This window comes from Faecalibacterium sp. Marseille-Q0746 (genome assembly GCF_017377595.1).
Classification (GTDB): Bacteria; Bacillota; Clostridia; order Oscillospirales; family Ruminococcaceae; genus Faecalibacterium; species Faecalibacterium duncaniae.
Window position 1 is genome coordinate 57672 of the sequence record NZ_JAFREI010000005.1, and the last position, 57507, is coordinate 115178.

Annotated in this window: 59 protein-coding genes, 1 tRNA gene and 2 pseudogenes (2 of these 62 running past the window's edge); 38 read left to right on the plus strand and 24 right to left on the minus strand. The window is 49.9% G+C overall.

What is annotated here, in order from left to right; translation table 11 throughout:
* From J3351_RS04405 to J3351_RS04420, 4 genes are all read left to right on the plus strand, one after another.
* Positions 1 to 1123, plus strand: partial view of a hypothetical protein gene (locus J3351_RS04405; RefSeq protein ID WP_207697214.1) — the 3' portion only. Its footprint begins 800 nt before the window's first position; 1123 of the gene's 1923 nt are visible here — the last part of the coding sequence; its start codon lies beyond the left edge, outside the window; the stop codon is at positions 1121 to 1123.
* A 17-nt stretch (positions 1124 to 1140) separates the two neighbouring features.
* Complete coding sequence (gene tig / locus J3351_RS04410) at positions 1141 to 2121, plus strand: trigger factor (RefSeq protein WP_005933098.1); 981 nt, start codon at positions 1141 to 1143, stop codon at positions 2119 to 2121.
* 4 nt (positions 2122 to 2125) lie between these two features.
* On the plus strand, positions 2126 to 3385 hold the full coding sequence (locus J3351_RS04415) for a ferredoxin family protein (protein WP_207697215.1): 1260 nt from the start codon (positions 2126 to 2128) through the stop codon (positions 3383 to 3385).
* Positions 3386 to 3661: 276 nt separating this feature from the next.
* Entirely contained in the window at positions 3662 to 5695 is a 2034-nt protein-coding gene (locus J3351_RS04420; RefSeq protein WP_207697216.1) for an ABC transporter substrate-binding protein, read from the plus strand.
* A 93-nt stretch (positions 5696 to 5788) separates the two neighbouring features.
* Here the strand turns inward: J3351_RS04420 and J3351_RS04425 are convergent, their stop codons facing one another.
* Positions 5789 to 6091: a Dabb family protein gene (locus J3351_RS04425; RefSeq protein WP_097770964.1), complete on the minus strand. Its 303-nt coding sequence runs from the start codon at positions 6089 to 6091 to the stop codon at positions 5789 to 5791.
* Between the two features lie 86 nt (positions 6092 to 6177).
* Positions 6178 to 6492, minus strand: a complete 315-nt coding sequence (locus J3351_RS04430; protein ID WP_207697217.1) for a hypothetical protein — start codon at positions 6490 to 6492, stop codon at positions 6178 to 6180.
* A gap of 1252 nt (positions 6493 to 7744) precedes the next feature.
* On the opposite strand from J3351_RS04430, the gene J3351_RS04435 reads away from it, so the two are divergent.
* The 8 genes from J3351_RS04435 (at position 7745) to pepT (ending at position 15143) form a co-directional block, all read left to right on the plus strand.
* Positions 7745 to 8428, plus strand: coding sequence for a F0F1 ATP synthase subunit A (locus J3351_RS04435; protein ID WP_005933086.1), 684 nt, complete (start codon positions 7745 to 7747; stop codon positions 8426 to 8428).
* Between the two features lie 37 nt (positions 8429 to 8465).
* A complete protein-coding gene (atpE, locus tag J3351_RS04440) occupies positions 8466 to 8690 on the plus strand; it encodes an ATP synthase F0 subunit C (RefSeq protein WP_005933085.1) in 225 nt (74 codons plus the stop codon).
* 17 nt (positions 8691 to 8707) lie between these two features.
* Positions 8708 to 9199 carry a F0F1 ATP synthase subunit B gene (atpF, locus tag J3351_RS04445; protein ID WP_005933084.1) on the plus strand — a complete coding sequence of 164 codons (492 nt, stop codon included), beginning with the start codon at positions 8708 to 8710 and terminating at the stop codon, positions 9197 to 9199.
* Positions 9189 to 10943: a F0F1 ATP synthase subunit alpha gene (gene atpA / locus J3351_RS04450; protein WP_005933083.1), complete on the plus strand. Its 1755-nt coding sequence runs from the start codon at positions 9189 to 9191 to the stop codon at positions 10941 to 10943. Before atpF ends, atpA begins: the two co-directional genes overlap by 11 nt.
* On the plus strand, positions 10930 to 11808 hold the full coding sequence (atpG, locus tag J3351_RS04455; protein ID WP_154276373.1) for an ATP synthase F1 subunit gamma: 879 nt from the start codon (positions 10930 to 10932) through the stop codon (positions 11806 to 11808). The genes atpA and atpG overlap by 14 nt, the downstream gene beginning before the upstream one ends.
* Positions 11809 to 11946: 138 nt before the next feature.
* Positions 11947 to 13359, plus strand: a complete 1413-nt coding sequence (gene atpD, locus J3351_RS04460; RefSeq protein WP_005933079.1) for a F0F1 ATP synthase subunit beta — start codon at positions 11947 to 11949, stop codon at positions 13357 to 13359.
* A complete protein-coding gene (gene atpC, locus J3351_RS04465; protein ID WP_097770960.1) occupies positions 13359 to 13766 on the plus strand; it encodes an ATP synthase F1 subunit epsilon in 408 nt (135 codons plus the stop codon). Before atpD ends, atpC begins: the two co-directional genes overlap by 1 nt.
* A 159-nt stretch (positions 13767 to 13925) precedes the next feature.
* Positions 13926 to 15143, plus strand: a complete 1218-nt coding sequence (gene pepT, locus J3351_RS04470) for a peptidase T (protein WP_005933076.1) — start codon at positions 13926 to 13928, stop codon at positions 15141 to 15143.
* 76 nt (positions 15144 to 15219) lie between these two features.
* Here pepT and J3351_RS04475 read toward each other — a convergent pair whose 3' ends face one another.
* Positions 15220 to 16593 (minus strand): TrkH family potassium uptake protein, encoded by a 1374-nt coding sequence (locus J3351_RS04475; protein ID WP_227611653.1) that lies wholly within the window; start codon positions 16591 to 16593, stop codon positions 15220 to 15222.
* Positions 16594 to 17005: 412 nt separating this feature from the next.
* Between J3351_RS04475 and J3351_RS04480 the strand changes: the two genes are divergently transcribed.
* The 9 genes from J3351_RS04480 to J3351_RS04520 all read left to right on the plus strand — a co-directional run bounded on the left by J3351_RS04480 (position 17006) and on the right by J3351_RS04520 (position 24741).
* Positions 17006 to 17079, plus strand: a tRNA-Arg gene (locus J3351_RS04480).
* 397 nt (positions 17080 to 17476) lie between these two features.
* Positions 17477 to 17737 (plus strand): hypothetical protein, encoded by a 261-nt coding sequence (locus J3351_RS04485; RefSeq protein ID WP_005945283.1) that lies wholly within the window; start codon positions 17477 to 17479, stop codon positions 17735 to 17737.
* Entirely contained in the window at positions 17734 to 17988 is a 255-nt protein-coding gene (locus J3351_RS04490) for a hypothetical protein (RefSeq protein WP_005924919.1), read from the plus strand. The genes J3351_RS04485 and J3351_RS04490 overlap by 4 nt, the downstream gene beginning before the upstream one ends.
* The gene (locus tag J3351_RS04495) at positions 17951 to 18847 is read left to right on the plus strand and encodes a DUF6017 domain-containing protein (protein WP_015564211.1); all 897 of its coding nucleotides are present in this window, start codon (positions 17951 to 17953) and stop codon (positions 18845 to 18847) included. Before J3351_RS04490 ends, J3351_RS04495 begins: the two co-directional genes overlap by 38 nt.
* On the plus strand, positions 18847 to 19536 hold the full coding sequence (locus J3351_RS04500; RefSeq protein ID WP_307862854.1) for an AAA family ATPase: 690 nt from the start codon (positions 18847 to 18849) through the stop codon (positions 19534 to 19536). The genes J3351_RS04495 and J3351_RS04500 overlap by 1 nt, the downstream gene beginning before the upstream one ends.
* Before the next feature lie 191 nt (positions 19537 to 19727).
* Positions 19728 to 21878 carry a sensor histidine kinase gene (locus J3351_RS04505; RefSeq protein ID WP_117505439.1) on the plus strand — a complete coding sequence of 717 codons (2151 nt, stop codon included), beginning with the start codon at positions 19728 to 19730 and terminating at the stop codon, positions 21876 to 21878.
* Positions 21879 to 22508, plus strand: coding sequence for a hypothetical protein (locus tag J3351_RS04510; RefSeq protein ID WP_117505360.1), 630 nt, complete (start codon positions 21879 to 21881; stop codon positions 22506 to 22508).
* The gene (locus J3351_RS04515) at positions 22489 to 23148 is read left to right on the plus strand and encodes an HNH endonuclease (protein ID WP_156061951.1); all 660 of its coding nucleotides are present in this window, start codon (positions 22489 to 22491) and stop codon (positions 23146 to 23148) included. The genes J3351_RS04510 and J3351_RS04515 overlap by 20 nt, the downstream gene beginning before the upstream one ends.
* A gap of 24 nt (positions 23149 to 23172) precedes the next feature.
* Positions 23173 to 24741 (plus strand): Eco57I restriction-modification methylase domain-containing protein, encoded by a 1569-nt coding sequence (locus J3351_RS04520; RefSeq protein ID WP_117505364.1) that lies wholly within the window; start codon positions 23173 to 23175, stop codon positions 24739 to 24741.
* Between the two features lie 65 nt (positions 24742 to 24806).
* Here J3351_RS04520 and J3351_RS04525 read toward each other — a convergent pair whose 3' ends face one another.
* Positions 24807 to 25649 (minus strand): IS3 family transposase, encoded by an 843-nt coding sequence (locus tag J3351_RS04525; RefSeq protein WP_181966863.1) that lies wholly within the window; start codon positions 25647 to 25649, stop codon positions 24807 to 24809.
* Positions 25634 to 25996, minus strand: coding sequence for a helix-turn-helix domain-containing protein (locus J3351_RS04530; protein WP_117505368.1), 363 nt, complete (start codon positions 25994 to 25996; stop codon positions 25634 to 25636). Before J3351_RS04530 ends, J3351_RS04525 begins: the two co-directional genes overlap by 16 nt.
* 46 nt (positions 25997 to 26042) lie before the next feature.
* On the opposite strand from J3351_RS04530, the gene J3351_RS04535 reads away from it, so the two are divergent.
* Positions 26043 to 28136 carry an AAA family ATPase gene (locus J3351_RS04535; protein ID WP_156061950.1) on the plus strand — a complete coding sequence of 698 codons (2094 nt, stop codon included), beginning with the start codon at positions 26043 to 26045 and terminating at the stop codon, positions 28134 to 28136.
* A gap of 123 nt (positions 28137 to 28259) precedes the next feature.
* Positions 28260 to 28487 (plus strand): DUF3847 domain-containing protein, encoded by a 228-nt coding sequence (locus J3351_RS04540; protein ID WP_238078191.1) that lies wholly within the window; start codon positions 28260 to 28262, stop codon positions 28485 to 28487.
* 213 nt (positions 28488 to 28700) lie between these two features.
* Here J3351_RS04540 and J3351_RS04545 read toward each other — a convergent pair whose 3' ends face one another.
* The gene (locus J3351_RS04545; protein WP_156069135.1) at positions 28701 to 29513 is read right to left on the minus strand and encodes a PD-(D/E)XK nuclease family transposase; all 813 of its coding nucleotides are present in this window, start codon (positions 29511 to 29513) and stop codon (positions 28701 to 28703) included.
* A gap of 101 nt (positions 29514 to 29614) precedes the next feature.
* Between J3351_RS04545 and mobQ (J3351_RS04550) the strand changes: the two genes are divergently transcribed.
* From mobQ (J3351_RS04550) to J3351_RS04600, 11 genes and pseudogenes are all read left to right on the plus strand, one after another.
* A complete protein-coding gene (gene mobQ / locus J3351_RS04550) occupies positions 29615 to 31186 on the plus strand; it encodes a MobQ family relaxase (protein ID WP_373417918.1) in 1572 nt (523 codons plus the stop codon).
* Between the two features lie 12 nt (positions 31187 to 31198).
* Positions 31199 to 33064, plus strand: a complete 1866-nt coding sequence (locus tag J3351_RS04555; protein WP_156061948.1) for an AAA family ATPase — start codon at positions 31199 to 31201, stop codon at positions 33062 to 33064.
* A gap of 106 nt (positions 33065 to 33170) precedes the next feature.
* The gene (locus tag J3351_RS04560) at positions 33171 to 33347 is read left to right on the plus strand and encodes a transposon-encoded TnpW family protein (RefSeq protein ID WP_117505380.1); all 177 of its coding nucleotides are present in this window, start codon (positions 33171 to 33173) and stop codon (positions 33345 to 33347) included.
* 28 nt (positions 33348 to 33375) lie between these two features.
* A pseudogene (locus J3351_RS04565) lies at positions 33376 to 34032 on the plus strand (DNA topoisomerase); the annotation flags it as partial.
* 97 nt (positions 34033 to 34129) lie between these two features.
* Complete coding sequence (locus tag J3351_RS04570; protein WP_242699307.1) at positions 34130 to 34453, plus strand: DUF3795 domain-containing protein; 324 nt, start codon at positions 34130 to 34132, stop codon at positions 34451 to 34453.
* Between the two features lie 99 nt (positions 34454 to 34552).
* Positions 34553 to 35089, plus strand: a complete 537-nt coding sequence (locus J3351_RS04575; RefSeq protein WP_181966864.1) for a hypothetical protein — start codon at positions 34553 to 34555, stop codon at positions 35087 to 35089.
* Between the two features lie 12 nt (positions 35090 to 35101).
* Positions 35102 to 36961 carry an antirestriction protein ArdA gene (locus J3351_RS04580; protein ID WP_156061947.1) on the plus strand — a complete coding sequence of 620 codons (1860 nt, stop codon included), beginning with the start codon at positions 35102 to 35104 and terminating at the stop codon, positions 36959 to 36961.
* Positions 36958 to 37134 (plus strand): hypothetical protein, encoded by a 177-nt coding sequence (locus J3351_RS04585; protein ID WP_207697218.1) that lies wholly within the window; start codon positions 36958 to 36960, stop codon positions 37132 to 37134. Before J3351_RS04580 ends, J3351_RS04585 begins: the two co-directional genes overlap by 4 nt.
* 505 nt (positions 37135 to 37639) lie before the next feature.
* Positions 37640 to 37831 (plus strand): hypothetical protein, encoded by a 192-nt coding sequence (locus J3351_RS04590; protein WP_112091831.1) that lies wholly within the window; start codon positions 37640 to 37642, stop codon positions 37829 to 37831.
* Positions 37832 to 37933: 102 nt separating this feature from the next.
* Positions 37934 to 38239, plus strand: a complete 306-nt coding sequence (locus J3351_RS04595; RefSeq protein ID WP_112091832.1) for a helix-turn-helix domain-containing protein — start codon at positions 37934 to 37936, stop codon at positions 38237 to 38239.
* Positions 38229 to 39263 (plus strand): reverse transcriptase family protein, encoded by a 1035-nt coding sequence (locus tag J3351_RS04600; protein ID WP_112091833.1) that lies wholly within the window; start codon positions 38229 to 38231, stop codon positions 39261 to 39263. Before J3351_RS04595 ends, J3351_RS04600 begins: the two co-directional genes overlap by 11 nt.
* A gap of 264 nt (positions 39264 to 39527) precedes the next feature.
* On the opposite strand, the gene J3351_RS04605 is transcribed toward J3351_RS04600, so the two are convergent.
* The 5 genes and pseudogenes from J3351_RS04605 to J3351_RS04625 form a co-directional block, all read right to left on the minus strand.
* Positions 39528 to 39968, minus strand: a complete 441-nt coding sequence (locus tag J3351_RS04605) for a DUF6050 family protein (RefSeq protein WP_337926895.1) — start codon at positions 39966 to 39968, stop codon at positions 39528 to 39530.
* Between the two features lie 6 nt (positions 39969 to 39974).
* Positions 39975 to 41326 (minus strand): annotated as a pseudogene (locus J3351_RS04610) (relaxase/mobilization nuclease domain-containing protein).
* A complete protein-coding gene (gene mobC, locus J3351_RS04615; protein ID WP_117505388.1) occupies positions 41287 to 41616 on the minus strand; it encodes a plasmid mobilization relaxosome protein MobC in 330 nt (109 codons plus the stop codon). Before mobC ends, J3351_RS04610 begins: the two are co-directional and overlap by 40 nt.
* A 243-nt stretch (positions 41617 to 41859) precedes the next feature.
* On the minus strand, positions 41860 to 42228 hold the full coding sequence (locus J3351_RS04620; protein WP_156061946.1) for a helix-turn-helix transcriptional regulator: 369 nt from the start codon (positions 42226 to 42228) through the stop codon (positions 41860 to 41862).
* Between the two features lie 142 nt (positions 42229 to 42370).
* Positions 42371 to 42889 (minus strand): PadR family transcriptional regulator, encoded by a 519-nt coding sequence (locus tag J3351_RS04625; protein WP_097800013.1) that lies wholly within the window; start codon positions 42887 to 42889, stop codon positions 42371 to 42373.
* Between the two features lie 111 nt (positions 42890 to 43000).
* Here J3351_RS04625 and J3351_RS04630 point away from each other — a divergent pair, with 111 nt between their 5' ends.
* The 3 genes from J3351_RS04630 (at position 43001) to J3351_RS04640 (ending at position 44411) form a co-directional block, all read left to right on the plus strand.
* On the plus strand, positions 43001 to 43489 hold the full coding sequence (locus J3351_RS04630; protein ID WP_097800014.1) for a hypothetical protein: 489 nt from the start codon (positions 43001 to 43003) through the stop codon (positions 43487 to 43489).
* A gap of 4 nt (positions 43490 to 43493) precedes the next feature.
* The gene (locus J3351_RS04635; protein WP_097800015.1) at positions 43494 to 43682 is read left to right on the plus strand and encodes a cysteine-rich KTR domain-containing protein; all 189 of its coding nucleotides are present in this window, start codon (positions 43494 to 43496) and stop codon (positions 43680 to 43682) included.
* Between the two features lie 204 nt (positions 43683 to 43886).
* Positions 43887 to 44411 carry a PadR family transcriptional regulator gene (locus J3351_RS04640; RefSeq protein WP_117505393.1) on the plus strand — a complete coding sequence of 175 codons (525 nt, stop codon included), beginning with the start codon at positions 43887 to 43889 and terminating at the stop codon, positions 44409 to 44411.
* 92 nt (positions 44412 to 44503) lie between these two features.
* On the opposite strand, the gene J3351_RS04645 is transcribed toward J3351_RS04640, so the two are convergent.
* Positions 44504 to 44677, minus strand: coding sequence for a hypothetical protein (locus tag J3351_RS04645; protein WP_156061944.1), 174 nt, complete (start codon positions 44675 to 44677; stop codon positions 44504 to 44506).
* Positions 44678 to 44691: 14 nt separating this feature from the next.
* The gene (gene mobQ / locus J3351_RS04650) at positions 44692 to 46269 is read right to left on the minus strand and encodes a MobQ family relaxase (protein WP_337926896.1); all 1578 of its coding nucleotides are present in this window, start codon (positions 46267 to 46269) and stop codon (positions 44692 to 44694) included.
* A gap of 100 nt (positions 46270 to 46369) precedes the next feature.
* On the opposite strand from mobQ (J3351_RS04650), the gene J3351_RS04655 reads away from it, so the two are divergent.
* The gene (locus J3351_RS04655; RefSeq protein WP_117533906.1) at positions 46370 to 47191 is read left to right on the plus strand and encodes a PD-(D/E)XK nuclease family transposase; all 822 of its coding nucleotides are present in this window, start codon (positions 46370 to 46372) and stop codon (positions 47189 to 47191) included.
* 232 nt (positions 47192 to 47423) lie between these two features.
* On the opposite strand, the gene J3351_RS04660 is transcribed toward J3351_RS04655, so the two are convergent.
* The 11 genes from J3351_RS04660 to J3351_RS04710 all read right to left on the minus strand — a co-directional run.
* Complete coding sequence (locus J3351_RS04660; protein ID WP_117527665.1) at positions 47424 to 47747, minus strand: DUF3847 domain-containing protein; 324 nt, start codon at positions 47745 to 47747, stop codon at positions 47424 to 47426.
* A 99-nt stretch (positions 47748 to 47846) separates the two neighbouring features.
* Positions 47847 to 48521, minus strand: coding sequence for a tetratricopeptide repeat protein (locus tag J3351_RS04665; protein ID WP_117950304.1), 675 nt, complete (start codon positions 48519 to 48521; stop codon positions 47847 to 47849).
* A gap of 11 nt (positions 48522 to 48532) precedes the next feature.
* Positions 48533 to 50317: a hypothetical protein gene (locus J3351_RS04670; protein ID WP_156061943.1), complete on the minus strand. Its 1785-nt coding sequence runs from the start codon at positions 50315 to 50317 to the stop codon at positions 48533 to 48535.
* Positions 50318 to 50334: 17 nt separating this feature from the next.
* Positions 50335 to 50823, minus strand: a complete 489-nt coding sequence (locus J3351_RS04675; protein ID WP_055192367.1) for a hypothetical protein — start codon at positions 50821 to 50823, stop codon at positions 50335 to 50337.
* A 9-nt stretch (positions 50824 to 50832) separates the two neighbouring features.
* On the minus strand, positions 50833 to 53439 hold the full coding sequence (locus tag J3351_RS04680; protein ID WP_156061942.1) for an ATP-binding protein: 2607 nt from the start codon (positions 53437 to 53439) through the stop codon (positions 50833 to 50835).
* A gap of 239 nt (positions 53440 to 53678) precedes the next feature.
* Positions 53679 to 54104, minus strand: coding sequence for a hypothetical protein (locus tag J3351_RS04685; protein WP_129873419.1), 426 nt, complete (start codon positions 54102 to 54104; stop codon positions 53679 to 53681).
* A gap of 254 nt (positions 54105 to 54358) precedes the next feature.
* Positions 54359 to 54961, minus strand: coding sequence for a recombinase family protein (locus J3351_RS04690; RefSeq protein WP_117527673.1), 603 nt, complete (start codon positions 54959 to 54961; stop codon positions 54359 to 54361).
* Between the two features lie 119 nt (positions 54962 to 55080).
* Positions 55081 to 55287, minus strand: coding sequence for a hypothetical protein (locus J3351_RS04695; RefSeq protein ID WP_117527675.1), 207 nt, complete (start codon positions 55285 to 55287; stop codon positions 55081 to 55083).
* A 46-nt stretch (positions 55288 to 55333) separates the two neighbouring features.
* Positions 55334 to 55597 carry a hypothetical protein gene (locus J3351_RS04700; protein ID WP_117527677.1) on the minus strand — a complete coding sequence of 88 codons (264 nt, stop codon included), beginning with the start codon at positions 55595 to 55597 and terminating at the stop codon, positions 55334 to 55336.
* Positions 55598 to 55701: 104 nt separating this feature from the next.
* Positions 55702 to 56088, minus strand: coding sequence for a TnpV protein (locus J3351_RS04705; protein ID WP_117527679.1), 387 nt, complete (start codon positions 56086 to 56088; stop codon positions 55702 to 55704).
* Positions 56085 to 57507, minus strand: partial view of a recombinase family protein gene (locus J3351_RS04710; RefSeq protein ID WP_117527681.1) — the 3' portion only. It continues 506 nt past the right edge of the window; the window shows 1423 of its 1929 coding nt (coding positions 507–1929); its start codon lies beyond the right edge, outside the window — the gene reads right to left on this strand; its stop codon occupies positions 56085 to 56087. The genes J3351_RS04705 and J3351_RS04710 overlap by 4 nt, the downstream gene beginning before the upstream one ends.

A 57507-nucleotide genomic window follows, 5' to 3' on the forward strand; every position in this document is an offset into this window, starting at 1 on the left:
TTATTTTTCCTATGCGCTTCTGCTCTTTGTAAGCAGTGCAAAGCTCGCAAAACAGGGCCAAAAGGGCCTTGCCCTGCGCCGAGTACGCAACCTCATCCTGTTTGGTGTCTGCGCCATGGCAGCAATGGTGGTTCTGCTCTGGCCCATGGTCAGCAAGATCCTGGCTTTTAACTACTCCGACCGCTACTCGTACTATAATGTCGGCGGCATTGCAGTAGAGCTCTATTATCATGCCATGCGCACCGGCCTGCTGAACCTTATTTTGATCCTGTTTGGTTTGTGGCTCTGCGTCAAGCGGAAAAAGCCCAGCCTGCCTGTGTTGGCGCTGTGTGAGCTGATGCTCAGTATGCTCTTGTTTACCCGAGTGCAGAATTCCGGCTCCCACCAGATGCTGCTGTACGTGCCCGCCTATGTCATTCTGTTTCTCTGCGGTGCGGCGGGTCTGGCAGAGAGTATCGAGCATTTCAAAATACCAAAGCTTTGTTTCTGGGTCTTTACACTGTTGTTCGCCGTGTCGGTGCGGTGCTCCCCGCTCACTGTCATGGCCTTGCCAGAGTTCGTTATCCATGCGTTCCACCCGGCAGACCTTGCTGAGTATCAGCGGCTGGACGAGCTGACCTATGACCGCAAGGACAAACCGCAGATCCAGGCCATGGCACAATGGCTGGTTGAACATCTGGGGGAGGGCGAGGTCGCCTATATGATCCCGGATGACATGCTCTACAATCCCGGCCACCTGCGGAACTGTGACCTGCCCAACCATGCACTGGACGGCAAGTTGCCGGACAGCTTCTCGGTGCCGGGCACCCACTATTTCCCCACCGGTTTCTTTGATGCCAGATATGTGGTAACTGCAGACCCGTTCCCCCTCTCACTGGCTCCGGACACGGAACTGGGCCACCGGTTCAACGCCGTTTTTCTTCAGCTGAGAGAGACTACCCACCAGCAAGTTGCGACCTTCGATATGGGCAACGGCACGGTGTTCACGATCTGGGAACGCACCACTCCCGTGACACGTGAGGAAGTGGAGACCTATCTCCATGAATTTGATGCTGAAAACGCCAAATACCCAGAAATGTTTTCCGCAGTTGCGGAAAACTGGCTGGCTGTTCATGGTTTATAAAAGGAGAGTAAAACGATATGTCCAACAACGCAAAAAATCTACCGGAAGTAAAATTAGGCCAGTACAAGGGGCTGGCTGTCACCCGTCATGTGCGGCCGCTTTCCGAAAAGACCATTGACCAGGAGATGGTCCACCAGACCCGGATGCGCTCCGTCTACCACAACTCCACCGCCCCCGCCAAGCGCGGCAGCCGGGTCCTGCTGGATTTTGTCGGCTTCATGGACGGGGAGGAGATCCCCGACAGCCGGATGGAAAAGGTGATGGTGGTTCTGGGGGACGGCAAGCTGATGCCTGCCGCCGAAGATGCCATCTACGGCCACACCGCCGGCGAGACCTTCCGCTTCGATTTCACTTACCCGGAGCAGTTCCGGGTGGAGGAGCTCTCCGGCAAGACCGCGCAGTTTGAGATCAAGCTGCACTCCGTGGCCGAAAAGACCACCCCGGAGCTGAACGAGGAATTTGCCCGGGCACAGGGCTATGCAGACCTTGCCGCCATGCGCGAGGCCGTGCGGGCCAAAAAGCGGAAGATCCACGAAGATGCCGCCGACCGCGCCGCCGGGCAGGAACTGCTGGCAAAGGCCGGTGCCAACCTGACCGTGGACCTGCCCGAAGCCATGCTGGACCGCACCGCCGACAATGAGATGCGGATGCTGGAGCAGCGGCTCTCCCGCAGCAACATCACTCTGGAAAAGCACTGCAAGAACAGCCACACCACCGCTGCCGCCCTGCGGGCAGGCTACCGTGACGCTGCCGAGCGGAACCTGCGCTCCATGCTGGCCTCCCGCTCCATTGCCGAGGCCGAGAACATCACCGTGAGCACGCTGGAGGTCAACAACGAGTACCGCCGCCTGTCCCAGCTGCAGGACACCCCGGAGGCCGACATCCGCCGGGTGCTGAGCCCGGACACCCTTGCCGCCGCACTGGTTGCACAGAAAGTCCAGCGCTTCCTGCTGGACAACGCCGACATCACCACGGTGATGGACCCTGAAAAGGAGTGATCCTATGAGTATCTTTACGCGCTACGCCATGGATGCGCTGATGAAGACCACCCACCCCGAAGTGAACCGCAAGCAGTGCTGGAACCTGCACCCCCACCGCACCCCCTGCACAGCCTGCAAGGACATCTGCCCCTATGGTGATGAGATCTTCACCCGCCCCAACCTTGTCAAGGACTGGGATCCCTGCACCGACTGCGGCCTGTGCGTCTCAGCCTGCCGGTCTGGCTGCATTGCCCCCTCGCCGGAGCAGGTGCAGCGGGATATCTCCCCTGCCGACAGCGATGGCGACACCATCTGGATCGGCTGCGAAAGATCCACCCGGAAAAACACCGTGGTGCGCACCTGCGTCTCGGCCTATTCGTGGGAAGCGTTGGCCTACCTTGCCCTGAACAAGAAGATCGTCCTCGACCTGACCCCCTGCGGCGAGTGCGAGAACGATGTCTGCGCCGGGCATCTGCGTGCCGTTCTGACCCGGCTGGTGGAGTTCTTCGGCCAGCCCCTGTTCGAGGCCCGGTTCACGCTGGCATACGAGCTGGACGATGCCCCCTTCCACGTCAAGGAATATTCCCGCCGTGAGATGATGGAGCAGGTGACCTCCGGCTCCAAAAAGGGCACCAAGCAGCTGCTGCGGATGCTGCCCGGCCTGCGCAGCGAGGACGAGAGCAGCCAGGATTTCCGGCTGCTGCTCCACCAGTACACCAAGCAGCTCAAGGCAGTGTCCGAAACGCCCCTGCGCTATGGCTACCACCTGCCCAACTTCACCCAGAAGTGCTTTGCCTGCGGCCGGTGTGAGAAGAGCTGCCGCAGCGGTGCCATCAAGTTTGAGGACCTGCCCGACGGCCAGACCCGCGCGGTGATCACGCCGTGGAAGTGCAGCGAGTGCGGGGTCTGCGTTGCCGCCTGCTCCAACGGCGGTCTGGACGGCCTGAAGCTGCGCCAGCTCACCAGCCTTGGCCCTGTCAGTGTCTACAAGTGCACCAAGACCCTCTGCAAGGAATGCGGCAAGCCCATTGCGCCCAACTGTGCGGACGGCATCTGTTCTGTCTGCCGCATCAAGCTGCGCACCAAAAAGCGTCAGGAAGAGGCTGTGGCCCGCGCCAAGGAGCGTCAGGCCGAGCGCGAGGCCAAAAAGGCCGCGGAGGCGGCCGCAAAGGAGCTGGCAGAAGAAATTAAAAATGCCTCACCCTCTCAGCCGCCTATCGGCGGCAGCTCCCCCGAAGGGGGAGCCCCTGGCGTTCCGGTCACTTCCACTGTAAATGAATAAAACTTGCTTTCCCAGTTTGCCAAAGGCTCTCCCTTTGGGAGAGCTGGCATTGCGGAGCAATGACTGAGAGGGCGAGCATGTTTCCCATTGACGCAGCTCCAAAAAAATGCTATAATTCTTTTTAACCACCCAGCTGTGGTCGGGAGGACAAGTTACAAAGGCGTAACGGATGTGTTTCCGTTACGCCTTTTTTGCTTCCCGCTGCCGGGAAACAGCGGGCCTGTCGGCTTTGGGCGGCAACCAGACTTCAACACGAAGAAAAGAGGGAATTTCATTATGAAACAGTCTATTTCTCGTCGTCAGTTCCTCAAGGCAAGCGGCCTGGCAGCCGCAGGTGCCTGCGCCGCCGGTCTGCTGTCCAGCTGCGGCGGAAAGAGCGGCGGCAGCTCCTCCGGTTCTGCTTCCGGTGCGGATACCAGCAAGTACACCGTGCTTTATTCCAGCCAGCCTGCGACCCTGAACTATCTGACCACCGCCACCGACCTGGAAATGGTCGTGGGTGCAAACTGCGTGGACACCTTGGTCGAGTACGACAACAAGGGCGTGATGCGCGAGGGCCTGGCCACCAAGTGGGAGTGGGATGCCGACACCCTGACCTGGACCTTCACCCTGCGTGAGGAGAACTGGGTGGACAACAACGGCGAAGTCGTTGCCCCCGTGACCGCACAGGATTTTGTGGATGCCCTGCAGTATGTGCTGACCCCGGATTACGCTTCCTCCAACGTGGGCCTGGTCACCGCCTACATTGCCGGTGCGAATGATTACTACAACTATCACGTCTACCTGACCAATGCTGAAAACGGCACTGTGGACGATGACGGCACCACCTATGTCACCGATGGCAGCGGCAACGTGACCGTGACCGCAGCGGACGGTACCGCTTCCACCTACGCCCCTGTGGACTTTGATTCCGTGGGCGTGACCGCTGTGGATGACCACACCCTGACCTACACCCTGACTTACGATTTCCCCGGCTTCCTGAGCCTGCTGTGCTACCTGCCCTATGAGCCCGCCTACGGCCCCCTGCTGAGCGAGATGGGCGACCAGTATGCCACCAGCGCCGAGACCCTGTACAGCTGCGGTGCTTTCTACCTGTCTGATTACGAGTCTCTGGAAACCTGGATCATGAAGAAGAACCCCGAGAACTATGATGCGGACAATGTCTTTATCGACACCATCAGCCGCATTTACAACGCCGAGGCTGCCGTGAACGGCCCCGAGATGATCAAGCGCGGCGAGATCGACGAAGCCACCATCGGCTCCGATATTCTGGACAGCTGGCTGGCTGACGATACCACCAAGGACATGGTCTCCATGGATCGTCCCAACACCAACTACACCTACTTCTACATGTTCAACTTCATGCCCTTTGCACACGAGTTCTCCAACTGGAACGTTGAGGGCGTGGATGCAGAATACGAGCCCGAGAACTGGGCCAAGGCCATCAACAACACCAACTTCCGCAAGGCCTTCCTGTACGGCATCAACAACGCCGTTACGCTGGCTGTCAGCGCACCTCTGGGCTACGACAGCTACAAGCTGAACACCATCACTCCCCCGAACTTCTGCGCCACCACCGATGGTGTGGACTACACCAAGTGCGGCGGCCTGGCCGACCTGACCGAGTTCTTTGACGAGGCCGAGGCCAAGGAGTACCGCGATGCCGCCATTGAGGAGCTGACCGCACAGGGGGTCACCTTCCCCATCAAGGTGCAGCTGCCCTACAACCCCTCCTCCACCGACTGGGACAAGCAGTGCCAGGTGCTCAAGCAGCAGCTGGAGGGTGTGCTGAACGACGGCACCGACTTCATCGACATCATCATCACCGCCGGCCCCTCCGACAGCTTCCTGTCTGCTGTGCGCCGCAACGGCAAGTTCGAGTTCCTGCTCTGCAACTGGGGCGCTGACTACTCCGACCCCGAGACCGAGACCGACCCGTTCTATCAGGCCGAGAATTCCCGTGGAATGCGCTATGCTTACCTGCGCACCGGCGTGGAGGACGGCTTCATCACCGGCGAGACCGCAGATGCTGTTATGGCCTACATGAACGCCATCGAGGCCGCAAAGCAGATCACCGATGACATTGATGCCCGCTACAAGGCCTTTGCCGATGCCGAGGCTCTGCTCATCACCAACGCACTGGTCATTCCGCGCGGCATGAGCGTGCCCGCCTATCTGGCGACCCGCCTGAACTACTGGGAGGGCCAGTACGCTTCCATCGGCTTCTCCAACAAGCGCTTGAAGGGCATCCACGTCCTCGACCACTACATCTCCATGGACGAGTACGAGGCAAACCGTGACGCTCGCTAAGCGTTCCTTCTTCTCATAACACAAAATACACCCCCTCTGCATGGCAGTTTCTGAAGCTGCGCCGCAGAGGGGGTGTTCTTTTTACATGTTCAGTTACACTTCAAAGTCCAGGCAGACGCGGGTCTTGGTGTAGGGGCGCACCTTGCCATCGGCCACAGCCACGTGGGCGGGGTGGGTGGAGTAGCCCTTGAGGGCGGCTGCATCGGTAAAGGTGGTATCCAGCATCAGGTCTGCGTTGGAAGAGGGCAGGCCGTTGATGTTCACATGCACCTCCACAAGGCCCGGGATCTGCCCTGCCAGGCCCTCCAGCCCGGTTTTGATGTTCGCCTTGATCTCTGCCTTTTCGGCGGCAGAAAGCTCGTCCTTGAGCTGCCAGAGAATGATATGCTTGACCATAATAAAATACCTCCTGCGTTTTCTCCATTGTAGCAGAGAAATGCAGGAGGTGCAATTGGTTTTTGAGAAACGGCAGAGCTCTATTTTTAGTCGTTGCTGTGCTCCCACGATTCATACGCAACGACGTAGATGACATCCACGATCAACATAATCACCAAGACCACGGTGCGGGCTGTGCGGGCCTCTGGGAACACGATCAGAACATTGGAAAGGCCAAACGTAATACCGTTTGCCAACTCCCAGATGCCATTTTTCTTCTGCCAGAACGCCCGATATTCAGGGTCACGGTTATACTGGTTGAATGGGAGGTTAATGAGCGGATCCTTGCCCATCAGGTCGCGCACGCCAGTAATAAACCACAGTACCGTGAGTACGATTGTAAAAAGAACAGAACCTGTCATAGGAAATGCACCTCCTTTTCTATCAGAATAACACACGGCCATGGAAAAAACAAGGACGGAATTCAACTCTACAAAAGGGAAGGCCCCGCCCGCAAACAACGGCCGCACAACAAAAAACCAGCCGGATCGAGGCGTTTGCAAGCCCTCGTCCGGCTGGATACTTACTTCTTCGGAGTCATAAGCCTCTTCTCCTTGGGTTCTCTCATTTTCGGAGTATGCGTTTCATAGGGTGACTCTCCTTAGAAACTACCTGAAACTGAAGAGTTTTATGCAAGGGGATGAACTACTCTAGTACATTGGACTGACCCTTCTCTTAACTGTTGGACTGCGGTACCGAGATTCTGAAAATGAATTTCATATTACCACATTCTTTCGAGTTAGATTTGCCAGGGATTCCATTGCTTAGTACATTGGAGTTACTCCTTTTTGGTCATTCAAACAGGTGCATCCGTGTAACTGTCCTCATCATGGGAGATCACCTCGGGCGGATCTATTTGAATTGCCAGGGGATTTATTCTGACAGACTGTACTGTTTTCGCATTTTTGATGCTCAAGACCGGCTCTTTGATTTGTTTTGTTATACGGGGGAAACATCCCGTTTGTGGAGAGCCTCTGTTTTGCTTCTCAGCGAATCCCGACAGTCTGTCCGAACTGTGCGGGTTCCATATCGACCATCGGTCTCGCTCCTTTCTGCTTAAAGTCAGCGGGGTTAGCTCTCATTTGAGCTTCTGCTGTACTTCTCTGGTTTCTGGCTTTATTATACAGGAAGATGCACAGTTTGTCTATTCGCAGAGTGCACAACAAATCAGACATACTTTTGCATCAAAAGTCCAAATTTCTGGGATACATGAATTTCGTCTTTCCGGTGCACTGCTCCACCTCCCCGGGCAAAGGCTCTGCCCCGCAGATCGTGCAGGGCCATCGCAGACACTGCTCCGGCATGTTAAATAGGCATCATCGCAGAGCATGCAGCTATATAAATCTGATATGCCCGCTATAAAATCTGTGAATAATAATGCCGATTTCACCTCATCCAAAGGCCAGAAAATGGTACAGATGGTTAAGAATCAGCAAAGAGATTGTGCAAATCGCATAGTTTTCCCCCTGTACTTTTTGCAATCTGCACAACTGTTTTCATCCAAAGCAGAAATGGAATATAACAAAAAGTAGAATGTTAGGTGGAGGGCTGTAAAACCGACAGAAATCGTGCTATGATACCATCACAAATTAAGAAAGGAGAGAGTGCTAATCAATGAATGCGTTGACTGCTGCTTTGAAAGAAGAGCTGAATGTTGACATGGTCACGGTGTTCGGGCTTTCCATTCCGGAGTCCGTGGTCGTGAGCTGGGGCATCATGGCGTTTCTTGTCATCGGCTCCATCCTGCTGACGCGGAATCTGCGGGTGGATCACATCACCAAGCGGCAGGCCATCCTGGAAACGGTCGTTACTACGATCAATGATTTCTTTGTGGGCCTGCTGGGCGAAAGTGGAAAGCGCTATGTCCCCTATCTGATGAGCGTGGCGCTGTACATCGGCTGCTCCAACCTGATCGGTGTGTTCGGCATCAAGCCCCCCACAAAGGACCTGAACGTCACAGCGGCCCTTGCTCTGATGAGCATCTGCCTGATCGAGTATGCCGGCATCCATGCACGCGGCGGCGTTGGCTTCCTCAAGAGCCTGGCTGCCCCCACCCCCATCATGGCCCCCATGAACGTGCTGGAGGTGGCCATCCGGCCCACCAGCCTGTGCATGCGACTGTTCGGCAACGTGCTGGGCGCTTTTGTCATTATGGAGCTGATCAAGCTGGTGGTGCCTGTGTTCGTGCCTGCCATCTTCAGCTTGTATTTTGACCTGTTCGATGGTCTGATCCAGACCTACGTCTTTGTGTTCCTTACCTCTTTGTTTATGAAGGAGACCATGGGAGACGAAGAGTAAACCCTTTCCATCATCAAATCAAAAGGAGATTAAAATTATGAACGGACTTATCGCTCTGGGCGCTGGCATTGCAGCGCTGACTGGTATTGGCGGCGGCATCGGCATCGGCATTGCAACCGGCAAGGCAACCGAGGCTATTTCCCGCCAGCCCGAGGCTTCCGGCAAGATCCAGACCAACCTGCTGCTGGGTGCTGCTCTGGCCGAAGGTACTGCAATTTTCGGTTTCGTCGTTGCACTGCTGATCATCCTGTTCCTGGGTTGATAACGGAGGCATGACGAATGCTGACACTGAATCTGAATCTTCTGTATACAGTCGTCAACGTTCTGATTCTGTTTTTGCTGCTGCGGAAATTCCTGTACAAGCCTGTTATGGGGATCATCGCACAGCGTCAGAAACAGGTGGATGACGCACTGAACGCCGCCGAGACCTCCAAAAAGGAGGCCGCTGCGGCCATGAACGCTGCGCAGGACAAGCTGCGCAATGTGGACACCGAGGCTGCTGCCCGCCGCGAGACTTACGAGCAGCAGGCCGAAACTGCAAAGCAGCAGCTGCTGGCCGAGGCCCAGAAACAGGCCGATGCCATTGTAGCCGAGGGCAAGGCCGCTGCTGAGGCAGAGCGCCAGCACAAGCTGCGCGAAGCCGACGCACAGACTACCGCACTGGCCCGCGCCATGTGCGAGAAGCTGCTGAGCCGGAACCTGACCGAGCAGGACGATTCCCGTTTGCTGGACGATCTGCTGGAGAAAGCAGGTGCTGAGCATGGCAACTGAGTTCAGCCGCGAATTCTTCTCTGAGAACCGCATCGTCAAGGCCGACCTGCGCGCTGCACATCAGCTCCGTGAAGAGGACATCGCCCGCATCAAGGCCGAGGTCAAGAAACTCTATGATGCCACTGAGGTCATCCTGAATGTCTCGGTGGACGAGAGCCTGCTCTCCGGCTATGTGCTGCAGGTTGGCGACCGGGTATTCGACAACTCCGGCCGCCACCAGCTGGACCAGATGATGGCTGGCAAGCCCTCTCTGGCCACCCTCAAGACCCGCATCGAGGATTACAAGCCCGCCCAGACCTCTGCCGAGGGCGGCGTGGTCATCTCCTCTGCCGATGGCATCGTGCAGGTGGAGGGCATGGACAAGGCCGTTTATGGCGAGATCGTCACCTTTGAGAACGGTGCCAAAGGCATGGTCGAGAGTGTGGACCCGGGCAAGCTGGGCATTATGCTGTTCGACGGTGCCGAGACCGTGGGCGTGGGCACTCTGGTGACCCGCAGCGGCAAGCGCGCCGGCATCCCTGTGGGTGATGGTTTCCTGGGCCGTGTCATCGACCCGCTGGGCGAGCCCATTGACGGCAAGGGCCCGGTGAACGCCGAAGGCTACAACCCCATTGAGAAGCAGGCCCCCGGCATTCTGGAGCGCCAGAGCGTGGATACCCCGCTTCACACCGGCATCCTGGCCATCGACTCCATGTTCCCCATCGGCCGCGGCCAGCGTGAGCTGATCATCGGCGACCGCCAGACCGGCAAGACCTCCATTGCCACCGATGCCATCCTGAATCAGAAGGACACCGGCGTGCTCTGCATCTATGTTGCCATCGGCCAGAAGGCTTCCTCCATCGCCCGCGTGGCCGAGGACCTTAAGAAGCACGGTGCCATGAGCTACACCACCATCGTGGCTGCCACGGCTTCCGATTCTGCCCCCCTGCAGTACATCGCACCCTATGCGGGCACTGCACTGGCCGAGTATTTCATGTCCAAGGGCAAGAGCGTCCTGATCGTCTACGACGACCTTTCCAAACATGCGGTGGCCTACCGTGCCATCTCCCTGCTGCTCCGCCGCTCTCCCGGCCGTGAGGCTTACCCCGGCGACGTGTTCTATCTGCATTCCCGTCTGCTGGAGCGCTCCTGCCGGATGCGCGACGATCTGGGCGGCGGTTCCATCACTGCCCTGCCCATCGTCGAGACCCAGGCGGGCGATGTCTCTGCTTACATCCCCACCAACGTCATCTCCATCACCGATGGTCAGATCTTCCTGGAAAGCGCCCTGTTCAACGCAGGCAACCGCCCCGCCGTCAACGTCGGCCTGTCGGTCTCCCGTGTGGGCGGCGCTGCCCAGACCAAGGCCATGAAGAAGGCCAATTCCAACCTGCGTATCGAGCTGGCCCAGTACAAGGATATGGAGTCCTTTGCCCAGTTCAGCTCTGATCTGGACGCTGAGACCCGCCGCCAGCTGGAACACGGCAAGGCCCTGACCGAGATGCTCAAGCAGCCGCTGTACCAGCCCAAGTCCGATGCCGAGCAGGTGGTCGTGCTGACCCTGGCTTCCCACGGGATGCTGGACGACCTGCCGCTGGCTGACCAGCGCGCAAAGACCAATGCCTTTGTGCGCCAGTTCCACGCCGATGTTTCCGGCACCATGGACGCGATCACGTCCACGGGCAAGATCACCCCGGAACAGGTGGACACCATCCTGACCGCGTGGAAGGCATTCGCGGGAGGGGAGAGCAATGGCATCCAGTAAGCTGCTCAAGGAGCGGATCGAGAGCATTCAGGATACCATGAAGATCACGAATGCCATGTACCTGATCTCCTCCTCCAAGCTCCGCAAGGCCCGGCAGAACTACCAGAATGTTCTGCCCTACTTCACCCGGATGCGGGATACCATTTCCCGCGTGGTGCCCCACCTGCCCGACGAGCCGGAGCACCCCTTCTTCCACGAGCGGGATCTGGAAAACCCCAAGCGGGCCTACATCGTGCTGACCGCCGACAAGGGCATGGCCGGTGCTTACAACCAGAACCTGCTCAAGTTCCTGCGGGAGCACGCCGACCAGAACGACCGGTTCTATGTCATCGGTCAGGTAGGCTACCGTGCCCTGCTCCACAAGGATCCCCGTCTGGTGGAGGATTTCCATTACGGTGCCACGGCTCCCACCCTGCAGCGTGCCCGTGACATCACGGTGGATGCCATCGATGATTTCAAGTCCGGCAAACTGGACGAGATCTACATCGTCTACACCAAGATCCAGAACGCGCTGACCAGCGAGCCGGTCATGGAACGTCTGCTGCCGCTGGATCGTGCCCACCTCACGCCTGCTCCCAAGGGTCTGGGCGACCCCCGCGGCGAGGTGGAGATGTTCCCGGATGCCTGGACGGTGTTCGAGCAGACGGCCCCCATCTATATGCACGGCATGATCTTTGGTGCCATGACCGAGAGCTTCTGCGCCGAGCAGAGCGCCCGCATGACCGCCATGGATTCCGCCACCAAGAGCGCCAAGGATATGATCCACGATCTGGAGCTGGAGTACAACCGCTCCCGTCAGGGTTCCATCACCCAGGAGATCACCGAGATCATCGGCGGCGCGGCGGCGGTACAGAATAACGAGTAAACCTCTCCGTCAATGCTTCGCATTGCCACCTCTCCTGGTAGGAGAGGCAAGAAAGCTGCCGCGTAGACTTGGCTCCCCTATTAGGGGAGCTGGCACGAAGTGCCTGAGAGGTTCAATACATGAGTAAGAGGCAATTGTATGATACAGGGAACTATTATTCGAGTAGCGGGCCCCGTGGTGGATGTCAAATTCACCGGGGGCAAGCTGCCTGCCCTGCAGGAAGCGCTGACCGTGACCGCAGAGGGCACTGAGCGCACCATGGAGGTGGCGCAGCACGTCGATGAAACGACGGTGCGCTGCATCATGCTTTCTGCCAGCGAGGGTCTGGGCAAGGGGATGGAAGTTACCGCCACCGGCCACGGCCTGAATGCCCCTGTGGGCGAGGGCACTCTGGGCCGCATGTTCGACCCGCTGGGCCGCCCCATCGACGGCAAGGGCCCGGTGGACGATCTGCCCCACTGGCCCATCCACCGCAAGGCTCCCAGCTTTGCGGAGCAGAAACCTGCAACTGAAATTCTGGAGACCGGCATCAAGGTCATCGACCTGCTGGCTCCCTACGCCAAGGGCGGCAAGATCGGCCTGTTCGGCGGTGCCGGTGTCGGCAAGACCGTGCTGATCCAGGAGCTGATCCACAACGTGGCCACCGAGCACGGCGGCTACTCCATCTTCACCGGTGTCGGCGAGCGCTCCCGTGAGGGCTGTGACCTCTGGGGCGAGATGAACGCTTCCGGCGTTCTGAACAAGACCGCGCTGGTCTTTGGTCAGATGAACGAGCCTCCCGGAGCCCGTATGCGGGTCGCCGAGACCGGCCTGACCATGGCAGAGTACTTCCGTGAGGAGACCCACAAGGACGTGCTGCTGTTCATCGATAACATCTTCCGTTTCGTGCAGGCAGGCAGCGAGGTCTCCGCCCTGATGGGCCGGATGCCCTCCGCCGTGGGCTATCAGCCCACCCTGGCCAATGAGCTGGGTGCCCTGCAGGAGCGCATCACCTCCACCCGCGACGGCTCCATCACCTCGGTGCAGGCCGTCTACGTCCCCGCCGATGACCTGACCGACCCGGCTCCTGCAACCACCTTCGCCCATCTGGACGCAACCACCGTTCTGAGCCGCAAGATCGTGGAGCAGGGCATCTACCCCGCTGTCGATCCGCTGGCTTCCACCTCTCGTATTCTGGAAGCCGACATCGTGGGCGAGGAGCACTACCGTGTGGCCCGCAAGGTGCAGGCCACCCTGCAGCGCTATCAGGAGCTGCAGGACATCATCGCCATCCTGGGCATGGACGAACTGAGCGAAGAGGACAAGCTCACCGTCACCCGTGCCCGCAAGCTGCAGAAGTTCCTCAGCCAGCCCTTTGCGGTGGCCGAGAACTTCACCGGCCTGAAGGGTGTGTACGTCCCGCTGGCAGAGACTGTCAAGGGCTTTGCCGCCATTGTGGACGGCCAGTGCGATGACCTGCCCGAGTGGGCATTCTTCAACGTGGGCACCCTTGCGGATGCCCGCAAGAAGTACGCAGACAAACAGGCGGAGGAAAAGGGCGGTGCCAACTGATGGAAAAGTTCATCCTGAACATCACGGCTTCCAGCGGTGAATTCTATCAGGGCTACTGCGAGAGCCTGACCCTGCCCACCGGCGACGGCGTGTACGGCGTGCAGGCCGGGCACAACCCCGTGCTGGTGGCCCTGCACATGGGCATTGCAAAGTTCACCGTGGACGGTGAGACCCGCGAGGTGCTGGTGGGCGACGGCATTGCAGAAGTGACCCCCACCTTTGTCCTGCTGCTGGTGGACAGCGCCGAGCGGCCCGAAGATATCGACCGCAACCGCGCCGAGGCTGCCCGCATCCGGGCCGAGGAGCGCCTGCAGCACAAGCAGAGCATGCACGAGTACTACCAGAGCAAGATCGCACTGGACCGCGCCATGCAGCGCCTGCAGACGGCCGCCAAATACAAGCGTTAAACGCTCCCCTCAAACAGAACACCGTCAGCCTGACACAACGGGCTGACGGTGTTTTTGTTGTTTTACTGCGCTTCGATCTGCGCTCCCCTGCTGCACCCTCTTGTAAATTGCCGCGGAAAAGCGTATCATAGAATCAAATACAAGCAAAGGAGCATTCTTATGCGTGCATACGAGCGACTGTTGAATTATGTCCGCGTTTACACTACCTCCGACCCTGAGAGCGGCACCCACCCCTCGGCAGAGCGGGAGTTTGACCTGGCCCGCCAGCTGGTGGAAGAGATGAAGGCTCTGGGCATCGAGGATGCCCGGGTAGACGAGCACTGCTATGTCTACGGCAGCATCCCCGCCACCCCCGGCTGTGAGGACAAGCCTGCCCTGGGCCTGATCGCCCACATGGACACCGCCCCCGATGCTTCCGGCGAGGGTGTTTCCCCCATCCTGCACGAAAATTATGACGGCCGTGATGTCACCCTGCCCGCCACCGGCATGGTGATGAAGGTCTCCACCTTCCCCTTCCTGGCCGACCTCAAGGGTGAGACCCTGATCACCACCGACGGCACCACCCTGCTGGGCGCAGACGACAAGGCCGGTGTGGCAGAGATCCTGACCGCCGCCGAGATCCTCCTTGCCGAGGGCCGCCCCCACGGCAAGCTCTGCATCGCCTTCACCCCCGACGAGGAGATCGGCGAGGGCGCTTCCCTCTTCGATATCCCGGGCTTTGGCGCGGATTTCGCCTACACCGTTGATGGCGGTGACGTGGGCGGCATCGAGTATGAGAACTTCAACGCAGCTGCCGCCACCGTGACCATCCACGGCTTCTCGGTGCATCCCGGCTCCGCCAAGGATGCCATGATCAACGCCTCCAATGTGGCCATGGAGTTCCACACGGCCCTGCCCATCATGGCCCGTCCCGAGACCACCGAGGGCCGTCAGGGCTTCTACCACCTCTGCCAGATGTACGGCGACGTGACCAACGCAAAGCTGGGCTACATCCTGCGCGACCACGATGCCGACAAGCTGCAGTACAAGAAGGATAATCTCCTCCACATTGCCGATTACCTCAACGGCAAGTACGGCCCCGGCACCGTGGAGGTGGAGATCAAGGACAGCTACCGCAACATGCTGGAAAAGATCAAGCCCCACTTCCATCTGGTGGAGAACGCCCGAAAGGCCATCGAAAAGGCCGGTCTGACCCCCGAGGAAGTGCCTGTGCGCGGCGGCACCGATGGTGCCACCCTGAGCTGGAAGGGCCTGCCCTGCCCCAATCTGGGCACCGGCGGCTTCAACTTCCACGGCGTGTGCGAGTGCACCACCGTAGAGCGCATGGACAAGGCAACCGAAATCCTGCTGAATATCGTGGAGATCTACAGCAAATGATTTCGCTCCCGGAACTTTTCCACGCTGACTGTACATAAAAATGGACGGCTCCCGAAAACGGGAGCCGTCCATTTTTTTATCCTACGTTGATTTGTCCAACGGGCAGGATCTTCCGCTTGTTGTCATCGGGTTTGCTGGTCAGGCTGATGGCAAAGGACACCGGGCCCACACGGCCCATGAACATCACCAGCATATACAGCAGCTTGGCCCCGGTGTTCAGCTGGCTGGTCACGCCCACCGAAAGGCCCACGGTACCAAAGGCGGAGCAGGATTCAAAGATCGCGTCAATGACCGTTACAGCATCCGAGGTGTTGTAATAGACCACCACGGCAGAGCCCAGCGCTGCCACCATGCCCAGCATGATAATGGTCAGCGCACGGTAAACGGTCTTGGATTCAATGTGGTGGCCGCCGATGACACAATCGTCCCGGCCCTGCGCCACGCTGCGCATGGTCAGGATCAGAACTGCAAAGGTGGTCACCTTCACACCGCCGCCGGTGGAACCGGGAGCCGCGCCGATGAACTGCAGAACGCTCATCAGCAGCTTGGTGATGGGCCCACAGGCGGCCAGGTCGATGGTGTTCATACCGGCAGTACGGGTTGACACCGATTGGAACAGGGCCGCCATCACCTTGCCCGGCACGGACAGCCCGCCCATGCTCTTGGGGTTGTTCCACTCCATCAGGCCGATGAGGACAGCACCGCCCACCCACAGGATGCAGGAGAAGAGCAACACCATCCGGGCATGGAGAGACAGATGCCGCTTCTTGCGCCACTCGCCGATCTCCACCCAGACCATAAAGCCCAGACCGCCTGCCATGATCAGGAACATGATCACAGCCTGTACATAATAATTACTGACATAGGGAGCCAGCGAGGAATACTGCCCGAACCGGCCAAACAGATCGAAGCCCGCATTGCAGAACGCCGAGATGGCCGTGAATGCGCTGATCCAGATGCCCTCCGCACCGAACTGCGGCACAAAGGCGATCATCAGAAGCACCATACCAATGATCTCAAAGGTCATCGCCAGCTTGACCACGATCTTCAGCACATCGGTGGCCTGCGAGTAGCCGCTGGCCGAAACGCTTTCTCCCAGCAGCCGCAGGTCCTTAAAGCCCATCCGGCGTTTGGCAGCCAGCGCAAAAAAGCTGGTCAGGGTCACCAGGCCCAGACCGCCCACCTGGATCAGCAGCAAAACCACCGCCTGCCCAAAGGGCGTGAACTGCGTCCAGGTATCCCGCACGACCAGACCTGTCACACAGGTGGCACTGGTGGCAGTGAACATGGCATCCACCACGCCCAGCCGACCGCTGCGGCTGGAAATGGGCAGTGTCAGCAGCAGCGTTCCCAGCGCGATCAGCAGCACAAAGCTGATGCAGATGACCTGCGTTGCACTGCTGCCCAGCAGCCAGCCGCGCCGACGCGGTGCTCTCTTTTTCCGTTTCATCCCCATAAGTTGGCTCCTTTTTGTGCCGGGCCGCCTGTGCTGCACCTGCACTTCATTCTGCACCCATGCCGCGCATGAGCACCTCTCCTATAGGATACACCTTTTTTCTTTCCGATTCAACTTGATTTTGTGGGGAAGTTGCGGTATTATAATATGGTATCCGTCTTCATAGCTCAGCTGGATAGAGCGTTCGCCTCCTAAGAATTCGGTCAACCTGATACCTTGGGTGCAGAAGTGATTGCTCTAATCAAAAGCAAGACTGGGGATCGAGATTTTCCCAACAAATTTTGATGCAACAACTTTACCATCGTCCCGGTTGCAATGCAGTCGGTCACTTCGTTGTGAAAAGCATTCCACACATTTGTTTCCAAGTGCGTTGAATTTCAAAAAAATCAACGATAATACATAATATGCCTCAGTAGCTTAGCTGGATAAAGCGCCTCCCTCCTAAGGAGGAGACCGCAGGTTCGAATCCTGTCTGGGGTATCCCTTTAAGAAAATGCGAAGGTCATTTTTCCATGTGAAAGACGATCTTCGCATTTTTCATTTTGAACCTATCACCAAAATTAGCCAGCGAATGCCATTAGCAGAATTTTCGGTTTCAGCTAATAAAATCAGGTTTCCAGCTAATGAAGCCCCATAAAGCACCTTTTGAACTCTGTTTTCCGGCTCTCTGCTAAAATTGGTAGCCGCTTTCCTGTAAATCCATGTAAATACAAGATAAACTGTGTAAATCTATTTTCCACATTTCTGCCCGAAACCGTGTAAAACACTTTTCTCCATACATAGCGCGTTCACTCGCTGTTCTCTCGGAACAGAAAGAGGAACGCGCTTTTTTGTTTTCGGGCTGAACTTCCCGAATCCACCAAAGGAGGGTTTACCGATGAAAAAAGTTCTGACCGTCACGATGGACGGTATCCGCTACCACGCTTCCCGCCCGGCAGATTGCCGGCACTGCTTCTTCTGGAAGAACCGAAAGAAGGGCTGCGTTCTCGGCAAAGAGAACTGCTACTATCTGATCGAGCCGCCCAAAGGCCCCAGCAAGTGCGAAGGGTGCCCCTACAAGCGGGCAAAGCCCTGTGTGCTGGTTCCCTGCTACAAAGACCTGATGGCACCGCTGGAGAAACGAGGTGATGCCAAGTGAGCCACAAGCGAAACGAAGCTCTGCGCCATGTTCAGCACTCCATGCACCATGTGATCGCCGCTGGAGAAGGTTCCGATCGTGCCCCGGACAGCTGCAAGCTGTGCCCGTACTATCGACCCGATTTCAAGTTCCGCACCTGCCTGTATGCCCACTGCCCTTATAAGAAGCAGGTCAATGTATTCCGTTCCACACCTGAAAAATGGGATATTCTCTATGCCCGAAAAAAAGCCGACAAGAACCGCAGACCTTGATTACTTCTATGGGCAGTCCAGCGAGCTGTTCTCCTTCTACCGGATTCCCAAGCTGTTGTTTCAGGATAGCCGCTTCCAACCGCTTTCCACAGATGCCAAAACACTGTACGGTATCCTGCTGGACCGCATGAGCCTGTCAGCCCGGAATGGTTGGTTGGACAAGGCTGGGCGGGTGTTCATCATCTATACTGTGCAGGAGGTGCAGGATTCACTGGGCTGTGCCGATAAAAAGGCCACCAAGCTGCTGCGAGAACTGGAAGAGTACGGCCTGATCGAACGCAAACGGAGGGGGCTGGGCAAGCCCGATCTCATCTATGTAAAGAATTTTTCGTCAGAATCGTCAAAAACGCCCTACTTGAATCGTGATAATGACGATTCCGGAACCGTCCAGAATACGCTTCAAGACCCGGCCAAACTACGATGTAATAAGACTGAGAGAAATAATACAGAGGTAAGCGATACTGATCCTATCTATTCCGATGAAAACGACTGGATGAGCAAACACGCCCAACTGGAAGAATATTTTTCGCAGTCTTTGGAGATAGACCTTCTGCTCCGACTCTGCCCAGATGATGAGGACACCATCTATCAGATCGTGGATTTGCTGGTGGACACCTGTGCCACCAACCGCAAGCTGCTGCACATTGCCGGGGACGATAAACCCGCTGAGGTGGTACGCAGCCGCTTTATGAAGCTGAACGCCGACCATATTCGCTTTGTGCTGAAGTGCCTTGCAGAGAACAGCAGCCCGATCCGAAACATGAAACAGTATCTGCTTGCTTCTCTGTATAATGCACCCACCACAATGCAGCTTTTCTATCAGAACCAAACCAACCATGACTTAGCGATGCGGAGGTGATAAAAATTTCAAAGAAAGCAACCACAATAGCCATCGTCAACCAGAAAGGCGGCACCGGCAAGACCACGACCTGTGAAAATCTGGGCATCGGTCTGGCGATGGAGGGCAAGAAGGTCCTGTTGGTGGACGCTGACCCGCAGGGCAGCTTGACCATCAGCATGGGCTGGCAGCAGCCCGATGAATTGCCCACAACCCTTTCCACCCTGATGCAGAAAGCCATGAACGACCAAAGTATTCCGCCCGGCGAAGGTATCCTGCACCATGCGGAGGGCGTTGACCTGATTCCAGCCAACATCGAACTGGCAGGGATGGAAGTGTCTCTCGTTAACTGCATGAACCGGGAAAAGATGCTGAAACAGGTGTTGGAAGGTGCAAAGCATGAATACGATTTCATTCTGCTGGACTGCACTCCTTCCCTTGGGATGCTGACCGTGAACGCACTGGCAGCAGCAGACACCACCCTGATTCCTGTGCAGGCGCAGTATCTGTCTGCAAAAGGCTTGGAACAGCTTTTGCAGACCGTGCAGAAGGTCCGGCGGCAGATCAACCCGAAATTGAAAATACAGCGAAGAAGAACTGAAAGCGGAACTGGATGGACTCTCTGCCCGCAAGACTGCCTTGCAAGCGGAACTTCGGAAGATACAGCGGGTGGAAAAGGAATGCGATATTGTCCTGCAGAATGTTTGTGACTTATTGGATAGCCCACAATTGCGTTCGCATCTGCATAACTATGAAATCGAATAGATGGTTTCAACAAGTATCGGATGGGCAAAATATACCTAAATGGCCACAATTATTCGCCAATTTTCTCGGCTATTATTGCCGATTATTTTCTCATATGGTATAATGAAAGGGAGTGCAAGGAATGGAGCGATTCTTTATGGAACGACTTAAATATATTGTGGAAGATAGCACAATAGCTGAACTTTTGGGTGTCCAGAACTTTACCAATAAAGAATCTGCGATACTTGAACTTGTTAAAAATGCTTACGATGCTCAAGCAAACAATGTTAGCATCACTTTTTCTGATCGTAGCATTGTCATTATTGATGACGGTATTGGTATGAGCAAGAGTACGATTTGCGAGAACTGGATGCATGTTGGAAAAAGTGACAAAGGATATAGCCTTTCTGGCACAGAAGATAATGACGGCCGTGTATTGGCGGGTTCCAAAGGTGTCGGCCGTTTTGCCTTAGCCCGCCTTGGTGCATCAGTTAACGTTTATAGCGCAAAGAAAGGCGAAATTCCTGTAAAATGGACCACCAACTGGTCTGAAAGCATATTAGATGACCTAACCAATGAAGAAAACCTGCCGCTAGGGACACGGATTGAAATTTCCGCATTGCGCGATAGATGGACCGAAAAATCAATCAAGAACTTAATTAACTATTTGTCCATTACTTGCAATGATGATAGGATGCAGATTAAAATTTATCCTAATTTTGGGAAAGGTGTATCTTATATTTTCAAAAAGCCTCAGATAGGGAAAAACTTTGTAACCCAGATAGGATTGTTTTATGATGCTTCAGAATTAAAACTTTACTATACAATAAAAAGTGATGAATTTTCTAATTTAGCTAAAAACTACTGTCGTTCTCTCGATTTGCAATATTTTTCAAACGATGTATCTATTTTAGAAGAACTTGCTGGGAATACAGAAATAGATTCTTCAGACGGCGAATTGTATTCAATGTTAAAAGAATTGGGGAATTTTTCGGCCGAACTGTATTTTTCTTTAAAAACACCTACAAAACAGGATGTTGAAAGATTTTGCTATAACTATTCTGCTCTCCCCGATAGATATGATGAGGGAGTCGTTTTATATAGAAACGCATTTAGTATAGCTTCATTTGATGGAGAAAAAGATTGGTTGGGTCTTAACCAGCGTTCTCGAAAATCTCCTGCCGCTGCAACACATCCTACAGGAGCATGGCGGGTTCGTGCAAACCAACTTTCTGGCAAAGTCGAAATTGATAAAAAAGAAAATTATCAGCTTCGAGATTTAGCTAACAGACAAGGGTTGGAGGAAAATGAGTATTTTAAGCTGTTTGTAAAAATAATCACCATTGGTATTGCTGCCTTTGAACGATACAGGCAAGCAATTATCCGCTCAATTGACAAAAAGAATGCTCCTAAGCCATCTCCTACTACGCCCATGATTGATCAAATCCTTAGGGGACGAAATAAAGAAATCCATTTAACATCTAATGAGACTAAAGCATTGGCCCAAGAAATTTCTGTGGTGAAAGCAGAATCTAAGAGCTTTCAGGACGAGAAAGAATCCACCGAAAAGAAATACCGGTACGATGTCAGAATTTTAAATGTTTTGGCAACCACAGGGCTAAAAGCATCGTCTATTGCTCACGAGTTAAAAAATGACAGAAATAGTGTTAGTGTAAACTACCAATATATTGTAGATGCGTTAAAGGAATACGGTTTTTGGGAAGACCTGTGTTCGCAAGAATATACAGAATATAGTTATAAAAATGTGCCTCAACTTTTAAGCCGCAACAAGGCGATCAATCAAAAAATCGTTGCCTTTATGGACACAATGCTCGATGAAATTGAGAAGAAAAAGTTTTCACCTAGAAGCCTTTCTGTTAACAGTATTATGGAGAACATTAAGGCTAATTGGATGCGAGACTACGCCTCTTTGTTGATCAACCTAAATGTTGATGAATCGGTTTACTTTGAAACATCAGAGGACATTTTTACAGCGATTTTTGATAATTTGATTCTAAATTCATGGCAGCAGAATAAAGCTTCAAGTCAAATTGTAATTAATATATCTATCCATAAAGTCGGTAGCTTGTTAAAAATCGTCTATGAAGATTCTGGTGTTGGTTTGCCTCCAAAGTATATTAATGATCCAATGCGTATACTTGAAGTTCATGAATCTTCCAGAGAAAATGGTCACGGTCTCGGTATGTGGATTGTGCATAATACAATTCGCATGACCGGAGGGGATGTGATTAGCATCGATGGCCATAATGGTTTCCACTTCAACTTTGAGTTAGGAGAGAAATTATAAATGTCGGACAAAAAGATTAACATCGTATATATCGATGATAATAGTGATGAAATTTTGTCTCAATACATGACCAAGGAGTATTGCGCCACACCGTTTCAACAACCTGATATCACACAAATTGAAAAAGTCTATAAAGAGGTCCGTTTTTGTGGGGATGAAGGTTATGAAGCATTACTCCAAAATGTTACTGTTAAAGCTGCAAATGTGATTTTGATCGACAATCATTTATTTGAAGAACGCACTATTGGCACTGGTCGATTTTCTGGTAAGCAATTTAAAATTATTCTTAGAAAGATTTTGCCATATGTAGAAGTCATAATTATTACCCAAGATGAAACACTGGCTGGCGAAAATGTAATCCGCAAGTTTTCTGGCCGGCATGGAGAGGATGCCACTCAATACTATCAGGAAAATTTAGCTCCGTGTTTAGACAGGGCTATTAAAGAGGTTCTAGACTTTGAGGATTTGGCAGATGATCTGATTCAGAGCAAAGATGTGGAAAAGCTTCTTATTGATAAAGTGTTAAATTCGTTACAAGGCGATGATTCTTATGATGCTTTGTCGAAAAGTGATATTGATAATCTGATTTGCAGTTTTAGGGAGATTAAAGATGCTTACGGACACAAATAAAGATTATAGAAACACAACAAATTGTCCGGTTTTAGTTGATGTTGCGCTTAAAAAGTGTGCTTTAGAGCGCAAAATCCAGCAAGATCACAAGCGCGCAAAAATAATGTATAACTTTGTTCACGATAAACAAGATGTCTATTTTAAGCCATTTTCTGAAATATATAACTGCAAATGTGCTTATTGTGGTGCTTGGATTGGAATCTCTGATATACGGCTATTTGAAGTTGACCATTTTATTTGTGAAGATGCTTTTTCAAAAGATACAGCAGGTCGAAGTGAAGCCGGTAAAGTGAGCAACCTTGTACTCGCTTGTTATTCTTGCAACCGTGGCAAAGGGAAATTGATGATTGATGAAGATCACCAAGGGACTCTGAATCCCGATGATGGATCTATTGCACAGGTTTTTGATAGGAACGAAGATTACTACATATGTATCCGACCGGATTATGCTGAAGATCAAGTAGTCGTAGATTTTTACCAGAAACTTTTATTGGGCAGTGAATTTCGTCGCCTAGACTATTTGTTACTGGAAATAAAAAATTTTATTTCTACACAGCGCACAAGCAATCCCACTGTTGCAGAAAAACTGGAGCAATGCCTTGGTGCTCTAATAATGAAAAGGAATAAAACTTTAATATAACACCTTAAAGTCATCAGGAAAACTATGGATGAAAAATTGTCGGGGTCTTATTATACCCCCCAAAAAACTATTCACTTTATATACAATTACCTACAACAGCAACATAAGCCTATAAAATCAATTTTAGAGCCCAGCGCTGGAGATGGAAGGTTCATTCGACTTTTTTCCAAATCCAATTCTGTAGGCAATATTGTAGGTGTGGAGTTATACCAAGAGAAAGTACAGGCCATCAATGAACGAATTCTTTCTCCTAAAGTAACAATGATTGCCGCTGACTTTCTGGAATATTCTTCCACTTGTAAAGCGAAGTTTGACCTTGTTGTAGGAAACCCACCATACATCAACATAAAAAACATGGACAAGAAGTTCTTGGAGGCTGCTCGTTCTTTATGTCAAAGTTTAAACTTACCTGAGAGCTTAATTCAAAATGCTTGGGTTGCGTTTGTAATAGCGGCCACTCAACTTTTATCAAAAACCGGTACGGTATTTTTTGTGCTTCCCACAGAGTTTTTGCAAGTACAGTATGCCGAAAAGCTTAGAGGATTTCTTGAGAAGAAATTTAACACTATACATATTCTTTCTTTTGAAGAGCGTATGTTTCCTGAAATAGAGCAAGAGGCTTGCTTGGTATACCTCACTAATGAAAATCAAGGGCTTCCCTATATTTCGTATCGTCAATATGCAAAGTTAGATTCTAAAACACCAATTCTAGAATCTAGAATTGAACGAAATAAACCTTTGAAAAAATGGTCTAATGCAGTTCTTTCTGATGAAGAAATTGATTTATTAAATCGAATTACAAACCAATATACTACTATTGCAAAACTTTCAGATAGTGCTCCCGGGATTGTGACTGGCGCAAATAATAAATTTATTTTGACAAAAGAAGAAGTCGATCAATATGAATGTGCTCAGTATGTAAAACCCATTATATCTAAGGGGGTAATGGCAAAAAACAAATTTGAGGTAAATCATGCTCTCATTTCCGAATTAGCATCAGCGGGAAAAAAAGTATATCTTTTAGATCTGGTAGGAACAAAACCAGACGAGTTACCAGTTTCCTTAAAAAACTATTTGTCTATAGTTGCCTCCACAAAAAGAAACGGTGTGGAAATTCAGAAAAGTTACAAATGTTCTAAACGCGAACCTTGGTATGGGGTTCCAATCGTTAAAAGTGGCCGAGTAATATTCTTCAAAAGATATGATTTATGCCCGCGAATTTCTACTAATCCTGCCGAAATATATACCACAGACATTGCGTATAATCTTCGACTGCATGAGGGCATAGATCCCGAAAGTTTAGTGTTTTGCTTTTATAATTCACTAACACTTGCTCAATGCGAATTTGTTGGTAGATATTACGCAGGTGGAGTATCAGAACTTACCCCTAACGAATTTAGAACTATCTCAGTTCCATATCGTCAAATTAAACCTTGTGATATTGAACGCGCAAAACAGATGTTTAACGATAACGAAGATCTTAATCAGCTTGTTGCTTTCGTCAATTCCAAAACACTAGAAGTAGATTTATCTACCGACGAAATTACACGACTAAATGCTATCCGAACCAAATTAATTAAAAGAAGAAAATAAACCCCACCACCGGATGTCCTGAAGTGACCCCGAAAAGTTAGACAATATTTTGAAGTAAAAATTGTTCAAGCAGCCGAAAGGGCTTGTTGTCTGTGAATTGCAGGCGGCAAGCCCTTCAGTTTTGCCTTAATCCTGCGGTTGTTGTAGTAATCTAGATATGCAACGAGTTCCTGCTTGAAGTGTTCCATGGACTGAAATTCCTGCAAGTACAGCAGTTCGCTCTTGAGCAGCCCAAAGAAATTTTCTATCACAGCATTGTCCAGACAGTTCCCTTTCCGGCTCATGCTCTGCCGGATGCCTTTCTCTCGGAGCATCCGTTGATACTGTTTATGTTGGTACTGCCAGCCCTGATCAGAATGGAGAATGAGGTTTGTTCCGTCCGGAATTTTTGCAAATGCCTCGTTCAGCATGGTTGTCACCATGCTGAGCACAGGGTGATCCGATATGGTATAGCTGACCAGATCGCTGCTGTGCAGATCGAGAATTGGAGACAGATACAGTTTCTCGCCAAACAAACTGAACTCTGTCACATCGGTGACCCACTTCTGGTTTGGCTTTTCGGCGCGGAAGTCCCGGTTTAACAGATTTGGCGCAATTTTGCCAACTTCACCCTTGTAAGAACGATACTTCTTCATCCTGACACGGCAAACTAAGCCCAGCTCCTTCATAAGCCGCTGGACAGTCTTGTGGTTCAGGAGGAAATTGCGCTTGTGAAGTTCTGCTGTAATGCGGCGATAGCCGTATCTTCCTTTGTTTTCATGGTAAATGGCCGTGATCTCCGCTTTGGAAGCTTTATACTTATCTGAACTGTTCATCCGCTTCAGATGATAGTAGAAAGTGGCACGGGGAAGTTGAGCGATTGAGAGAAGAATATCCAGAGAATGTCTTTGCCTCAGCTTTTGAACCACCTGCGTTTTCTGCGCTGGCGTCGCTCGTCTTCCAAAACCAAGGCTTGCAAGTTTTTTAGGTAATCGTTCTCCGCACGCAGTCGCTGCACTTCGGCCAGCAGATCTTCTTCTACATCCTTTGGCAGCTTCTTTGGCCGACCAGTGCTGCCGCGGCCGCGCCGTTTGATGGCAAGGCCTTCCGGCCCTTCCTCCAGATAAATGCGTTCCCAACGCTCTATAATTTTATGATCGTTAATTCCGAATTCCTGCATCGTTGCATAGATACTCAGCTGTTCTTTTTCCATGGTTTCTACAACCATTTTCTTGAATTCCGGCGTATATCGTTTGTTGGGTTTTCCTCTTGCCATAATAAATCACCCCATCTGTTAGATAGTATATCATACTGTCTAACAGATGGGGTGCAGTTCAATAGATATTGAACCCCGTAAGCTGAATATTAAATATGCCATCAACGGAACCGGAAAATCCACTATTGCAAAAGCAATCCAAGCGAAAGTCACTGGTAATGAAGATGGGCTAAAACAATTACTGCCATTCCGGTATGAAAGAGATGCCGATGAACATCAACCCAGCATCTCCGGATTGGAAGATTTTCACAGTGTCCAAATTTTCAACGAGGATTATGTAAATCAGTATGTCTACCAGCCCGACGAGCTGATAAAAGATAGCTTTACAATTTTTGTTAAAACACCTGATTATGACAGGAATATGGCGGAAATCACCCAATTGCTAGAAAGTATTAGTCAAACATTCCAATCTCATCCTGAACTTGACCAATTGATTCAAACACTAAATCAATTTGTAGTTGGTTTCGGGAAGGCCACCCAGCGTGGACTCTCTGCAGCAAGCCCGATAATGAAAGGTCTTGGAAGAGGAAATATGATTCACAATATTCCTCAAGGGCTGGAATCGTACGCTCCTTATTTACAACATACAGAAGGTGCCAAAAACGTCGCGTGGATCAAGTGGCAATTAAGCGGAAACGATTATTTGGAAATGGCTGATCAGTGTCCTTATTGCTCCGGATCAATTGAAAAAACTCGTGAAAAGATTAAGCGAGTTCGCAATGTTTATGATGCGAAATCTATTGAACATCTGGACCATCTTATAGAAGTATACACTGCGCTTATGCCATATCTTCCAGAAGATGCTCAACGACAACTGCAAACAATATTAAACAATGCATCGAATATAACTGATGACCAAAAGCATTTTTTACAAGCAATCAAGAATGATGTTGATTGCTTGTATCAAAAGCTATGTGATCTGAAGTCCATCGGTTTCCGTAATCTAAAAGATGTAGCTCAAATTGAAAGTACTCTGCGAAATAAGAAGATAGATCTTCCTAATTACGCTAATCTCAATTCCGATTTAATGCGAAGCAAAACAAACGTTTTAAATACTACAATAGATGGTGTACTCAATAGAATTATTCAGCTTCGTATAAAAATTAGCCGTCAAAATGCTTTGATTCGGAACATAATTTCAAGAAACCAAAAAGAGATTAACGATTTCTTACGATATGCAGGGTATCATTATACTGTCAGCATAGAAGAATCTGAAGGTAAAAATTACAGGCTGCTTTTGCACTATGAAGATCATCGTGAAGCCATCAATGCAGTACAAGCACACCTCAGCTATGGCGAAAGAAATGCGCTGGCGTTGCTTCTGTTTATGTACAGTATAAAACGTGAAACACCAGATTTGGTTATATTGGATGATCCTATTTCTTCTTTTGATGGAAACAAAAAATTTGCAATTGTCAATATGCTTTTTAAAGAGCCTGGATATCTACGAGGAAAGACTGTACTTCTTCTAACCCATGAATTCGGAACGGTGGTTGATATGGTTCACACTATGAAACGAAACTTTGGTGCTGTTTCGACTGCTGCTTTCTTATCAACACGAAATGGGGTACTTCAAGAGCAGCAAATTCACGCGGATGACATTAAGGCATATCCAGCTATTGCAGAAAAAAACATTGCAGAATCAACCGATCCCTTAAATAAACTTATCTATTTGCGTAGGCTCATGGAGTTTGAAAACAACAAAAACGATGCATGGCAGTTACTTTCTAATGTTTTTCACGTAGGCGATGGCACACGAGAAGCTCCGATGAAATGCATCGGCAACGGTATCGAAATTCCCATGACCCCGGATGAAGTTCAAAAAGGAACTGAAGATATAAAAAAATACATACTTGATTTTGATTATCAGATGGCATATCAACGCATGGAAGATCAAAATTTACTGATATCTTTATACGATTCAACTGAAGCAAATTATGAAAAGCTACAAATCTATCGACTCATTTTCATTGGGAGACCAATGAATGTAGTAGTTCAAAAATTTGTTAATGAAACATACCATGTTGAAAACGATTATATGTTCCAGCTCGATCCTCGAATCTATGACACTGTTCCGCAGTACATTGTAGACGTGTGCAACCAAGCTATTAACGAACTCAGAACTGTTCAACCCGCATAAAATAGTTTGTTTTTGAAATAGGAGCGTGATGCCATTGACCCAACCCAAAACCGATCTTGCTTACCTCCGCAACAAAAAGCAAAAGCAGAGCAAAAGCTGCGCTCTTGCCAGCACCGGGAGAAGATCCTTGAACGCCAGATGTCAGAGCTGAATCGGAGAGAACGTGTGCATCGTCTTTGCACCCGTGCCGGAATGCTGGAAAGCTTTCTGGTCTGTCCGGGAGAGCTGACCGATGATCAGGTGATGGAGCTTTTGAAGATCTCGTTCCGTCAACCGGAAGTCGTGCTGGCTCTTGCAAAGATGGTGCATGATGTTCACGAACGCAGCAACGTCCAAAACCCTTTAGAATAAAGGGCGCAATTATACACCGTTCCGGTGAAATTGCGGTCTTGCAGACGGCTCGATGAAATCGAAGCTGGCGTTTGTGCGCCAGCCCGATTCCATCCCAAGGAAAACTGCATTTTCCTTGCGCTGCTTTGCAGCTATCCTTTTGCCCGCTACCATAAAACACGCATGAAAAAGCCGATTGGAAACAGCAACATTTCCAATCGGCTTATCTTTTTGTTAGGCAGATTTCTTTTCAGCTAATGCCCGGACTTCCTCAATTGAAAGGTCGGTGTACTTTGCCACCTTTTCACAAGGCACACCATCTGCCAACATTGCCAATGCGTGTTTGACCGATGTTTCATGCTCGGTTTCATCCCGCATCTTTTCCATAGCTCTGCACATAGCTGCCACTCCCTCCGTATCTTCTTTGAAATAACGAACTCTCCGTGCCAAAATGGGATAATTCATATCCTTCGAGTTGGTACAGAAAAAGTCATGCATCAGTTTTCCTAATGCGGTTTCGTCCTTGATTTGTGAGTTCACATAAATAATGTGCGCCTGATCGTTGAAAAACGTTCCCGTTTCCCGGACTGTACGGTCAACATGATAAATTGGAAGGCCTGCCTTTAATACGTCATTCTCGGTGATAAAGATAACGTATGTTTCGTTCAGCGCATCGTAATCATCGCCCGCATCAGTCAGGTTTGCATCCAACAGACTACTGTTATACCGTGCACGTTTTTCACTCGCACCACGGTCACTGCGCTGCACCTCAATATTATATGCACGGTTTTCCTGATCCACTGCCAAAATATCCAAACGAACGGAACGACCTTGCAGGTTTTTAATGCTGTACTGGCCGTGAACCTCTTTGACAGTCAAATCATCCCGCTTCAAGATGATCTGCAAAAGGAACTCGGCACAGGCGCTATCTTCAAAAACTGCGGCCATGAAATCGTCATCAATCAAACGCAATCCACGCAACCGCTGCAAATCTTCTTCGTGTTTCCGTTCAAAATCCAGTTCCTGTTGTGATTTTCTTTCCGACATTGGTTCACCAACTTTCTGCTTGCTTGTTCAAGCTAATAGTACCATAAGTTCGTAATTTTTACAAGAGAACATTCCGGATGTCATCAACGGGGGTGATGCCTATTCCGTGTCCGCATTTCAAAATCACCATCGTCAAGCGCAGCCAAGGGCAGTCCGCTGTTGCCGGGGCCGCTTACCAGAGCGGCGAACGGCTGTTCAGCGAGTACGACCAGAAAACGAAATTCTACAACAAGAAGAAAGAACTTGTCCACGCCGAAGTCATGCTGCCGTCCCATGCACCACCCGGATTTGCAGACCGGGCAACCCTCTGGAATGCCGTGGAAGCCGTGGAAAACCAGTGGAACTCCCAGCTTGCCCGACGCATCGTGCTGGCGTTTCCGGTGGAGGTGCCGAAAGAACAGTATCTCTCCATGATACAGGAATTCTGTCAGGAGCAGTTTGTTTCCAAAGGGATGATTGCTGACTTTGCCATCCACGACAAGGGCGATGGGAACCCACACGCCCACATTCTGCTGACGATTCGGGCAATGGACGAACATGGCAAGTGGCTCCCGAAAGCCCGCAAGGTTTATGACCTTGATGAAAATGGAGAGCGCATCCAACTCCCATCCGGCAACTGGAAATGCCACAAGGAAAACACGGTGGACTGGAACGACCAGAAGTACGCCGAGGTCTGGCGGCACAGCTGGGAAACCATCACCAACCGCTATCTGGAAGCCGCTGGCAGACCGGAGCGTGTTGACCTCCGTTCGTTTGAACGTCAGGGAGTGCAGCAGATTCCGACCGTCCATCTCGGCCCCGCTGCTCACCAGATAGAAAAACGTGGGATAGAAACCTTTCTCGGCAACCTGAACCGGGACATTCGTGCCGCCAACAGCCTGATGCAGTCCATTCGTAACACCATCCGTGGGCTGCAACGCTGGATCGCAGACCTGACCGAAAAGAAACAGCTTCTTCTGGACGCTCTGGAAAAGGCGAAAGAACCCACGCTGTCCGACCTGCTGGTGGACTACTTCAACCTTCGCAATGAGCAGCGCAGCGATTGGTCTGGCAAGGCAAAACTGAAATGCACTGTCCGGGACTTTGAGGAAGTCAAACAGGCGGTGGACTATCTGAAAGCACATTCCCTGAACACCATCGAGGATTTGGACACTGCAATTTCTAACCTGAACCAGACCACTGCTCCTCTCCGCAGGCAGTTGAAGCAGAACGAAAACCGTATGCGGACAATCGCCCAGATCAAGGACGCTGCTGCCGTCCATGCCAAGCTGAAGCCCATCCACGATACCTTTATGAAGAAGAACTTCAAGCTGACCAAGGAAGCTTACGCCGCCCAGCACAAGGAGGAACTGGACACCTTCAACAAAGCTGTCCGCACCCTGATGAAGCTGAACGGCGGCACGACCGTGGATTTTTCGGCATTGGATGCCGAATTTTCGGCGCTGCAATCGGGCAGCGCCGAGCTGCGCAGCCAGCTTGAAACTTTGCAACCTGACCTGACTGCACTGAAAAATGTGCGCAAGTATATCGACCTTGTGCTGAATAAGCAGCAGCTTTCCGCACCGGGCGGCAAGACCCCGGAAAAGGAATCCGTGCTGAAGAAGCTGCACGAAGCCAAAGCCACCGCCGCCCCGAAGAAACCGGAGCAGCAGAAGAGCACACCGGAATTATAAGGAGGAAGGAACATGACCTACACGCAAGACCAGATTGACCGTGCAAACGCCGCCAATCTGGAAGATTTTCTCCGGGCACAGGGCGAAACGCTGGTGTGCAGCGGAAAGGAATACCGCTGGAAAGCCCACGACAGCCTGACCGTCTGCGGAAACAAATGGTTCCGGCACAGCCAGAGCAAGGGCGGCTATCCGGTCGATTTTGTGATGGAATTTTACGGCAAATCCTTCCCCGAAGCGGTGCAGATGCTGACCGGAGAGCCGGGCGAAGTCCAGCCGGAGGCTGACCCCGCCCCCTCTCCTGCGTTTCGCTTGCCGCTGCGAAATATCACCAATGCCAACATCCTGAACTATCTGACGCAGGAACGGAAACTCAGTCCGTCACTGGTGAACTTCTTCGTTTCTGCCGGTGACATCTATGAGGATGTAGCCCATCACAATGCGGTGTTTGTCGGACGGGATGCAGACGGACACCCACGCTATGCAAGCTGCCGTAGCATCCATGAGAAGTTCCGGCAGGATGTAGCCGGGGCAGAAAAATCTTTCGGGTTTGCGCACCGTGGTACGGATAAGCAGCTGATGGTGTTTGAAGCCCCCATCGACCTGCTGTCCTTCATCGAACTGTTTCCGAAAAACTGGCAGCAGCACAATTACCTGTCGCTGGGCGGGGTGTCAGGCAAGGCGCTACGGCAATTTCTCTCGGAACGTCCGGATGTAGAGCGGGTGTTCCTCTGTCTGGATTCCGACAAAGCCGGAGAGGATGCCTGTAAGCGGCTGACGGCTCTGCTGCCGGACACTATGAGCGTGACCCGGATTCAGCCCTGTATGAAGGATTGGAACGACGTTTTGGTGCACCGGGCAGAGATTTCGAACCGCAATTATTTCAAAAGCATCGTGCTGAAAGAGCCGTCAAAACCGGAAACGGTGAAGATCATCCGCATGAGCGACGTGGAGCTGACCCCGGTGAAATGGCTTTGGAAACCGTATCTGCCTTTTGGAAAACTCAGTGTGCTGCAAGGCAATCCAGGCGAGGGCAAGACCTACTTTGCCATGCACCTTGCCGCCGCCTGCACCAACGGAAAGCTGCTGCCCAACATGGAGCGCATGGAACCCTTCAACGTGATTTACCAGACCGCCGAGGACGGTCTGGGCGATACGGTCAAGCCCCGCCTGATCGAAGCTGGGGCAGACCTTGACCGGGTACTGGTCATTGACGACAGCGAGGTGCAGCTCACCCTTTCAGATGAACGAATTGAAAGAGCCATTATCGAGAACAACGCCCGACTGGTCATCATCGACCCGATCCAGGCGTATCTCGGTGCCGACGTGGACATGAACCGGGCAAACGAAGTCCGTCCTATCTTCATGCGGCTGGGACAGGTAGCGCAGCGAACAGGCTGCGCTATTTTGCTGATTGGGCATCTGAACAAGGCCGCTGGAATGCAGAGCTTGCAACGGGGCCTCGGCTCCATCGACATTGCTGCCGCCGTCCGCAGCGTCATGTTCATCGGCAAGCTGAAGCACGACCCAACCATGCGCATCCTGACCCATGAGAAAAGTTCCCTTGCCCCGCCGGGCGTGTCACTGGCATTCTCTCTGGGGGACGAGGGCGGTTTCCACTGGGTCGGCGAGTACGACATTACCGCAGACGAAATGCTGTCCGGCATCGAGCCGCAGCGGGAAACCAAGACCCAGCAAGCCAAAGACCTGATCTGCGCCCTGCTTGCCGGAGGAAAGCAGGTGCTCAGCGAGGACATCGACAAGGCGGCGCTGGAAAGGGGCATCCCCGGCAGAACTGTCCGGGATGCCAAACGGGAACTGGGCGATGCCCTGAAAAGCAAGATTGTGGAAGGCCGCAAAAAGGTCTTTTGGATGGAATAAGCCATTTGACTGGCAGAAAAATTTGGCTGGCAAGAAAATCATGGTACACCCACAGTTGCCAGTCTGCCAGCTAAATTCGAAAAATGACGATTTAAGGAGGAATTGAATGGAAAATGTGAAAGTGCCCGAAAACAAGAACCTCACTCCTGACGGATCTTTTAAGACGAAGGATGGCCGTACCACCTATCTGGTGAGCGTGTTTTTTAATCACGACAGCACAGAAACCGCTGAAAGCAAGGTGAAGCGGCTTATCATTACCGACCTGAAAAAGAAATGTGGTTAAAATCCACTTCCCACCTTGACAACTCTAATCAGAGGACACCCTTCTGTCGGCCATGGAGAATGCGGGCAAAGAAGATATGCCGGACGAGGTAGAGCGCAGAGGTCTGGGCACCCCGGCGACCAGGGCGGCCATCATTGAAAAGCTGGTGTCCGGCGGATTTGTGGAGCGCAAGGGCAAGAACCTGATCCCCACAAAGGCGGGCGTCAACCTGGTCACGGTACTGCCGGAACTGTTGACCTCTCCCAAGCTCACAGCGGATTGGGAGCAGCGGTTGAACGAGGTGGCAAAGGACCAGGTATCGCCGGAGGACTTCATGGACGGGATCGAGGCAATGGCGGCAGAGCTGGTGCGGAAATACTCCCACATTTCCGAGGATGGGCAAAAGCTGTTCCAGCCGGAGAAGGAGACAGTGGGCCTCTGCCCCCGCTGCGGCAAGCCGGTCTATGAGGGCAAGAAGAACTTCGCCTGTTCGGACCGTGCCTGTCAGTTTGTCATGTGGAAGAATGACCGTTTTTTTGAGCAGCGTGGAAAGGTCTTTACTACCAAAATTGCCGCCGCTTTGCTCAAAGATGGAAAGGCAAAGGTCAAAAGGCTGCGCTCCCTTCGTACCGGGAAAACCTATGACGGGACAATCGTTCTGGCCGATACCGGCGGGAAATATGTGAATTACCACATTGAGAAATAAGTATCGTGTCGTTCTTCCTTCACGGCTCTATCCAAGAGTAACGGATTGCTGTATAATAAGGCTAAAATCTTTCAGGAGGTAAATAGCCGTGAGGGATATGATCGCATACTGTGGACTGGACTGTGAGAAGTGCGACGCTTATCTTGCAACGATCAACGACGATCAGGCATTGCGCGAGAAAACGGCAAAGCTATGGTCTGAATTAAATCATGCTCCCATTCTGCCGGAGCATATCAACTGTCAAGGCTGCCGCATGGATGGGGCAAAAACGGTGTATTGTGAAAGCCTTTGCGGTATTCGTCAATGCGCCCTGCAAAAAGGCGTGACGACCTGCGGCGACTGCCCTGAATTGGAAAGTTGCCAGATGGTCGGCGCCATTCATTCCAACAATCCCGCTGCGCTGGAGAACCTGAAGGGATAGACTACATACCACAACAAAATAGCAGCCGCCAGTAGCGGCACCAAGCAGGAAACCTTTCCGGGTTTCCTGCTTTTCTTTTACCTGTTTTCAGAAAGGATGATGTCTTTGAGCAAAACCGAACCCAATTTCATGGAGCATTTGAAGCCGCTGCTCCCCGCAGGCGGTGACGCAAGCGAACTGGAGGCAGCGGCCCAGGCGCTGGCCGGACTTTCCCCGGAGAACCGTGATCTCCTGGCCGCTGTCCAGGAGTCGTCTTATCGCCTGACCACCCTGGAACAGTTCCGGGAGTTCCCCGCCAACACCGAGTATTTTGTCCTGGAGCCCAACATCAGCAAGGTGGAGGATGTGGGCTGGCGCTATCTGGCGCAGCATTTGGACGTCCTTCTGCCCCCGGAGCTGCTGGACGCCATTGATCCCGTTCCTTTTGGCAACCATGCCATGCAGGAGGAACAGGGGTGCTTCACCAGTAAAGGGTATCTCACCCTCTCCGGCGACGAGTGGGAATATGAGCGCCCCAGGGAGAAGCAGATAGAGAAAAAGCCCTCCATCAAGGAACGGCTGGAACAGAGCCGGAAAGAATGTGCCAATCAGAGCAAGGTGCAGCCCCATCGGGAAAAGCCTGCGCCGGAGCGATAAGGAGGTGTCGCTATGCCCCGTTATGACTATGACAAAGATTATCCCTTTGCTGCCTTCATCACCAACCTGGGCAAGTACAACGAGGGCGCCCTTGTAGGCGAATGGGTGAAGTTCCCCACCACGGCGGAGGAACTGAAAAAGGTCTTTGAGCGCATCTGGATCGGTGCGAAGGATGACTTCGGGCAGACCTATGAGGAATGGTTCAACACGGACTACGATTGCTATGTGGACGGCCTCTATGACCTGCTAGGTGAGTATGCCAACTTGGACGAGCTGAACTACCTGGCCTCCAAACTGGACGACATGAGCCAGGATGAATATGAGCGGTTCCAGGCGGCCATGGAGATCGGCGACCACACGGGCAGCATCCAGGAGTTTATCAACCTGACGGAGAACCTGGACTGCTACGATATTTACCCCGACATCCACGACCACGACGATCTGGGACGGTATTACATCGAGGAACTGGACGCCATGCAGGTGCCGGAGCATCTGCGCAACTACATCGACTATGAGGCTTACGGGCGGGACATCGCCCTGGAGGAAAGCGGCCAGTTTACCGACCTGGGCTATGTGCGGGATACCGGGGACAGCTTCCATGAGTATTACGATGGTGAGCGCGGCAGCATCCCGGAGGAATACCGGGTGATGACCTTCCAGGACGACATCCCCGAAGAAGAAATTTCGGAATGGGCCATGGACCTTGCCTACGATATGGACGAGTTTTTCCGGCAGAACGATCCGCAGTATGCCGCCGAGCACCCGGAGGAACACGCGGCGAAGGAAGAAATCTACGAAAACCTGATGGCCGGGCGCATCTCCGCCCTGGACGAGAAACTGGCCGCCCTGGGGCAGACCCAGGAGGACTATCTGCCTTCGGAGATTGAGAAGTTCAAAGACGCCACCAGCTATGAGGAATTTCTGGATGTGGACCCGCAGGTGATTCGGGAGGCCATCGAAAACCCGGATCAGTCCCATGTGGACGAGATGCTGAACTTTGCGGAGCAGGCAAACCGGGAGTATGAGGCGGAGGTGTACGGGCAGCAAGCGGCGCCCACCCCGGACGACCGGGAGACCGGCGAGACGGTGCGGACCCCCAGGGGCACCTTCCATGTGACGGATATGAGCCGGGAACAGATGGAGGCGGTCGGATACGGTTTCCACCATGAGTCCGAGGACGGGAAGTATCTCATCATGGCCAACGGCAGCCGCGCCTTTGCCATCCCCAGCGGAGCCGCCCCCGAACATACCGCACCGGAGAAGCTAACCGTCCTGGTGGTGGAGCCCATGAAGGAACCCTATGTGAAGGAGATCGACCCCGGCCTCCATGCGCTGCAAGCGGAGGTGGGCGGCGATATTGCCGCCTCCTATCCCTTTGACGATCCGGTGGGGCTGGTGCTGAACGATGAAGGCAAGCTCATTGGACTGGACCTGAACCGGTCCCTCCGGGACGAGCATGGGGAGATTTACGACATTGTGGCAGGCACCTTCCTAGTAGTGGGCTTGGGGTCGGAGAGTTTCGCGTCCCTGCCCCCGGACATGATCCAGAAGTACACCGAGCAATTCAAGCGCCCGGAACTGTTCGCCAGCATCAACGGGCAGATCGTATCCGTTCCCGTGGAGCCGGAAAACCCGCTGCGCACGGCGGAAATGACCCTGGAGGATGACTACGGCATGATCGACGGGATCATCAACAACGGCCGCCGTGGTGAGGAATTGGAGAAAGCCCAGGCCGAGGCGCGCAGGACTACGCCGGAGAAAAAGCCTTCCATCCGGGAGCGGCTGAAGGACGCGAAACGGGAGTGCGCGGAACGGAAAAGCCCGGACAAGCCTGCCCCGCAGAAGAAGCCCCCGGAGCTGGGCGACTTATGAGCCAGAGCAAGAAATGGCGTCTGGAATGGGCGTTCTTCCTGGGCGAGAACGGCAGACGCCAGTATAACAAGCTCTGCAAGGGCTGTGTCCATCCCTGCAAGCAGAGTTTCCGGGCGGTGGTGCTGTCCTGTCCGCACTATCTTTCCCGCCGCTCCCAAAAACGCAGAAATTAGGGTCCAAAACGGGTCAAGGAACCGACTGTGGCGGCTTTTCCGTGTAAGGGCAGTATGATTTCCCATGTAGGGCCACCTCACTGATGTGGGGTGCGAAGTAAGGACGATTTCAACACTTAAAGTAGGAGCAACCCCTCTGGCTTGAGCTAAAGGGGTTGCTCCTATTATTTTTTGCCTCAAAATTTATTCGCTAATAGCGAAATTATATCTTGACTTATGGATAAAAATTTGTTACCATAGTATTGCAGCGAAGAGTAGAGCGGATGTTCTACTGGTCGTCTCCCCCAAATTGGAGTGCGTCAGCACTCGCGGAACATCTTAACGGTGTTCTACCCCACGGGGGCGGCACACGGCTTGACCCCCGATGCGCCGTCGCCCGGCATGGCCCAAGCCGGGAGCTTGGGCCATGCCCAAAGGAATTAGATGGGTTGCCCTGTATGCACCAACTCTTTCCCGGGAGGGAGCCACACCAACTATACTTCGTGGTTCTCGAAAGAGGTATGTTATGCAAAAGCATAAGAAATCGCTGTTCATGCAGGACAGTCCCGGCAACTCGTCGGTCCCCCGGACTTCTCACCGTTTCAAGTTCAAGCGTAAATGGCGCAAGACCGTATTCCGGTTAGCGTTTAAGGCGCTTGAAGTGCTGCTGGTGGTTTTACAAATCATCCAGTGCTTTTGTGAGATGTTCAAGAAGTAAGACGAGGTGGTGCAGCAAACGGGAAGCCCATCTAATTTTTGTTTATTAGCCCAAGCGGCTTTGTATTATAGATTGAATCTAAATAGCTGGGAGGTGGCGAGCATGATTGGAGATGTGTTGAAGCGTACGCGTATCATTTATGGATATAAGGCCAGTGAAATGAGTTCAGAACTTGGCATCTCTGCGAGTTACCTTTCGGAAATTGAAAACAACAAAAAGCAACCATCTTTGGACTTACTCCAAAAATATGCTGATATTTACGGTATCCGATTATCTTCTTTGATATTACTTTCTGAAAACATGGATGAAGCAGAGAAGTCTGGCAAAGGAACTGCCTTTGTCAGAAACATGATGGCACACTTGATACAAAGTATGTCTGCGGCAGCAGGTGATCCAGATGAAGAATAAAGCGCCGATTAGAAAATATGACATAACTCAATGTGCTCTTTATAAATGCCGGACGAAAAAGCGTCTTGAACATCTTCTGTGTCTTGAGCCCGGCGGCCTCAAAATAATTGATAGTATCATCAGGTATCACAAATTTGAAATCGACAAAAAGCATTCTGATGAAAAAAGGGAAATAACTGCTCCGGATAAGATACTTAAAGCTATCCAGCGCAGAATCCTTTACCTGCTTCACCGGGTCATCCGGCCTGAATGGCTTATCTCTGGAGAAAAACAAAAATGTTATATAGACAATGGAAAGGCACATCTCGATGGAAAATATGTTCTGACTGTTGATATTAAAAAGTTCTATGATAACTGCACGCGAGAACCTGTGTACCAGTTTTTTGTGCAGAAATTGAAAACTTCCCCGGATGTGGCTAAAAAACTAACTGACATCATAACATACAATGGTGGCATCCCAACCGGGTGTCCAACAAGTCAGATTATGGCTTTCTATGCTTATTCTGATATGTTTTCAGAAATCGCTGATTTGGCGAAACAATGCGGTTGCAAATTCACTTTGTATGTGGATGATATGACCTTCTCTAGTACAAAGCCTTTTTCTCCCAATCAGTTGAGGCAAATGATTGATTGTGTGCTGAGAAAATATGGTCACAAGCCTAAATATCCCAAAGTAAAGTATTATGGTCCATCTGACTACAAACCAATTACAGGAACGGTAGTCACGCCTGAACAGTCCCTTGCTGTACCTAATGGGCTTCAAAATACCATATATAATGCGTTTCAGACGCTGAAGCCCCTTATTGGTCCTGAAACCTGTTCTGAAGAAGATGCAAAACAAATTCTTTCATTAAAAGGACAGATACAGGCCGCCCGCAATATCGAAGAAGGAAAGTTTCCTGAAATTGGACGGTTAACGAGCCAAATCAAGGTACCAGATGTTCAATCTGCATCAAATCAAAAAAGACAGATTCGCAGACACAACAAGAAAATTCGTATAAAACAACGAGCAGCTACTAAGTAAGTGCGAGAGCGCCGCCTTCGGCTTAGACCGAGGGTGACGCTCTCGTTTCTTTTTTGTTCCTTTTATCTCTTTCAATTAGATTCGGATAGGACAGGAGGGATTTATAGTTGTAGTAGGCGCTGTGGGAATGTGTGTAAACGGCCAGAGGGGCGGAGCTGTGGGAAACGGTGTTTGCGGGCTGTGGGAAAGCGAGCAGCTTTTCCAGCGGGCCGTGAATATCTGTTTTCCATCGGCAGAGCGGCCGTTTTCCACATTTCCATAGTGCTATTCTGGAATATAGGAAGTTCCTCTTGCTGTAATCAGTCGATAGATGGTCAAGGGAATATACCAGGCAGCCACCAGCAGCCGCCAGACCAGGACAAAACCGCCGATCACTCCACCAATAATAAAGTTCAGCAGGAACAGCGGAAGAGCGGTTCCCAAAGAGCCGCCCGGCACGATCCAGGCAAACATCCGAGGGATGCCAAAAGGCAGGCCGCAAAGGATGAACAGCCATACATAGTCGGTGACTCCATCTTTTGTGTAGGCGGATTTGAAAATGCAGTACAGCAAAGCCGCCACCGCCACGGGCAGCACGCTCTTTTTGAAAAACTCTTTGATTACTTCGGATTTCGTCACAGTCAGCACCTCCATTCCTGGTTCCATTATATCAGCCGGATAACCATGCGCCCAGGGGTTTTGCAAAGACTGGTAAAAAGCGCCCAATCCCTGTTACTCCAAGTCGTTGCTCCGCTGCCGCTGCTGTTCCTGTTCCTTCGGCCTTTCTAGTAGGGCGTCCACATTCTGGCGGAGGGTATCATATTCCGTTTCTTCCCGTTGTATCTTCCGAAGTTCCGTTTGCAGGGCGGTCTTGCGGGCGGAGAGTCCGTCCAGTTCTGCTTTCAGCTTATCAGAGGAAGGAAGTTTGGCGAGTCCGGCTTTCTTGATCTCCCTGGCTGCTGCCTCGAACAAGATAATCTCGCTCTCGAAGCCACGCAGAAATTTTTCCTTGTCCTTTGATGCCTTGTATCGGTCATAGACGGGCTTCAGTTTGCGGTAGGTGTCGATCTGTTTTCCCAGGAGGACAAGATCAGTGATCCGCTGTTCCATATCCCGCAGGCTCTCTCTGGTGCGGATGGAGGCGGCGGCAACAGCGTCGCACCGTTCCTCCAATTCCTCATAGCTACCGATACCGTGTTCAGCGAGGAAGTTCATGGTGGCGGCTGCCCGTTTCAGATTCTCAATGGTGGCCCACCGCTGGTATCCGGCGCTCTGCTGGGCTTTGATGTTGTTCTGAATGTCAATGAGCAGGCTGACCGTCCCACTGCGCTGCTGGGGCTGTCTGGAGGGACGGGGGCCTCCGGCAATGCGGGAGACAACGGCTTCTTCCTTTTGTAATCGGCGCCCAGAGTTTTGAGCCGTGTAAACCGCTCCTGATCCGGCGCCCTGGCGGAGATATACTTTCCGCGCTTGATCTCGTATCCTTCCCGCTGCAAGCGGGCAAGCAAATCTTCCAGGCTGGAGGATGCGGGTATCCGCCGGTCGATGGCGGCTTTCAGCTGTGCCTTGTAGCTGGTGCCGTTCTGTGCGGCCTGATGCTCAATGTAGCACTTGCCCTTGTCCCGACCGGGGACGATGACGGACAGGCCGTGTTCTCTGCACAGCCGGTCACTGGTCCGGCGTATTTCGTGATAGCTACGCTTATTGGAATGGTAGTGCTTATGGTCGGTGAAGCTGACCGCATTGAAGATCAGATGATTATGAATATGCCCCTTATCAATATGGGTGGTAAGTACAAACTCGTACTTGCCACCCAATATTTCTTTTGCCAACTGCAGCCCAATCTCATGGGCTTCTGCGGCGGAGACCTCTCCAGGCTCAAAGGCTTGGATCAGGTGGCGGCCCAGGTGCGTGCCCTTGTCGATGGAATGGCGGCGTGTCCATTCAAATTCAATGTCGGCGGTCTCAGCAGCGCAGCCGAAGGAGGATACAAGCAGCTTCCCGTCCGTCTTGTCGGAATTGCAGATATAGTCAATGGCGGCTTTCAGCGTTGACTTAATAGGATGCGTCTTTGTAACTGCCATATCTGATCCAGCCTTTCCCGGATTTCCTCCATGTCAGCCTGATAGGTGGAGCCTTCGGCGTTGACCCGTTTGGCGATTTGGTTGATGTTCCGGCCAATGGCGGACAGGAGCTTGTTCATCTCCTTGATGTCCTTGGTGTCCACATAGATGATATATCCGTCAATCGCCATCTTCCGCAGGTAGGCACCGATCCTTTTTGTTTGGAGCTGGGCCATTTTCTGCTCGATTAGGGTGCGTTCTTCCGCTGTTACCGGGCAGCGCAGTATGATGGGGCGTTTTCGATTTACCATAGGGCGACACCGTCCTTTCTGCATAAGGGTTTGGGAGTATCCCAACAAGCAATTTTGTGTTTAGGGGCAAGGGGTTCCCTAAAGCAAAAATTCGCAAGTGTGGCCACACTTGCTGTGCTTGCTCTACGCTCCTCCCCCCGTAAATACAATGCCGGAAATACCTTCGTCTGCCCGCAAAATCCCGGATTTTTCAAAAAGAAAAGGGCGGCAGAGCCGCCCTAGGAAAACGAAAACAGAGGGTGCTCACACACCCTCCGTTTCTTTCGCTGATTGTTTAATTTTCAGCGCTCCGTCGATTGCGCCCTCAATGACTGGTAAATAGTGCTCCGGACAAAGCCTCAGTTTGTGGCTGACACACTGCCGCTGTGCGCTTTCCTCCCGCATGACCTCTGGATTAAGGTATCGTTCCACGGGAAGTCCGCACACTTTGATAAGCTGTATGATAACCGGCAGAGCGGGAATCGTATCCTCGTTCTCGATATTTGCGAGATACCGGGAGTCGATGTCGATGATTTCCGCCAATGCCCTGCGCGACAGATGCTTTGCGTTCCGTGCGGCTTTTACATCGGCACCGAAAGTTTCAAAACCGGGGCAATCTTCAATGTTCGCCATATAGCATCACCCACTTACATTGTATATTTCATACTTTGCCCGTGGAATGTTGCAATATGCTATATATCTACATTTTATAATTCATAATCTGGGGTTGCGCACCTAGTTTATCAGATACCAAGCAGCTTTCAACAGTTGGTCATTACAATATTGCATGAATCAAACTCTCAGTACCTGCAATTTCTGCTTCAACAATATATTTAGTTCGTTCAATATTAGCTTTTGCAATGGAAGGTATGTCGTCTTTTATGACTGTTATCTGCTGCTCAATTCCCTCAAGATAGCTATTTAATATTTTCAAACGCTGTGAAAGCAGACTTTGCGGATCATCTAACGCATCAATAAAAAATGCGGCAATCGAGAAAATGTTGGTATCATAGTCGAAGGACAAAATTGATTGCTGTAATGTTGCCACAAATTCTTGTTTCCCTTTGTCTGTAAGCGAGTAAATCGTCTTGTCGGGCATATTTCCATCCTTTTCAACGCTGCCATAAATATATTCTTTTTTCTCTAAGACTTTTAGTGTAGCGTAGACTGTCGAATTGGCGATGTTGTACCAACGATGAACATTCATGATTTGTAGTTGCTTGATAATTTCATATGGATTAAGCGGTCTTTGATTGATCAGACCCAATAACATAGTAGCAGATTTCGAGAGCATAACGCATACCCCTTGACTTTAGTTTTAAGTTGTAGTACTCTATATATAGAGTACTACAACATTATATTATAACTGTACCACAGTTATAATCAAAATACAAGGGGGAGTAAAATGCCGCAACTAAATAAGGGTGGAAAATATGTATTTGGACTTTCTGCCATCAGCAATAGGCGAGAAATACTTTTTCCGGCAGAGACTCTTGAACAATATCCCGTTCAAAAAGAAGGACGCATTATTATTTTCACGGGGAGCAAAATCACGGGCGGATTTTGCGTGACCAGCAAACAATTACTTGGGCAATCAAAATTGAAGCATATATTAGATGATTGTCCCGCATTGTCACAGTACACGATTGATGAAGGAGAATTCGTTCGCTATAAAGGACGAGGCTATACTTGGCTGCATATTTCTCAAAACGGTGTTGTGAGGCTGCCCGAAAACACGATGCGATATTTGAATCTTTCCTGTGGGGATATTCTCATGTCGATTAAAAGCAGTGACATCGCATTTACAATGGGAGCAAGAGGACCGCTTATGGACAAAGTACATTCTTACCCCGGTCATATCAAGGAATATCGGGTTACTTGCTGCGGGCAATAAGGATATGAGTCATATTGAGTGGGTATTATGTCCTGTCTGCGGCAGTAAAACACGATTAAGAATCCGCAGCGATACCATTCTTGAAAATTTCCCATTGTTTTGTCCCAAATGCAAGCATGAAACTTTAATCGCAGTTCGACAACTAAATCTATCCATCGTGCAAGAGCCAGACGCTAAGACGCAGAGCCGATAACACAGAGAAAAAACTCCGATGTTATCGGCTCTGTTTTCACTTTTTCTGTGATTCCCTCGGTGGAAGAAAAGGAAAATGCTACGGGGTAGATGGCTTAATAAGAGGGCCAACGAAAAAAGTTTTGAAGTTCATTTTTGGTCAGTTGCCTTGACTTTTGCTATCATTAATAGTACTATTGATAATAGTAAAAGTGGAGGTGTCGTTATGTCATCAATCGATTTAGTTATACTTGGCATTGTTTTGGAGAAACCCCAAAGCGCCTATGACATTCAAAAGGATGTGGAGTACCACCATCTTTCTCGCTGGACAAAAATAAGTGTACCTTCTATTTATAGAAAAGTACTCCAGCTGAGCGATAAGGGCTATCTTCAAAGCGATATTGTCAAGGGCGATAAGTTTGCGGATAAGGCCATTTATTCCATTACCGATCAGGGCAGAGCGTATTTCAAGGAGCTGATGGCCTCTTGTGCCGCTGGCACAGTACCCTTGCTATTCGATTTCAATGTGGTCATTACCAATTTGAACAAGATGGACAAAGCCGAAGCGTTGGAGCTGGTTTCGACTTTGCGCCGGAGCATACAGTCCTCGGCTGAATCGAACGAGGGCTATGCGCGGGAATTTGCAGACATTCCTTTGTTTGGGAGAACGATTTTTGAGCAGAAGCAGCTTCTCTATCGAGCCCTTCTGGAATGGCTGGATCACTTTGAAGGGCAGTTCTTAGAAGAATGAGTACAGGCCCCCAAAGCAGTTTGACCATCCTGTTCGAAGCTCCGTTTGGGCTGCCTTTTGTCAAGATAAAAAATCAAGATGCTGCTGCAAATTCAAAAGTTACCGGCTTTCGCTTCTTTTTGGATGATTTTTCGCATTTGAGTATCCAATGTGCTCTTTGCGTTCGGATTGAAAAAGATGTTGACGTTGTAAGTTGTGTTTCTGACTCGCATGGTCAACAGTCCGTCAGAGGGGCGATGTTCGGTCAATGTGATAGTTTTGCTCATTTGCGCTTCTCCTTTTACAATGTGTGTTCAGTTGCCTTTTGCTGGGGCTGTAATTTTTTCTGTTCAAGTGCTGCCTTGCTATCGTTCAACTTCTTCAGCACCGATTCCTTTTCCGGCATCTTGCCGCCCGGTGCAGAAAGCTGCTGCTTATTCAGCACAAGGTCGATATACTTGCGGATATTTTTCAGTGCGGAGATATCCGGCTGCAAGGTTTCCAGTTGGGTGCGCAGCTCTGCGCTGCTGGATTGCAGCGCAGAAAATCCGGCATCCAATGCCGAAAAATCCACCGCTGTGCTGCCGTTCAGCTTCATCAGAGTGCGGACAGCTTTGTTGAAGGTGTCCAGCTCCTCCTTGTGCTGGGCGGCATAAGCGTCCTTGATCAGCTTGAAGTTCTTCTTAATAAAGGCATCATGGATTGGCTTCAGCTTGGCGTGGACAGCGGCAGCGTCTTTAATCTGGGCGATTGCCCGCATACGGTTTTCGTTCTGCTTCAACTGTCTGCGGAGAGGGGCGGCAGTCTGGTTCAGGTTAGAAATTGCGGTATCCAAATCCTCGATGGTGTTCAGAGAATGGGCTTTCAGATAATCAACAGCCTGCATGATTTCGGCAAGGTCACGGGCGGTACATTTTATCTGCGCCCTACTCGACCAGTTGCTGCGCTGCTCGTTGCGGAGATTGAAGTAATCCGCCAGCAGGTCGGACAGCGTGGGTTCCTTTGCCTTTTCCAGAGCGTCCAGAAGAATCTGTTTCTTTTCGGTCAGGTCTGCGATCCAGCGTTGCAGACCACGGATGGTGCTGCGGATGGACTGCATCAGGCTGTTGGCGGCTCGAATATCCCGGTTGAGGTTTCCGAGAAAGGTTTCAATTCCTCGTTTTTCCATCTGGTGTGCGGCAGGGCCGAGATGGACGGTCGGAATCTGCTGCACTCCCTGCCGCTCGAATGAGCGGAGGTCAACACGTTCCGGTCTGCCAGCGGCTTCAAGGTAACGGTTGGTAACAACTTCCCAACTGTGCCGCCAGACCTCGGCATACTTCTGGTCGTTCCAGTCCACCGTGTTTTCCTTGTGGCACTTCCAGTTGCCAGAGGGGAGCCGGATGCGCTCACCGTTTTCGTCAAGGTCGTACACTTTTCTGGCTTTCGGAAGCCACTTGCCGTGTTCATCCATTGCCCGGAGCGTCAGCAGAATGTGGGCGTGTGGGTTGCCATCGCCCTTGTCATGGATGGCGAAGTCAGCAACCATGCCTTTGGAAACGAACTGCTCGTTGCAAAATTCTTTGAGCATGGGAAGGTACTGGTCTTTCGGAACTTCTCTCGGAAGTGCCAGCACGATGCGGCGGGCAAGCTGTGAGTTCCATTGATTCTCCACGGCTTCTACTGCGTTCCAGAGCGTGGCACGGTCTGCATATCCGGGCGGCGCATGGAGCGGCAGCATGATCTCGGCATGGACGAGTTCTTTCTTCTTGTTGTAGAATTTTGTTTTCTGGTCGTACTCGCTGAACAGTCGCTCGCCGCTCTGGTAAGCGACTCCGGCCACAGCAGACTGCCCTTGGCTGCGTTTTACGATGGAGATTTTGAAGTGCGGACACGGAATCGGAATCACCTCCTTGTGAGCATTTGAAACGTTCTCTTGTAAAAAATGTGGATTTATGATACTATTATCTTGGATAAGTAAACAGAAAGCTGGTGAGCCAATGTCGGAAAGAAAAACACAACAGGAACTGGATTTTGAACGGAAGCACGAAGAAGATTTGCAGCGGATTCGAGAGTTTCGTTTGATTGATGATGATTTTATGGCTGCGGTGTTTGAAGACCACGACTGCGCAGAGTTCTTGCTCCGAATCATTCTGAAGCGAGACGATTTGATTGTGCGAGAGGTTCATGGACAATACAGCATTAAAAATTTGCAGGGACGTTCGGTTCGGCTGGACATTCTGGCGGTAGACCGAAACAACCGTGCATACAATATTGAAGTCCAGCGCAGTGACCGGGGCGCCAGTGAAAAACGTGCTCGCTACAATAGCAGCTTGCTTGATGCAAATCTGACAGATTCCGGTGAGGAATACGATGCGTTGAATGAAACTTATGTCATCTTTATCACAGAAAACGATATTTTGAGGGCGGGGCTTCCGATTTATCATATTGACCGAACTGTTCAGGAAACCGGAATGATCTTTAATGATCAGGCTCATATCATCTATGTCAACTCGCAGATCAAGGATGAAACGGCGCTTGGTAAATTGATGCATGACTTTTTCTGTACCGATTCCAGCAAAATGTACTATCCCATTTTGGCCAATCGAGTATGGTACTTCAAAGAAAACGAGAAGGGAGTGGCAACTATGTGCAGAGCTATGGAAAAAATGCGGGACGAAACCGCTGCTGAGCAGAACATCAAAACTCTTTTGGTGTCTGTAAAGAACCTGATGAAAAACATGAATCTCAGCCCAGAACAGGCTATGGATGCCATGGGGATTTCTGAGGATGACCGTAAGATGTTACTGCAACGAATTTGATGCTCTTTTGATTGAACTTTATCCCTAAAAATTCAAAAGCCGACTAGGATTTTCCCAGTCGGCTTTTGTACTTTATATCGTGTTCTTCTGCAAAAAGATAGCTGCAAAGCAGCGCAAGGAAAATACAGTTTTCCTTGGGATGGAATCGGGCTGGCGCACAAACGCCAGCTTCGATTTCATCGAGCCGTCTGCAAGACCGCAATTTCACCGGAACGGTGTATAATTGCGCCCTTTATTCTAAAGGGTTTTGGACGTTGCTGCGTTCGTGAACATCATGCACCATCTTTGCAAGAGCCAGTACGACTTCCGGCTGACGGAACGAGATCTTCAGAAGCTCCATCACCTGATCGTCGGTCAGTTCTCCCGGACAGACCAAAAAGCTTTCCAGCATTCCGGCACGAGTGCAAAGGCGATGCACACGCTCTCTCCGGTTCAGCTTTGACATCTGACGTTCAAGGATTTTCTCCCGGTGCTGACAAGAGCGCAGCTTTTGTTCGGCTTTGGATTTTTCGCTGCGGAGGTAGGATAGGCTGTTTTTTGGTTGGGTCAATGGCATCACGCTCCTCTAATGATTTAAAAAAGGAGCAGCGCATCTATGAGCTTTGGAATCTCACAGATACGCTGGTTCTTGAGCTATATAAAAAGATTTATACGATTAGCGAATAGCATCCCATTTCTTAGTAAAACGGTTGTACCTTAGATGGTTGCGCAATACATCTTCAGCATCCTTATTGCCTTTTTCCGCTGCAAGAGAGAACCACTGTCCAGCTTTATTATAGTCAATTGGCACAGTGTAGTAGACGTAGCCTGCTTGATACATTGCATAGACACTACCCTGATTTGCAGCTTTTTCGTACCAGTAAATTGCAGCTTTGACATCCTTAACAATATAGGCACCTTCATAGTATTTATCTGCAAGGAGTTCTTCTGCATAGATATAGTTTTGTTCAGCCGCCTTTTTTAGCCAACGCTCACAACCAATATACGGATTAGCACCGCCAATAAAGCAAGCATCCCCCATCTCTTTATCAATATAGATTCTGGCAAGTTCATATTGCGCTGCGGCAACTCCTGCACGTGCACCATACTCGTAGTATCGTGCGGCTGCGACGATGTTAGGCTTTTCAAGACCGGCACCAGTTTTACAGCAATAGCCACAGTATATTGTCGCATTCAAATCGCCTTCCCAAACAGCTGCACGGAAAAGTTGAAATGCCTTTTTTTCGTCTTTTTGAATGTTTTTTCCAATCAGGTATTCATAACCCAGCTTACGCATGGCAACAGCGTCACCTGAATTGGCTTTTTGAGTTAAGGTATTGATGTCTTCCATACTTTTTCTCCTTAATCATACATGCTAGAAGTATTGTTGTTATTTAGCCATGCTTCAAGACCAGAAATCAGAATTTCATTGATGGACTCAATATAATTCTTGATTTTAGGATTCTGAGCTTGTTTTAAAGTAATCAGTCGATTTTGGTATTTCTGATTCTGTTCGATTGTATCAACCGCCTGAGTGCATTGGGAGTCTTTCGTAGGCAGATACAACGCATAAATAGCGAAGGAAACTTGTGTCATGGTAAGCTGTTCACCAGTAACAACAAACGAAAGCCACGGATATTTAGCGCTGTCGGTTGCTTCAATATAGACGGAAGGCTCGTACTCTACTTCATTTGAGAGTACTGCACCGCAGTTTTTAATTTTGGTTGTATACAGATCACCAAAATTTTCATGGAGATACTTATCAAGGTAAACTTGCATAGCATCTGTACTCCAGCGAATATTTTTTTGAGGAATTTTCTTGTTCCATTCAGCAACAACCATAGGAAGATCGAGTGTTTTGTCCTCGCTAGTTAAAAGGTTCATATAGGAGTTTATTTCCGAAACTGTCCAAGAAATAAATCGATAATCATATGCAATTTCATTATCACTTGTCTGAATGCTAAATTCCTCTATGCTGTTGGCCGCATTACTAATGTCATTTTGATTAAGATTTTTCAAAAAGTTTAACCGACGATCAATTTGCTCAGTACGAGGAATATTGTTTTTGACTAAAAATTCAAGAACCTTTCTCTCCTGAGAATACATTTTGAGGTAAGCAAAAACTTTCTGAAGTATGAAAAGCTGATCTTCCCAGCTAGATGTACAAATCAGAGGATAATATTCAAGGAACTCATCGAGATTGGTATCAACTTCCTGCGGGCTACCAGATTTCGAAGATTTAATAGATTGAGCAATCAAAAGATCGATTGGCAGGATTTGCTCTGTTGATGCAGAAATAAAAGGATTATCTTTTCCGACTTTTTCTTTAGCTGTTGAAAGCCGTAAATAATTCATAATAACCGTACAATATGTATCCAAAAGAAGAGCGGTAGCTTCGTCTGTTTCCTCCATAGAGAGACAGAGAATCATTTTTTTCATACCTGCATAAGGAGCAACCTCTTGATCGGCAAAAAGTAAATTGGAAACAGCAGCAACATAGTCTTCCGATTTCAAAATATCTTTCAAAGCTGCAAGCCTTGACAACGGACTGTTGCTTCCAACCATCGCGAGATAATTATCAGAATCATTTTTGGCAGCTTCTAATCCTTCCGCAATGCTGTCGAAATCTGTCAAAAAACTGCAATCGGCATTGTCAACAGGGAAGAAAGCATCATAATGACGATCCAAGCCTCGAATGCTAGGGACAATATCGGCGAAGCGCTGTAAATTGTGAATTGTCTGCATAACAAATCGAATGGAAATACAACACTTTTGATGCAGTTTAACTAGAGCTTCGCAGCATAGATTAACAACATCAGCTGCCTCCTGCTTATAGCTATCGCTGTTCTTCAGTTCATCGCTCAAACTATCCACAGCAGAAAAATCAAATTTTCCGGTATCCTCAAAAGAATCCATCAGAACATCAAAGGCATCATGAATGATAGTATTCTTTTTAGCCGCAAAATAGTTGCTTCTTTCATGCGTGAGCCAGTCTTGATAGAGTTTTTCATTTGCTTCAGCGTTTTGAGCATCGCGCTCCATCATTATCTTAATGAATTTTTCGGTTTCATTTTGATTCATTGTTTCTGTGATAGTTTCCTTTGCGATATCGGCGGCTGCCGAAAAAAGAGATCCGAGTAAGCCCATAAATAATTCCTCCCATTTTAAATTTGATCTAACTGACGGTAGACTTTTTCCAAATCCTGCATAGCTGAAATGACTTCACCTTTTAAGCCGGTTGCTTCCTGTAAGTGGTCATCCAGCTTGTTTACTCCTTTCTCTAATGATTTTCCAACACCTAATGTGTCTAACAGCTTCTTGGTTTGGTCGAGTTTCTTCTTCGCCTTTTGACTATCTGTGATTTCATCGTCAACATTTTGCCGGATTTGTTCAAGGCTCTGTAGATTCTGATTTGCATCCTTCGAAACGTCATAAGCTTTGTTCTCAACATCACGCAGAGAATCGTTAATGCTTTCCATAAGGGTAGCTTGAACAGCTGAATCTAAATTTGAAGAATCCAACGCAAGCCCGGCATCCATAAGACTCTTTTTTTGTTGCTTTAACTCGTCCAGCTTTTGTTTTTTATCTTCAATAGTTTTCTTTACCTCAGTGATTTTCGTTCTGGAATGCTCAATACTAAAATTTTCAGCCATAATAATACCTCATTCTAATTGGCCATTCGAATCAAGAAAAACAACGTTATTTTTGATTTTTTGTTGGAGAGATTCTCCTATACTGCGAATCAATTCATCCAACATCGCTTTTCTTTCGGCTGAAATGAAAAGTTCATTTATCGCCTGACAGTCTCTTCGGTATTGTGAACGAAGTATTACAATCGAGGTGTAAATATTTTCCATGTGCCAATAGAAATCTGTGATTTGAGTGGATGTATGTACGGATGAGTCATATTCGGAGAGTGCACAAAGAGCTTCAACCTCCTTTTTCTTTAGTGATTTAACATTTTCTTTTAGAGTTTCTAGCTTTAGATTTTCTTCTTTTTGCGCCAACTGAAAAAATGCTGGCTTGTGAAGCATAATATCATATAGTTCGTCGTCATTGGGCGTTTCAGAACCATGACCTTTTTGCTCTTGAATTCTGAGTTCAAATGGTCGCTGAAGTCCTTCATAAGACATTAGGGCCTCACCCGGACGATAAACTGCAACATGTTCTAGTTGAATGCCACTAGCAGACATTGTGCTGCCAATCAGTTGTCGATCATCTATAGAGGTAAGTCTATGAATCAGCTTGATATTAGTATTTTTAATAACTTCAGGTGCCATAGCAGTAGGAAGCTGGTCTGCGATGATAATACCTTCGCGTAAAGCACGAACCTCTGCTAACATTTTAACGATATATGCTGTAGCGGCAATTTTAGGATTTGAATCTTGACCAGATGCTACTTGTGCTTCAGGAGCGATAAGGTTATGGGCTTCTTCGATAAAAATGATATGCCGGACAACCTTTTCTTCATCTGCACGAGGAGAGGCTTTCAAAGTTTCTCGAATGAGGGTACATAATAACAACGTAACAAAGTTGGCAGGACCTTCTCCTAACGATTCGAGTTCTACAATGACAGGGTGCTTTAGCCATTCCTCTGGAGAGAATGTAGAGTGTTTTACATCAAAAATGTCCTTCATTTCCCGACGTAGGAGACTGCCAATACGCATTTCCAGAACAGATTGAATATTACCTTGAATTTCGCTGTCATAAGTTGTTTGGCTAAGTTCTTTTTGAAAGCGATCATATAATTCCGACATGGTCGGATATTCTTTTTCCCCGGTGTTAATATCATTGGTATTCCAACCATGTGCTCGATAAATACCTTCGATAGCTTTATCCAATATAAAAGGAGCTGGTGGAGCAATCGGAAAAGCACCCTCAAAAACCTGACACAGTTTAGAGATATGTTCTGAAAGTGTGAGTCCTTTCGGGAATTCGAAGGGATTCAACCTCATAGGAAATTTTGTACTAGCTGAAGGAGAAAGAATAATTAACTCTGGAATATCATACCTAGAAAGTTCTCGATATTCACGCTTGGCGGGTTCCAAAACCAAAAAAGGAATAGGATCACTTTCTTCTTTAAAAGTGACCGACAAATTATCGGTATCATCCTTGATTAGCTTTTTATGATGCCATAGGCTATTAGCGAGATGCAGCATGGTGTTAGTTTTACCAGAGCCGGGAACACCACATATGAAAGCGTGTTTTTTGAAGGATGATGCATCGATAAAAGCGCTCAACCCATTGTTGGTTTGTCCAAGGTAAATGCCAGTTTGCTCCAACTTCGGAGCAGTTTCCTTCTTTATTTCGATATTCTCGCCATCAAATAGTATTGGAAGCCGAAAGAAAGAAGAAAGTTCATCAAGTGTATAAGCGGTTGGCCAGAATGCTAAAGAGGGTGGTAGAAGATTGCAGTAAGGCTGATTTACTTCCTGCAATTCCAACGGTGTGGCCGTACTGGGAATTTCCTGAATTTCACAAGTTCCTTCTTTGATAGCTTCTCCGCAGACAGCATCCATCAAAAAATGCGCACTACTTTTTTGGTTTGCGTAAAGTAAAATGTTGGCAAAAAAACAAGGCGATTTGGCAACATCTGATAAAAACTCTTCGTATATCCGTAGGGTTTCTTCGGCTGAGACATCTCGCGGACGATTTTTGTTATCGGCGAGGGTGATTTGCCCACTACGGCCCAATGCTTTCTCACGTAGAATTGCGATAGGCTTTTGTAAGGCCTGCTGTGCAGTTTTATAGGTGTCACTTCCATAGATTGAAATATGATAAACCATATCCTCATTAAGAGCCTCTGCGGTTTTTTCCATTTCATAAAGACGTGACTTGGGATTGGATTTCCAGCCTTCGACTGTAAATAGCGTATCTCCTGTGGAAAGACGTGTTTGTTCTTGTTTTTTGACTAGAAGAATATTTGTAAATGATTTCCGCAAGCAAACAGGAACATCTTCAATAGGAGCAATCTTATAGTAGTCAGCTAAAGGACTTGCTTGCATAAGCGCATCTATTGATTCAAAGTTTACAGTCTGATCGGAAGAAAATGCCAAGAAAATTTGCAGACGACGCCCTTTTGGACGTTCATGAGTATAGCTAAGGAAAAAATGTAGGGTTGTATGGATTAGAACAGTATTCCTTTGCCATTGACGTAAAAAACGATTATGTCGCTCAAGAATACCATCTATACCTTGTTCACCAAGAGATTGATATTTAACTAGCTCTAAATCGGGAATGTACGGAATCTCATAGAAATGCCACATCATGGGGTACGCCCTCCGTGCAATCGAAGCAATTAGTCTTCATAACTAAGACATCCTTGGCGCTCTCTCGGATAGTAGTAAGTATCATAATGCGAACAGTACTGGCGGCCATTACTATCACGGTCATAAGGGTTCCAATAGATACATCCGTCAGAACAGTTGTGTCCGCAAAAGGCACCCGCAGGAATTTTCACAGAGGTTATATTGTTTTTGTCCATAATGTTTTTCTCCTTTTTATTGTATTAAAGTGTCAGATTCAATTCTTCGGGCGTAATAGAAAGTCCGGATAATTGATCATAAACTGCGAGATAAGGGAAAACTCCAGTATGAGGAATAACAATCGGAAAATACAACTTTTTCACATAAGCATTCATAATTGATCGAATATAGACAATATCCGCAGATGACAAGCATTGACATCCGTGCCCCTCTTTATGGGTGTGAAATATTCCTTTAAAAATAATTCCTTGAGCGTCCCAGTCCGATATTGTTTGATTCAAAAGCAATTCATTGGGAACATACTGGCAAGATTTCCTAAAAGATATTTTTCCTGAATCAACAAAAATGGTATTAATTGTGTTTTTTGATTGCCCAAGCAAGCCACCCATTTCAGGTGGAGCGGATGGAAGGTTGTAGAGCAAGTTGTACAAAGATTCGGTAATTAACACGACAAGACATCCTATAATTACAGTAGTGGAACTTAATATTATAGCTGAAAATAGCATACTCACTTTTGGGTTAGCGGTTGCTTCGAAGTGTTCTTTGAATTTAAAAGGTGTACTTTTCAAAATTTTGCAAAGCTCACTCTTTATAAGGCATTATGCCACAAATCTCGCTTTAATTCAAGAGAAATTGGAAGTTTCAACGAAAATATATCATCGTTTTAAAAAGTACACCTTTCAAAATTTTGCAAGGAGTTTGCTTAGGTGGACTTTTCAAATTGGATAGATTTCCCATAGAACGTACCTACGGGTAAATCGCAGGTTTCCGCAGCTTCTTTAAGGGTCAATTTCTTATCTCTCCATGCTTTATGCACCTCATAGAAGTTGTCTGGAAGCGGCCGGGGCGGTCGGCCAAACTTCACACCGCGAGCCTTTGCCGCTGCAATGCCCTCTGCCTGCCGCTGCCGGATGTTGGTGCGCTCGTTCTCCGCCACAAAGGAGAGCACCTGCAGCACGATGTCACTCAGGAAAGTGCCCATCAGGTCTTTGCCGCGCCGGGTATCCAGCAGCGGCATATCCAGCACCACGATGTCAGCGCCTTTTGTTTGTGTGAGCAGCCGCCACTGTTCTAAAATTTCAGCGTAGTTTCGTCCAAGACGGTCGATGCTCTTGATATAGAGCAGATCGTCTTTTTTCAATTTCCGCACCAACCGCTTATATTGCGGACGGTTGAAGTCCTTGCCAGACTGCTTGTCCATAAAAATGTTTTTCTCCGGGATTTTCAGTTCCCGCAGTGCGATCAACTGCCGGTCCTCGTTCTGGTCACGGGTGCTGACCCGGATATAGCCATATAAATTCCCCAATAAATTCGCCCCTTTCTGCTAAAAGTGATTTTCATCGTTCTATATAAAACGGGCAAAGCATCCCTCCTGACGCTTTGCCCGTTGCTCTTTATTCTACCATAGTAGATCGGTTATCGCTTTCAGGATGCCCGCACAGGCTGGATAGCCAGCGCAGCGCCCCTAACCTGATACGTCACCCCACCGGCTTCGCCCCTTGCATTTCTCTGGCACACCTTCGGGTGCTGCGATGCAAGGGCATCAAGCTGCTTCTGTAAGGCAGGATTCAGCGTAAACACGCTGTTCGTTCCGTCCTCACTGGCGTAGATCATGGTCTCCAGCTTAAACATCGTCAATCAGTTCTTCCCCCACGGATTCGTCAAAGATGGTCGGTCCCTAGTCCTCGTCCTCCTCGATGTCCTGCATCAGGAGCAGCATGTTGGTGTAGCACTCCATCTCAGCACGGACAAAGTAGAACATCTGGTCGTACCAGTCTGCCAGCGTTTCACACTCCAACTTCCGGCAGAAGTCATACACCAGCTTGTTCTGGTCTGGGTCAACCGTCAGCCCGGCAATCTCGTACAGCCGCTTGCGGGTCAGTTCCAGATCGGCGCAGCCATAGGTGAAGAGCAGCTTCTTTTCTTCAAACGTCAGTTTCATAGGCTTGTACCTCCGTATTAAAAAAGGGCCTGCCCTGTGCAGACCCGATGTAACAAAAAAGACCGCCGTGCGTTGTGCAGGGCGGTCAGAGATGCAATATTGTATCAGACAAAAATCAGCTCAGACTTGATGATTTCCTCGGCGCGGTTTCGGATGCTGTTCATCCGGCGCACCCATTCCAGTTGATCGGCGGCTTTCAGGTCTTCGGTCACGCCCTCGGCTTTCTGCATCTGCCGGACAGTCAACGCAAGCTGTTCCTCGGCCTGCTTGTCCAGCTTGGCAAGATAGCCGCCTAACTCACCGGACAGGAGCAGTTGGTTATACCGGACAGGGTGCTGCTCCTTCAGATACGTCTTATGTAAGCGGCCCCACCGCCCGGTGGGGTACTCTGCCGAGGCTGCTGCGGTCAGGTTCGGCAGATAATGGTCGTTGACAAGGGTGTAGTCCAGACCGTTGGCGTTGTCATGGATGGATTTTTTCATGGTAGTCATGCGGATTCTCCTTTCATTTCTTCAGACGGTTCAAATTGAATGGGAACTGTATCAGCAGGCACCTGTTGAGCCAGCTTTTTATTTTGGGCATACTTGCGGCATTGTTCACGGCCTTTCTGCAAGAGGGCTTCATACTCTGCTGCCGCCTGTGGATCAGTTTTAGCAGCTTCACGCAGAGCAGCACGTTTCTTTTTGCGGTTTTCCCCGGCAGTTTTCTGATATTTCTTACGCTTGGCAAGTCGCTGTTCTGTAAGATTTTTCTTGTCGCCGCGACTAATCTCAATTTGACTAGGGAACGTGTCACCGATAAAATTGAAGTAGATGTCGATTTGCTGCTGACGGTAGATCGTCCGTCCGCCAGATGCGGAATGAATCACCACTTTTTCTACCAGTTCGTACAGCATTTCATCTGTCAGCGTTTCACAGTCCTTGTATTTCCGAATCAGTTTGATAAAGCGTTTCAGATCAACTTTCGTTGTTTCAACGACGTCCAGTTCTTTCTTCAACTCGGCAATGCGAGCTTCGCAGACAGTTTGTTCCTCATCGTATTGCGCCATCAACCGCTGATACTGTCGTTCTGGGATTTTTCCTAAGACGCTGTTTTCATATAGGCTCCGAATCAAAGCGTCCAACTCGTTTATTCTTTTTTGAACTGAATGCAGTTCTTTTTTACTCTCGGAAGATACCTGTGTGTTTTGGCTTTCCCATGCAGCTTGAAGCTGCTCGGCAAATTCATCCTCATTTTCAATAATTTCTTTTGTCATCGCTTTGATTGCATTGAGAATAGCGGCTTCAATGGTTGAGGTTTTGATAAAATGGGATGTGCAGGAAACGTACATATTACGGTATTTGCTGCACTGCCATGAAGAATCCGAATCATACACCACATCAGAATCCCGATGTTTGGATTCGGGGCTGGAAAAACTCATTCGGGAGCCACAGTCAGCGCAGAACACCATCCCGGCTAAACGGTGCGAGTATGTTCCGCTCGGAAGTTTTTTCGGATTCCTCTTGCGCAGACGCTGTGCTTTATCCCATGTTTCTTGGTCGATGATAGCTTCATGGGTATTTTTGAATACAATCCTTTCTTCCGGGGTCGCAGCACGGCGCTTTTTCAGTTTGAAGTTCTCACGGATGCTTTTACATAGCACTGTATGGCCGAGGTATTCCTGTCGGTCAAGAATATAGGTCAAGGTGGTCGTATTCCATCGATAGGGGTCGTGATACGAATGGTTCCGGGCCGCTTCGGGATGATGCTGTTCTTCGTATGCAGACGGAATCAGCACTTTTTCTTCCGAAAGCGTCTGCCCGATTTGTGCAAGACTGGCACCGCTGGCTGCCATATCGAAGATCCTGCGGACAACGGAAGCTGCTTCCTCATCTACATGAAGAGTTTGCTTATCACCGGGAACCCGCTTA

Bases quoted from the DNA above. Each gene is read 5' to 3' on its own strand.
- tig (WP_005933098.1), top strand. From the start codon at position 1,141: ATGTCCAACAACGCAAAAAATCTACCGGAAGTAAAATTAGGCCAGTAC.
- J3351_RS04415 (WP_207697215.1), top strand. From the start codon at position 2,126: ATGAGTATCTTTACGCGCTACGCCATGGATGCGCTGATGAAGACCACC.
- J3351_RS04420 (WP_207697216.1), top strand. From the start codon at position 3,662: ATGAAACAGTCTATTTCTCGTCGTCAGTTCCTCAAGGCAAGCGGCCTG.
- J3351_RS04425 (WP_097770964.1), bottom strand. From the start codon at position 6,091: ATGGTCAAGCATATCATTCTCTGGCAGCTCAAGGACGAGCTTTCTGCC.
- J3351_RS04430 (WP_207697217.1), bottom strand. From the start codon at position 6,492: ATGACAGGTTCTGTTCTTTTTACAATCGTACTCACGGTACTGTGGTTT.
- J3351_RS04435 (WP_005933086.1), top strand. From the start codon at position 7,745: ATGAATGCGTTGACTGCTGCTTTGAAAGAAGAGCTGAATGTTGACATG.
- atpE (WP_005933085.1), top strand. From the start codon at position 8,466: ATGAACGGACTTATCGCTCTGGGCGCTGGCATTGCAGCGCTGACTGGT.
- atpF (WP_005933084.1), top strand. From the start codon at position 8,708: ATGCTGACACTGAATCTGAATCTTCTGTATACAGTCGTCAACGTTCTG.
- atpA (WP_005933083.1), top strand. From the start codon at position 9,189: ATGGCAACTGAGTTCAGCCGCGAATTCTTCTCTGAGAACCGCATCGTC.
- atpG (WP_154276373.1), top strand. From the start codon at position 10,930: ATGGCATCCAGTAAGCTGCTCAAGGAGCGGATCGAGAGCATTCAGGAT.
- atpD (WP_005933079.1), top strand. From the start codon at position 11,947: ATGATACAGGGAACTATTATTCGAGTAGCGGGCCCCGTGGTGGATGTC.
- atpC (WP_097770960.1), top strand. From the start codon at position 13,359: ATGGAAAAGTTCATCCTGAACATCACGGCTTCCAGCGGTGAATTCTAT.
- pepT (WP_005933076.1), top strand. From the start codon at position 13,926: ATGCGTGCATACGAGCGACTGTTGAATTATGTCCGCGTTTACACTACC.
- J3351_RS04475 (WP_227611653.1), bottom strand. From the start codon at position 16,593: ATGAAACGGAAAAAGAGAGCACCGCGTCGGCGCGGCTGGCTGCTGGGC.
- J3351_RS04485 (WP_005945283.1), top strand. From the start codon at position 17,477: ATGAAAAAAGTTCTGACCGTCACGATGGACGGTATCCGCTACCACGCT.
- J3351_RS04495 (WP_015564211.1), top strand. From the start codon at position 17,951: ATGCCCGAAAAAAAGCCGACAAGAACCGCAGACCTTGATTACTTCTAT.
- J3351_RS04505 (WP_117505439.1), top strand. From the start codon at position 19,728: ATGGAACGACTTAAATATATTGTGGAAGATAGCACAATAGCTGAACTT.
- J3351_RS04510 (WP_117505360.1), top strand. From the start codon at position 21,879: ATGTCGGACAAAAAGATTAACATCGTATATATCGATGATAATAGTGAT.
- J3351_RS04515 (WP_156061951.1), top strand. From the start codon at position 22,489: ATGCTTACGGACACAAATAAAGATTATAGAAACACAACAAATTGTCCG.
- J3351_RS04520 (WP_117505364.1), top strand. From the start codon at position 23,173: ATGGATGAAAAATTGTCGGGGTCTTATTATACCCCCCAAAAAACTATT.
- J3351_RS04530 (WP_117505368.1), bottom strand. From the start codon at position 25,996: ATGGCAAGAGGAAAACCCAACAAACGATATACGCCGGAATTCAAGAAA.
- J3351_RS04535 (WP_156061950.1), top strand. From the start codon at position 26,043: ATGGGGTGCAGTTCAATAGATATTGAACCCCGTAAGCTGAATATTAAA.
- J3351_RS04545 (WP_156069135.1), bottom strand. From the start codon at position 29,513: ATGTCGGAAAGAAAATCACAACAGGAACTGGATTTTGAACGGAAACAC.
- J3351_RS04555 (WP_156061948.1), top strand. From the start codon at position 31,199: ATGACCTACACGCAAGACCAGATTGACCGTGCAAACGCCGCCAATCTG.
- J3351_RS04560 (WP_117505380.1), top strand. From the start codon at position 33,171: ATGGAAAATGTGAAAGTGCCCGAAAACAAGAACCTCACTCCTGACGGA.
- J3351_RS04570 (WP_242699307.1), top strand. From the start codon at position 34,130: ATGATCGCATACTGTGGACTGGACTGTGAGAAGTGCGACGCTTATCTT.
- J3351_RS04575 (WP_181966864.1), top strand. From the start codon at position 34,553: ATGTCTTTGAGCAAAACCGAACCCAATTTCATGGAGCATTTGAAGCCG.
- J3351_RS04580 (WP_156061947.1), top strand. From the start codon at position 35,102: ATGCCCCGTTATGACTATGACAAAGATTATCCCTTTGCTGCCTTCATC.
- J3351_RS04585 (WP_207697218.1), top strand. From the start codon at position 36,958: ATGAGCCAGAGCAAGAAATGGCGTCTGGAATGGGCGTTCTTCCTGGGC.
- J3351_RS04590 (WP_112091831.1), top strand. From the start codon at position 37,640: ATGCAAAAGCATAAGAAATCGCTGTTCATGCAGGACAGTCCCGGCAAC.
- J3351_RS04595 (WP_112091832.1), top strand. From the start codon at position 37,934: ATGATTGGAGATGTGTTGAAGCGTACGCGTATCATTTATGGATATAAG.
- J3351_RS04600 (WP_112091833.1), top strand. From the start codon at position 38,229: ATGAAGAATAAAGCGCCGATTAGAAAATATGACATAACTCAATGTGCT.
- mobC (WP_117505388.1), bottom strand. From the start codon at position 41,616: ATGGTAAATCGAAAACGCCCCATCATACTGCGCTGCCCGGTAACAGCG.
- J3351_RS04620 (WP_156061946.1), bottom strand. From the start codon at position 42,228: ATGGCGAACATTGAAGATTGCCCCGGTTTTGAAACTTTCGGTGCCGAT.
- J3351_RS04625 (WP_097800013.1), bottom strand. From the start codon at position 42,889: ATGCTCTCGAAATCTGCTACTATGTTATTGGGTCTGATCAATCAAAGA.
- J3351_RS04630 (WP_097800014.1), top strand. From the start codon at position 43,001: ATGCCGCAACTAAATAAGGGTGGAAAATATGTATTTGGACTTTCTGCC.
- J3351_RS04635 (WP_097800015.1), top strand. From the start codon at position 43,494: ATGAGTCATATTGAGTGGGTATTATGTCCTGTCTGCGGCAGTAAAACA.
- J3351_RS04640 (WP_117505393.1), top strand. From the start codon at position 43,887: ATGTCATCAATCGATTTAGTTATACTTGGCATTGTTTTGGAGAAACCC.
- J3351_RS04645 (WP_156061944.1), bottom strand. From the start codon at position 44,677: ATGAGCAAAACTATCACATTGACCGAACATCGCCCCTCTGACGGACTG.
- J3351_RS04655 (WP_117533906.1), top strand. From the start codon at position 46,370: ATGTCGGAAAGAAAAACACAACAGGAACTGGATTTTGAACGGAAGCAC.
- J3351_RS04660 (WP_117527665.1), bottom strand. From the start codon at position 47,747: ATGCCATTGACCCAACCAAAAAACAGCCTATCCTACCTCCGCAGCGAA.
- J3351_RS04665 (WP_117950304.1), bottom strand. From the start codon at position 48,521: ATGGAAGACATCAATACCTTAACTCAAAAAGCCAATTCAGGTGACGCT.
- J3351_RS04670 (WP_156061943.1), bottom strand. From the start codon at position 50,317: ATGGGCTTACTCGGATCTCTTTTTTCGGCAGCCGCCGATATCGCAAAG.
- J3351_RS04675 (WP_055192367.1), bottom strand. From the start codon at position 50,823: ATGGCTGAAAATTTTAGTATTGAGCATTCCAGAACGAAAATCACTGAG.
- J3351_RS04680 (WP_156061942.1), bottom strand. From the start codon at position 53,439: ATGATGTGGCATTTCTATGAGATTCCGTACATTCCCGATTTAGAGCTA.
- J3351_RS04695 (WP_117527675.1), bottom strand. From the start codon at position 55,287: ATGTTTAAGCTGGAGACCATGATCTACGCCAGTGAGGACGGAACGAAC.
- J3351_RS04700 (WP_117527677.1), bottom strand. From the start codon at position 55,597: ATGAAACTGACGTTTGAAGAAAAGAAGCTGCTCTTCACCTATGGCTGC.
- J3351_RS04705 (WP_117527679.1), bottom strand. From the start codon at position 56,088: ATGACTACCATGAAAAAATCCATCCATGACAACGCCAACGGTCTGGAC.